Below are 57,671 nucleotides of genomic sequence, written 5' to 3' on the forward strand. Positions count from 1 at the left end.
GACCTCCAGGACCACCACGTCACCACGCTGCTGGACCGCCGCATCGACGGGCTGCTGGTCTCCCCCACCGACGGCGGCTCCCCGCGCATGCTGGACGCCGCGCGCGCCGGCACCCCCATGGTGTTCGTCGACCGCTGGATCCCCGGCGTGGACGTGCCCGTGGTGCGGTCGGACGGGCGGGCGGCGGTCCGGGACCTCGTGGCGCACCTGCACGGGCTCGGGCACCGGCGGCTCGCCATCATCGCCGGGCCCGCCGCCACCACGACCGGCCGCGAGCGCGTGGACGCCTTCCGCGAGGCGCTCGGCGCGTACGGGCTCCCCCTGCCCGACGCCTACATCGGCCAGGGCGACTTCCAGGCCGACAGCGGACGCCGGGTCACCGAGGGCTTCCTCGACCTGCCCGAACCGCCCGAGGTCGTCTTCGCCGCCGACAACCTGATGGCGCTCGGCGCCCTGGACGCCGTACGCGCGCGGGGGATGCGCGTCCCCGACGACATCGCGCTCGCCGCGTTCGACGACATCCGCTGGTTCGTGCACACCGACCCGCCGATCACCGCGATCGCCCAGCCCACGGGCGACCTCGGGCGGGCCGCCGTGCGCGCGCTGGTCGACCGCATCGAGGGCGGCACCGGCGAGTCCGTCACCCTGCCGGCCCGGCTCGTCGTCCGCCGCTCGTGCGGCGAGGCCGTCTCCCCGCACGACCCGTCCCCGTCCCCCGTACGAAGGAGTACGCCGTGAGCAGCCGCGATCCCGACGAGTTGCTGCGCATCGAGGGCATCCGCAAGACCTTCCCCGGTGTCGTCGCGCTCGACAGCGTCGACTTCGACCTGCGCCGGGGCGAGGTGCACGTGCTCCTCGGCGAGAACGGCGCGGGCAAGAGCACGCTCATCAAGATGCTCTCCGGCGCCTACACGCCCGACGCCGGGCGGATCCTGGCCGGCGGCGAGGAGGTGCGCATCAACGGTGCGCAGGACTCCGAGCGGCTCGGTGTCGCCACCATCTACCAGGAGTTCAACCTGGTCCCCGATCTGACGGTGGCCGAGAACATCTTCCTGGGGCGCCAGCCGCGCCGGTTCGGCATGATCGACCGGAAGAGGATGGAAGCGGACGCCGCGGTGCTCCTGGAGCGGGTGGGCGTGAACGTGTCGCCCCGCGCGCGGGTGCGCGAACTCGGCATCGCGCGGCTCCAGATGGTCGAGATCGCCAAGGCGCTCAGCCTGAACGCGCGCGTGCTCATCATGGACGAGCCGACCGCCGTGCTCACCTCCGAGGAGGTCGAGAAGCTGTTCGCCATCGTGCGGCGGCTGCGCGAGGACGGCGTCGGCATCGTCTTCATCACCCACCACCTGGAGGAGATCGCCGCCCTCGGCGACCGGGTCACCGTCATCCGCGACGGGCGGAGCGTCGGCCAGGTGCCCGCCTCCACGCCCGAGGACGAGCTGGTGCGGCTCATGGTCGGGCGTTCGATCGAGCAGCAGTACCCGCGGGAACGCGGCGACGCCGGCGAGGCGCTGCTCAAGGTCGAGGGCCTGACCCGCGACGGCGTCTTCCACGACGTCGGCTTCGAGGTGCGGGCCGGTGAGGTCGTCGGCATCGCCGGGCTCGTCGGCGCCGGGCGGACCGAGGTCGTGCGGGCGGTGTTCGGCGCCGACCCCTACGACGCCGGGACCGTGCACGTCGCGGGCGCCCCGCTGCGGCGCCACGACGTGAACGCCGCCATGGCGGCCGGGATCGGGCTCGTCCCCGAGGACCGCAAGGGCCAGGGGCTCGTCCTCGACGCCTCCGTCGAGGAGAACCTCGGCCTGGTCACCCTCCGGTCGACCTCCCGCGCGGGCCTCGTCGACCTCAGGGGACAGCACGACGCGGCCGAGCGGATCGCCGGGCAGCTCGGCGTGCGGATGGCCGGCCTCGGCCAGCACGTGCGCACCCTGTCCGGCGGCAACCAGCAGAAGGTCGTCATCGGCAAGTGGCTGCTGGCCGACACCAAGGTGCTGATCCTCGACGAGCCGACCCGCGGCATCGACGTCGGCGCCAAGGTCGAGATCTACCAGCTCATCAACGAACTGACCGCCGCCGGCGCCGCCGTCCTCATGATCTCCAGCGACCTGCCCGAGGTGCTCGGCATGAGCGACCGGGTCGTGGTCATGGCCCAGGGCCGGGTCGCGGGCGAACTCCCCGCCGGCCGGGCCACCCAGGACGCCGTCATGGCGCTCGCCGTCAGCACCCCCCACAGCAACGGAACGGAGGCCTCCCGTGGCCACTGACACGCTCAAGAGCACGCCGGGCGCGCAGGGCGCCCCGGGCGGTCTGCGCCGCCTGCTGCTGGACAACGGCGCGCTGACCGCGCTGATCGTCCTCGTCGTCGCCATGTCGGCGCTGTCCGGCGACTTCCTGACCGCCGACAACCTCCTCAACGTCGGCGTCCAGGCCGCCGTCACCGCGATCCTCGCCTTCGGCGTCACCTTCGTCATCGTCTCGGCGGGCATCGACCTGTCGGTCGGCTCGGTCGCCGCGCTGTCGGCCACCGTGCTGGCGTGGAGCGCCACCGAGGCCGGGATGCCGGTCGCGCTCGCGGTGGTGCTGTCCATCGCCACGGGCATCGCCTGCGGCCTGGTGAACGGTTTCCTCATCTCGTACGGGAAGCTGCCGCCGTTCATCGCGACGCTCGCAATGCTGTCGGTGGGCCGCGGTCTGTCGCTGGTCATCTCGCAGGGCTCGCCGATCGCCTTCCCCGACTCGGTCTCCCACCTGGGCGACACGCTCGGCGGCTGGCTGCCCGTGCCGGTGCTGGTGATGATCGTGATGGGTCTGATCACGGCGCTCGTCCTCGGCCGGACCTACATCGGCCGTTCCATGTACGCCATCGGCGGCAACGAGGAGGCCGCGCGGCTGTCCGGCCTGCGGGTGAAGCGGCAGAAGCTCGCCATCTACGCCTTCTCCGGGCTGTTCGCCGCCGCGGCGGGCATCGTGCTCGCCTCCCGGCTGGCCTCCGCGCAGCCGCAGGCCGCGCAGGGCTACGAGCTGGACGCCATCGCCGCCGTCGTCATCGGCGGCGCCTCCCTCGCGGGCGGCACCGGCAAGGCGTCGGGCACGCTGATCGGCGCGCTGATCCTCGCGGTGCTGCGCAACGGGCTCAACCTGCTGTCCGTCTCCGCGTTCTGGCAGCAGGTCGTGATCGGTGTCGTCATCGCGCTGGCGGTGCTGCTGGACACGCTGCGCCGCAAGGCGGGGGCGACCACCGGGGCGGCCGGGGCGTCCGGTGACGGGGGCCGCGGCAAGCAGGCCCTCACCTATGTGATCGCGGCGGTCGTGGCCGTGGCGGTCGTCGGCGCGACCTCGCTGCTGCACAACGACTCCTCGGCGGGCAAGTCGCAGAAGATCGGCCTGTCGCTGTCGACGCTCAACAACCCGTTCTTCGTGCAGATCCGGGCGGGCGCGCAGGAGGAGGCGAAGAAGCTGGGCGTCGACCTGACGGTCACCGACGCGCAGAACGACGCCTCCCAGCAGGCCAACCAGCTCCAGAACTTCACCAGCGGCTCGCTCTCCTCGGTCATCGTCAACCCGGTGGACTCCGACGCCGCGGGCCCCGCGGTGCGCGGCGCGAACAAGGCCGGCATCCCCGTCGTCGCCGTGGACCGCGGCGTCAACAAGGCGGACACGGCCGCGCTGGTCGCCTCCGACAACGTCGAGGGCGGTCGGCTGGGCGCCAAGGCGCTCGCCGAGAAGCTCGGCGGCCGGGGCACGATCGTCATCCTCCAGGGCCAGGCCGGCACCTCCGCCAGCCGGGAGCGCGGGGCGGGCTTCGCGGCCGGCCTGAAGGCCTACCCGGGGATCAAGGTCGTCGCCAGGCAGCCCGCGGACTTCGACCGCACCAAGGGCCTGGACGTGATGACGAACCTGCTCCAGGCGCACCCCGGCATCAACGGCGTCTTCGCGGAGAACGACGAGATGGCGCTCGGCGCGATCAAGGCGCTCGGCTCCAAGGCCGGCAAGTCGGTCCAGGTCGTCGGCTTCGACGGCACGCCGGACGGGCTGAAGGCGGTCGAGGCGGGCTCGCTGTACGCCTCCGTCGCGCAGCAGCCGAGGGAACTGGGCAGGATCGCCGTGCGGAACGCGCTGCGGACCGCCGAGGACAAGAAGGTGGAGAAGATGGTGAAGGTGCCGGTGAAGGTGGTCACCAAGGAGAACGTGGCCGGCTTCGAGGGCTGACACGGGCACACGGCGTGTGCACGGGCGGGCGGTCGCGCGACCGCCCGCCCGCATCGATCGTCGCCACGCGGACTCCCGGGACGCACCGGGAGCCACGGGGCTTCAGGCGGCTTCACTCGGATCGGGGAGCGATTCATGTACGACTACGACCTGCTGGTCGTGGGGTCGGCCAACGCCGACCTGGTGATCGGCGTCGACCGGCGGCCGGGTGCCGGCGAGACGGTGCTGGGCTCCGACCTGGCCGTCCACCCGGGCGGCAAGGGCGCGAACCAGGCGGTGGCCGCCGCCCGGCTCGGCGCCCGTACGGCCCTGCTGGCCCGGGTCGGCGACGACTCCTACGGCCGGCTGCTGCTCGACTCGCAGCGGGCGGCCGGCGTCGACACGGTCGGCGTCCTGGTGGGCGGCGCCCCGACCGGCGTCGCGCTGATCACCGTCGACCCGTCCGGGGACAACAGCATCGTGGTCTCGCCGGGCGCCAACGGCCGGCTGGCCCCGGGGGACGTCCGCGCCGCCGCCAGCCTCTTCCACGCCTCCCGGGTCGTGTCGGCGCAGTTGGAGATCCCCCTGGAGACGGTCGTGGAGGTGGTCCGCTGCCTCGCGCCGGACGGCCGGTTCGTGCTGAACCCGTCGCCGCCGCGTCCGCTCCCGCAGGAGGTGCTGGCGGCCTGCGACCCGCTGATCGTCAACGAGCACGAGGCGAAGGTGATCCTCGGCGACGCGTGCCCGAGCGAGCGCCCCGAGGACTGGGCCGGCCTCCTGCTGGCCAAGGGGCCGCGTTCGGTGGTCGTGACCCTGGGCGCGGACGGCGCGCTGGTCGCCTCGGCGGCGGAAGGTGTTCGCCGTGTCCCGTCGGTCGCGGTGGACGCCGTGGACACCACGGGCGCCGGTGACGCGTTCACGGCGGCGCTGGCCTGGCGGCTCGGCACGGGCGCGTCGCTCGCCGAGGCGGCGGCGTACGCGGCCCGGGTGGGCGCGGCGGCGGTCACGAAGGCGGGGGCGCAGGTGTCGTACCCGACGGCGGCGGAGGTCGAGGCGCTGTGAAGCGGGCCGGGATACTCAACCGCCACCTCGCCGGGGCCCTCGCCGAACTCGGCCACGGCGACGGCGTGCTGGTCTGCGACGTCGGCATGCCCGTCCCCGACGGCCCGCGCGTCGTCGACCTGGCCTTCCGCGCGGGGGTGCCGTCCTTCGCCGAGGTCCTGGACGGCCTGCTGGCCGAGCTGGTGATCGAGGGCGCGACGGCGGCGACGGAGGTGCGGGACGCCAACGCGGAGGCGGCGGCACTGCTGGACGCCCGCTGCCCCGGCCTGGAACTGGTCCCGCACGAGCGCCTGAAGGAGCTGTCGGCGGGCGCCCGCCTGGTGGTCCGCACCGGCGAGGCCCGCCCGTACGCGAACGTGCTGCTGCGGTGCGGGGTCTTCTTCTGACCCGGCCCCGGACGCTTCGAGAGGGCCCGGTCACCGACCGGACCCTCTCGTGTTCCCCTCCCCCTCAGGCCCCCGCGATCCCCCCGGATCTCCCCCCGCAGGCGTCCTGATGCCACGTACGACCCGCGGGGGGCGGGGAGGGTTGCACGGTTCGGAGAGATTTATTTTTCCGGCCCCGCGTGTTCCACGAACCGTCGTGCCGTTTCCGTCAGTACCTCCCGGCCGTCCCTGGCCCACAGGGTGTCGTTGAACAGTTCGACCTCGATGGCACCCGTGTAGCCGGCGGCCTCCACGTAGCCCTTCCACTCGCGCATGTCGATCGCGCCGTCGCCGATCTGGCCGCGGCCGTTGAGGACGCCCTCCGGAAGGGGGGTCGTCCAGTCGGCGAGCTGGAAGGTGTGGATGCGGCCCTGTGCGCCGGCCCGGGCGATCTGCGCGGGCGCCTGGTCGTCCCACCAGATGTGGTACGTGTCGACCGTGACGCCGACCTGGTGGGCGGGGAAGCGTTCGGCGAGGTCCAGGGCCTGGGTGAGGGTGGAGACCACGCAGCGGTCCGAGGCGAACATGGGGTGCAGCGGCTCGATGGCCAGGCGGACCCCGTGCCGCTCCGCGTACGGTCCCAGTTCGGACAGGGCGTCCGCGATGCGCTCGCGGGCTCCGCGCAGGTCCTTCGAGCCGGCCGGGAGGCCGCCCGAGACCAGGACCAGGGTGTCGGTGCTGAGGACGGCCGCCTCGTCGACCGCGCGGCGGTTGTCGGCCAGGGCCGCCGCCCGCTCGCCGGGGTCGATCGCGGTGAGGAAGCCGCCCCGGCACAGGGTCGTGACGGACAGGCCCGCGTCGCGGACCAGCTTGGCCGCGGCCTCCACGCCGTACGCCTGGACGGGCTCGCGCCACAGGCCCACGCCCGGTACGCCCAGCTCGCGGCAGGCGTCGACGAGGTCCGGCAGCGACAGCTGCTTGACCGTCATCTGGTTGATGCTGAAACGCGCGAGGTCGGTCACGGGGTCACTCCGTACAGGTGCAGCAGGGTCCTCATCCGTTCCTCGGCCAGCTTCGGGTCGGGGAACAGGCCGAGGCCGTCGGCGAGTTCGTAGGCGCGGGCGAGGTGCGGCAGGGAGCGGGCCGACTGGAGGCCGCCGACCATGGTGAAGTGGCTCTGGTGGCCCGCGAGCCAGGCCAGGAGGACCACGCCCGTCTTGTAGAAGCGGGTGGGCGCCTGGAAGAGGTGGCGGGAGAGGGGGACCGTGGGGTCGAGGAGGGCGCGGAAGCCCTCCGTGTCGCCGGTGTCCAGGACGCGGACCGCCTCGGCCGCCAGCGGGCCCAGGGGGTCGAAGATGCCGAGCAGGGCGTGGCTGAAGCCCTGGTCGTCGCCGGCGATCAGCTCGGGGTAGTTGAAGTCGTCCCCGGTGTAGCAGCGCACGCCCTGCGGCAGGCGGCGGCGCAGGTCGACCTCGCGCTGGGCGTCCAGCAGGGACACCTTGATGCCGTCGACCTTGTCCGGGTGGGCCGCGATGACCTCCAGGAAGGTGTCCGTCGCCGCGTCGAGGTCGGACGAGCCCCAGTAGCCCTCCAGGGCCGGGTCGAACATCGGGCCGAGCCAGTGCAGGATGACCGGTTCGGCGGCCTGGCGCAGCAGGTGGCCGTAGACCTCCAGGTAGTCCTCGGGGCCGTGGGCCGCGGCGGCGAGGGCGCGGGAGGCCATCAGGATGGCCTGGGCGCCCGACTCCTCGACGACGGCGAGCTGCTCCTCGTAGGCCGCCCGGACCTCGGCGAGGGTGCCGGCGGTGAGCTGGTCGGTGCCCACGCCGCAGGCGATGCGGCCGCCGCACGCCTTCGCCTCGGCGGCGGACCGGCGGATCAGTTCGGCCGCGCCGGCCCAGTCCAGGCCCATGCCGCGCTGGGCGGTGTCCATGGCCTCCGCGACGCCGAGCCCGTGGGACCACAGGTGGCGGCGGAAGGCGAGGGTGGCGTCCCAGTCGACGGCGGCGGGCCCGTCGGGCGTGGTGTCCGCGTACGGGTCGGCGACGACGTGCGCCGCCGAGAAGACCGTACGGGACGTGAAAGCGCTTCCCGTGGAGAGGGCCAGGGGTTCGGCGCGCGGCTCGTAGGTGCGCAGGGTGCCGTTCGCGTCGGGCAGGTGGAGGGTCACAGCGCGATCTCCGGCACGTCGAGGCGGCGGCCCTCGGCCGAGGACCTCAGGCCCAGCTCGGCGAGCTGGACGCCGCGGGCGCCGGCCAGCAGGTCCCAGTGGTAGGGGGCGTCGGCGTAGACGTGGCGCAGGAACAGCTCCCACTGGGCCTTGAAGCCGTTGTCGAACTCGCCGTTGTCCGGCACCTCCTGCCACTGGTCGCGGAAGACCTCGGTGGCGGGGATGTCCGGGTTCCAGACCGGCTTCGGGGTGGCGGAGCGGTGCTGGACGCGGCAGTTGCGCAGGCCCGCGACGGCGGAGCCCTCGGTGCCGTCCACCTGGAACTCGACGAGTTCGTCGCGGTTGACGCGGACCGCCCAGGAGGAGTTGATCTGGGCGATGGCGCCGCCGTCCAGTTCGAAGACGCCGTACGCGGCGTCGTCGGCGGTGGCGTCGTAGGGCTTGCCGTTCTCGTCCCAGCGCTGCGGGACGTGGGTGGCGGTGAGGGCCTGGACGGACCGCACCCGGCCGAACAGCTCGTGCAGCACGTACTCCCAGTGCGGGAACATGTCGACGACGATGCCGCCGCCGTCCTCGGCGCGGTAGTTCCACGAGGGGCGCTGGGCGGACTGCCAGTCGCCCTCGAAGACCCAGTAGCCGAACTCGCCGCGCACGGACAGGATCCGGCCGAAGAAGCCGCCGTCGATGAGGCGCTTGAGCTTGAGCAGGCCCGGGAGGAACAGCTTGTCCTGGACCACGCCGTGCCTGATGCCGGCCGCGTTCGCCAGGCGGGCGAGCTCCAGGGCGCCCTCCAGGCCGGTGGCGGTCGGCTTCTCGGTGTAGACGTGCTTGCCCGCGGCGATCGCCTTCCTGATCGCCTCCTCGCGGGCCGAGGTCACCTGGGCGTCGAAGTAGATCTCGACGCTCTCGTCGGCGAGGACCGCGTCCACGTCCGTCGAGACGTGCTCCAGCCCGTGCCGCTCGGCCAGCTCCCTGAGCGCGTGCTCGCGACGGCCCACCAGGACCGGCTCCGGCCACAGCACGGTGCCGCCGCCGAGGTCGAGGCCGCCCTGCTCGCGGATGGCCAGGATGGAGCGGACGAGGTGCTGCCGGTAACCCATGCGTCCGGTCACACCGTTCATGGCGATACGCACCGTCTTGCGTGTCACGTCGTTCCCTTCGTACGCGGTCCGCGCGCCGCATACGCCGAGGATCGGAAGAGGCGATACAGCAAGCGCTTTCTATTCACTATGAAGCTAGCCTGTGGACGGCGGTCCGGACAAGACCGCGTTCCGGGCGAGTTGTTCGAGGGGGCGAACAACTCCCAGGCGGTGGCCGTAAGGTCGGCACGGAACCGGGCCGGACCCGGGCCCGTGTACGACGGCGTACGACGAGAGCGCGACCGGAGGACGAGGACATGACGGTGACACTGGCGGACGTGGCGGCCCGCGCCCAGGTCTCCCCCGCGACGGTGTCGCGCGTACTGAACGGGAACTACCCCGTGGCCGCCTCCACCCGCGAGCGGGTGCTCAAGGCGGTCGACGAGCTGGACTACGTGCTCAACGGCCCCGCGAGCGCCCTGGCCGCCGCGACGTCCGACCTGGTCGGCATCCTGGTCAACGACATCGCCGACCCGTTCTTCGGGGTGATGGCCGGCGCGATCCAGTCCGAGATCGGCGGGCCGGGCGGCAGAGCCGGCGGCGAGAGACTCGCCGTGGTCTGCAACACCGGCGGCGCCCCGGAGCGCGAGCTGACCTATCTCACGCTGCTGCAGCGGCAGCGCGCGGCGGCCGTCGTCCTGACCGGCGGGGCGATGGAGGACGCGGCGCACCAGGCGGCGGTGGCGGCGAAGCTGCGCAAGCTGTCGGAGGCCGGGACGCGGGTGGTGCTGTGCGGGCGGCCGCCGGCGCCGGAGACCGGGGCGGTCGCGCTGACCTTCGACAACCGCGGGGGCGGCCGGGAGCTGACCGAGCACCTGATCGGGCTCGGGCACCGGCGGCTCGGGTACATCGCGGGCCCCGAGGAGCGGACCACCACCCGGCACCGGCTGGAGGGGCACCGGGCCGCGCTGGCCGCGCACGGCATCGAGGAGGACGCCGGCTGGACGGTCCACGGGCGCTACGACCGGCAGTCCGGCTACGAGGCCACGCTCGAACTCCTGCGCAGGGACCCGTCCCTGACCGCGGTCGTCGCCGCGAACGACACCGTGGCGCTGGGGGCGTGCGCGGCGTTGCGCGACTCCGGGCTGCGGATACCGGCGGACGTCTCGGTGGCCGGCTTCGACGACCTGCCGTTCAGCATCGACGCGGTGCCCGCGCTGACGACGGTCCGCCTGCCGCTGGCGGAGGCGGGGGCGCGGGCGGGGCGGATCGCGATGGGGCGCGAGGAGGCGCCGCCCGGGGGGATCGCGACGGTGCGGGGGGAGTTGATGGTGCGGGGGTCCTCCGGGGTTCCCCGGAAATGAGGGTGCCGTTTCCCGGGCGGTGCGGGGCGTCCGTGCGGGCGTCGTCCGGGGGCTGCCGCCCCCGGGCCCCCGCTTCGGCCTGGACGGCCTCGTCCTCGAACGCCGGACGGGCTGGAAGTCACCGGCGGCCCTCCGAGACGGCCCCGAAACTGGGGGAGAGCGCGCTCCGGCCCCTCGAGACCGCACCGGCGCTGGGTGGCGGCACACTCCGGCCCCCTCGAACGGCCACCGGGCTGAGGGACGGCACGCTTCGGTCCGCTGGGACGGCCACCGGGCTGAGGGCGGGCGCGCTCCGGCTCGCTGGGGCGGGTTCGGTCGCGACACCTTCGTGGTGGGGGAATCCGCGGGCGGATCGCGGGTATGGTCCCCGGGCATGAAGCTGGCGTTCTCCACTCTCGGCCTGCCCGGACTGCCGCTGCCCGACGTGCTGCGGCTCGCGACCGATCACGGATACCACGGCGTCGAACTGCGCGCCCATCCCGAGGAGCCGGTCAACCCCGGCCTCTCCCCCGGCGAACGGGCCGACGCCGCGGCCGCGTTCGAGGCGGCCGGCGTCGAGGTGCTCTGCGTCGCGGGGTACGCGCGGGTCGCCGCGCCCGGCGACGACGACACCGTCGTCGCCGAGATCCGCGGCCTGCTCGACCTGGCCCGCGACCTGGGCGCCCCGTACATCCGGGTCTTCCCCGGCGGCGGCACCGAACAGAGCCCCGACGAGGCCGACGCGACGGCCGCCCGGCGTCTGGGCACCGCCGCCGAGTACGCCACCGACGCGGGCGTGCGCATCCTGCTGGAGACCCACGACTCGCACCGCACCGGCGCCGACGCGATGCGCGTGCTCGGCCTGGTCGGCCACCGGCAGGCCGGCGCCCTGTGGGACGTCATGCACACCTGGCTGGGCGGCGAACAGCCCATGGACACCTTCGCGGCGCTGTCCCCGCACCTCGGCTACGTCCAGGTCAAGGACATCGCCTCCGTCGACGACACCACTCCGCTGCCGCTCGGCCAAGGCGTCCTGCCGCTGGCCGAGTGCGTGGAGGTGCTCTCCCGCGAGGGCTGGGACGGCTGGCTGTGCTGGGAGTACGAGAAGCGCTGGTACGAGGCGGCCGCCCCGCTGCCCGGCCTGCTGGACGAGGGCCGCCGTCACCTCGACCGGCTGCTCAACGAGTCGGCCTGACGACCGGCACGCCGGGGATGCGGGAAGGAACCGGGCGGGTGCTGCGCCTGGTTCCGCAGCGGCCGGTTGTCGCTGATCACGTACGTCTTCTGCGGAGACTCCGCCGCCCGGTCCGGCTGCGGCCGGTGACCGTCGCCGGGCCGTGTCCCGTCACGCCGCGCGCCCGGGGCGCCGGTGCCCCGGTCGGGTGCCGGGTCGGGCACCCGGGCCGCGTCGGCCCGCTCCGGGGACGAGGACCGCAGGCGGTGCCGGGGCACGGCACGCCGGGGCGGGCGGGTGAGGGTGATCTGGCGGACGAGCTGCTGGAAGCAGGTCAGGGAGGCCAGGCCCGGCAGGGCTGCGGCGGCGACGTCGACCACCGTCCTGGGTGTCTGGGCGGCCACGCACAGGAGCATCGCGATGAGCGAGAACGCCAGGACGACGCACCAGGAGTGCACGGCGCGACGCCGGTGCAGCGCCGCCCGCAGGACGGACAGCGACGCGGCGAGCCAGGGCCCGTAGACGAGCAGCGGCCACCACGAGACGGCGTCCGTCCGCAGGCGGGTCAGCGCGACGAGGCGCAGCGGATCGTAGGCGATCATGCCGCCGAAGAGGCTGACCGCGGAGGCGATGACGGTGATGGCGGCGGCGATGAAGTAGCTGACCGCCTGGAGTCCTCGCGGGCCGCGCCTTTCCCGCACCTTGCGGTGGCTGCGGGCGGTGGCTCTCAGCGGGGGCAGCTCGGCCGTGATCTCCTGGAGGTTCTGCAGGGGGCTGCCCGGCGCCGGGACCGCGGCCGGTGACTCGCCGTGGACGGCGGACGGCTCGGGGAGCTGCTCCTCCAGGGCGTCCTGGAGCATGAAGGCCAGCTCCTCGGCCGGGTCCCAGGACATGTCCGGCAGGGGCATCGAGAGGTCGTCGTCCGGGGCCCGGTGACGGCCGTGGCCCGCCTCGTAGGGAGGTTCCGCGTAAGGGGAGTAATCCGGTCCGTAATACGTTTCTTCGTCGTGCACGGCCCGGTCACTCGGCCCGCGAGAAGACGGGCCGTTCCCTCATGGCGGCCCACCGTCCGGCGAGGTCGTCCTGGAGCTCGCCCATGACATTCAGGAAATCCCGCAGAATCGGCTCGGTCTCCCGGAGCGCGACGGGTGTCCCCCCCTTTGTCAGGATGCCGTTCGCCGGGGTCGCCGCGCGCGTCGGTGCCGGAATATAAGCGTAGGAACCCAATGGAACCACTCGGTCCCCCGCCCTGTTCTTCCGCCCGGAAGCCCAAGGGAGGCACTTCCCCCCAGTTACCTTGGTCATGCCCTCACTAACGTGGCCCGCCTCATCCGGATGCGCGGCAAACGAGTGAAGGATTATCCAGACTAGTAATCCGTGCCGGCGTCCGTCCGCCCGTCGTTTCCGGGGGATTGTGCCCCGGGGGTTTCCGGCGCGCGCGGGACGCGACCCGGTTCTCCAGCCGCGCCGGCCGACTCGACGGCCGCGCGCGAGCGGCTGTTGCGGGCGTCCGTCCTCAGGTCGACCCGCGCGACCTCCCGGACCTCGAAGGCGCCCCGGAACAGGAGCAGTTCGGACGCGGCGTTGATGCCGGTGCCCTGGGCGGAGCGCGCCGGCCAGGTGAACCCGACCTCGACGGCGTCGAGCCGGTCCTCCGTCAGCCACGACCGCGGCTCCCGGTACGCCGTGGCGCCGACCGCCCGTCCGGTGGCGAGGGAGATCTGCGCGAAGGGCGCCGGCCGTCCCGTCGCCGCCCTGGCCCGCCTGGGCGGCGAGGTACGCGTCGACCTCCTCGGCCCGGGGAAGCCAGGTGTACCCGTAGGTGCCGCGCTCCTCCTCCGCCGCCACGGCAAGGTCAGCCGCGTGCCGCGGACCCGACGGCTCCAGCCGTACCGACGTGCCCTCGAGTACCGGTGCCTTCAGCGTGAACGTCACCGGCCGGATTCCTCCGCCCGGTCCCGCCGCCGTCGAACGGGTTTCCCCGGCGGCGCGGGCGGGTCACCGACGTCAGCGCCACCCCGCCCACGAGCAGAGCCGCAGCGCACCACCGCAGCGGTGTCACCGGCTCGCCCAGGAACAGGGCCGCCGACGTCATCCCGAACACGGGGACCAGCAGGGAGAACGGCGCGACCGTCGAGGCCGGGTGACGGCGCAGCAGCCAGCCCCAGGCGCCGAAGCCGAAGACCGTCGAGATCCAGGCGACGAACAGCAGCGTGCCCGCGCCCTGCCAGTCCAGGCCGCGCAGGGCCGCGAGGTCCCGGGAGGGGCCCTCCGTCAGCAGGGACAGCGCGAGGAGCGGCAGGACGGGGACGGTGGACACCCACACCATGAAGTTCAGCGCGTCGGGCGGGGAGGCCTTGCGGGTCAGGACGTTGGACAGGCCCCAGGCGGCCGCCGCGCCGACCACCATCGCGAAGGCGCCCAGCGGGCCGGAGGCGCCCTCGTCGACGGCCGCGACGCCGATGCCGGCGCAGGCCACCAGCATGCCCAGCACCCGCACACCGGTGGGGCGTTCGCCCAGTACCGCCGCCGCGATCACCGCGGTGAACACCGCCTGGACCTGGAGCACCAGCGACGACAGGCCGGCCGGCATGCCGGCGTCCATGCCGACGAAGACCAGGCCGAACTTCGCCACGCCGAGCACCAGGCCCACCGCCACGATCCACTTCCAGGCCACCTTCGGGCGGCCCACGAGGAAGACGGCGGGCAGGGCCGCCGCCAGGAAGCGCAGGGCGGAGAAGAGGAGGGGCGGGAAGTGGCCGAGGCCGATCTCGATGACCGTGAAGTTGACGCCCCAGACGGCGGCGACGAGCACGCCGAGAGCGAGGTGGGAAGGTCGCATGCGACGAGGATCGCCCGCCCGACCGTGCAGCACCAGCGATGATTGCTGCATGGTTGGATGAAGCACCGCTAATCAATGGGCAGGCCGGCGGTGCACTCCGCCCCTCGCGTCCGCCCCCTCGCGACCCGGGAGCCGACATGCTCGACCTCCAGCGCCTGCGTGCCCTGCACGCCGTCTCCGTGCACGGCACCGTCGGGGCGGCCGCCGCCGCGCTCGGCTTCACCCCGTCCGCCGTCTCCCAGCAGATCGCCAAGCTGGAACGGGAGACCAGGACGGTGCTCCTGGAGCGGGAGGGCCGCGGCGTGCGGCTCACCGACGAGGCGCGGCAACTGGCAGCCACCGCCCGGGAACTCATGGCCCTCGTGGAGCGCGCGGAGACCGAGCTGGAGGAGCGGCGCGGGGTGCCGGCGGGGCGGCTGACCATCGCCGCGTTCCCGTCGGCGGCGCGCGGGCTGATGCCTGCCGTGCTGGCGGTCCTGGCGGCACGCCACCCCGCGCTCGACGCCCGGCTGAGCGAGGCCGACCCGCACCTGTCCGTGGACCTGGTGGCGAAGGGCGCCGTCGACCTCGTCGTCGCCCACGACTGGGACATCGCGCCGCTGCCCGCCCCGGCCGGCGTGGAGCAGGCGCCGATCGGCGAGGACCTGTGCGACCTGCTCGTCCCCGAGGGGCACCCTTTCGCGGGGCGCGGGCCCGTACGGCGCGCGGAGCTGGGCGGGCAGCGCTGGATCTGCCAGCCGCCCGGACGGGTCTGCCACGACTGGCTGATGCGGACCCTGCGGACGGCCGGGCACGAGCCGGACATCGTCCACCAGGCCGACGAGAACCCGACCCTGGTCGCCCTGGTCGCCGCCGGGCTCGGCATCGCGGTGATCCCCCGGCTGGGGCGCGGCCCGCTGCCCGCCGGAGTGGTGGAGGTGCCGCTCGATCCGATGCCCGTGCGGCGGCTGTACGCGCTGTGGCGCACGGGGGCCGCCCGGCGTCCGGCGATCGCGGAGACCGTGCGCGCCCTGCGGGCGCACTGGCCGGCCGTCTCCGCGCACGCCGGCCCGGCCCCGTCCCCGGTGTCCCGCTGACCCCGCCGGCACCGGCTTCGGACACCGGGCGCCCGGCGGGGAACCCGGACCGGGCCCCGCCCGTCCCATCCGCACGCTGCCGGACGAGTCTGTCGTGGTGCGGTGTCGGCCTCGCTGCCGGCTGCGGCCGCCGACCACCCTCTCCTCCGTACCGCGGCCGGCAGCACGCCGCCGTCGGCGCCCTCCCTCCCCGGCGCCGGCGGCGGCCCGCGGGACGACTCCTGTGCGCTCCCTTGACTGGCAGAAACTTCCCGGATATTGGTGACTCCTTGGAAGTTTCCTTCAGCAGCTCTGCAGCGATTCCCCAGCGGATCACTCCGGAAGGAGCGCACGTGCAAGACAGCAGCACGGCCGGCACGGGAAGCACCGGACGACCCTCCAGACGTACCGTCCTCGCGGCCACCGCGGGCGTCACCGCGGTGCTCGCGACAGGCGGCACCGCGTACGCCGGCCGCCTCCGGCCGGACGACGACAGGCTCCGTGCCCTCATCTCCGGCATGACGCTCGAGGAGAAGGTCGGCCAGCTCTTCGTGATGCGGGTCTACGGCCACTCCGCCACCGCCCCCGACCAGGCCGACATCGACGCCAACCTCAAGGAGATCGGCGTCCGCACGGCCGCCGAGCTGGTCGCCAGGTACCGGGTCGGCGGCATCATCTACTTCGCGTGGGCGCACAACACCCGCGACCCGCACCAGATCGCCGAGCTGTCCAACGGCATCCAGAAGGCGTCCCTGTCGCTTCCGCGCGGGCTGCCGGTGCTCGTCTCCACGGACCAGGAGCACGGGATAGTGGCCCGCGTGGGCGAGCCGGCGACCCTCTTCCCCGGCGCGATGGCGGTCGGCGCGAACGGCTCGCGGTCCGACGCCCGCACCCTCGGGCAGATCGCGGGCGCCGAACTGCGCGCCCTGGGCATCCGGCAGGACTACGCCCCCGACGCCGACGTGAACGTCAACCCGGCCAACCCCGTGATCGGCGTGCGTTCCTTCGGCGCCGACCCCGCGGCGGTGGCCGGGCTGGTGGCCGCCGAGGTGACGGGGTACCAGCGCTCCGGTGTCGCCGCGTGCGCCAAGCACTTCCCCGGGCACGGGGACACGGCCACCGACAGCCACACCGGCCTGCCGGTCATCACGCACAGCCGCGCCGAGTGGGAGAAGCTGGACGCGCCGCCGTTCCGCGCGGCGATCGCGGCCGGCATCGACTCGATCATGACCGCCCACCTCGTGGTCCCGGCCCTCGACGACTCCGGCGACCCGGCCACCCTCTCCCGCCCGATCCTCACCGGCATCCTGCGCGAGGAACTCGGCTACGACGGGGTCGTGGTCACCGACTCCCTCGGCATGGAGGGCGTGCGGACGAAGTACGGCGACGAGCGGGTGCCGGTGCTGGCGCTGAAGGCGGGCGTCGACCAGCTCCTCAACCCGCCGAACCTCGACCTCGCGTGGAACGCGGTCCTGACGGCCGTGCGCGAGGGCGAACTGACCGAGGCCCGGCTCGACGAATCGATCCTGCGCGTGCTGCGGCTGAAGGCCAGGCTGGGCCTCTTCGAGGACGCCTACACCACGAGCCGGGACGTGGACCGCACGGTCGGCACCCGGGGGCACCTGGCCGCCGCCGACCGGATCGCCGAGCGGAGCACCACCCTGCTGGTCAACGAGGGGCACCTGCTGCCGCTCTCCCGCCGCCGGACGCCGAGACTGCTGGTCGTCGGCGCCGATCCCGCCTCCCCGTCGGGCACGACGGGCCCGCCGACCAGCACCCTCGCGGGCGCGCTGGGCGAACTGGGCTTCACGGCCACCGCGCTGTCCACGGGCACCGCGCCGTCCGCCGCGGTCGTCGACCGGGCGGTCGCCGCCGCCGGGGACGTGGACGCGGTGGTCGTCGCCACGTACAACGTCACCGCGGGCAGCAGCCAGCGCACGCTGGTCGACCGGCTGCTGGCGACCGGGAAGCCGGTGGTGGCGGTCGCCGTCCGCAACCCGTACGACGTGGCCCAGCTCCCCGCCGTCCCCGCCTGCCTGGCCACGTACTCGTGGACGGACGTCGAGGTGCGGGCGGCGGCCCGGGTCATCGCCGGGAAGGTGCGTCCGCGCGGGAAGCTGCCCGTGCCGGTGGTGCGGGCGGACGACCCGGCGACGGTGCTGTACCCGCTCGGCCACGGGCTGTCGTACCGGGCGTAGCGCGGCCTACGCCGCGCGCCGGGGGCGCTCGGCGTCACCGTGCGCAAAGCACCCCGCGCGTCTGGCGTGCGCCCGCCGCGGCGGGCCACGCTGGACGGGGGACCCGGGGGGACTGCCATGCGTGGGAGACGGTTCACGGGCGTGCTGTGCGCGCTCCCGGCGGTGCTCGCCGGGCTGCTGGCGGGCTGTCAGGCCCCGTCGTCCGGGGGGACGGAGAAGGCCGGGCGGCCCGCCGGGCAGGCGCCGTCGGCGACCGCCGTCCGGCCGTCCGGCCACGGGGCGGTGTTCCTGGCGGCCGGCGAGTGCAGCTCCTTCGGGGCGGTGAGCCCCACCGAGGTGCCGTGCTCGAGCGAGCGGGCGGCGGCCCGGGTCGTGGCCCGGCACGAAGGGAAGGCGTCGGGCGGGCCGCCCTGCCCGGCGACCACCGACTTCGTCCTGCACATCAGCGAGCGGCGGCCCGCCGCCGACGAGGACGGGGACGGCGCCGTGGCCCGGGGCTACGCCTGCATGCGGTCGCTCCGGCCCCCGCACCCCGGCGATCCGGGGGGCGGGGGCGGACCGCGCACCATCGTCGGGGACTGCGTCCGCGACGCCGGGAGCGGGAAGGTCCGCGAGACCGCGTGCGGCGGCGAGGGCGAACGGAGACCGCGGTACCGGGTGGTCGAGGCGGTCACCGGCCGGGACCGGTGCCCGGCCGGGACCGCCCTGTTCGTCCGCATCGACGACGCCGCGCGCCCGGTGGGCTGCGCCCGGCCGCTGTGAGCACGGTGCGCACAACGGCCGGACGCGGCCGGGGCCCGGGCGGTGCTACGGACGCAGCGTCGACTCGTGCCGCACGTCCCGCTTGTCCAGCCTGGCGTCGAACGTCGCCAGCGGCCTGGCCGCCGACGGGTTCTCCTGGACGGTGGCGGAGGCGACGCCGGCCCACTCGAGGATGCGGGCGGTGGCCAGGGCCTTCTGCCCGGGCACCAGGCCGGCGACGTTGGCGCCGTGGTTCATGCCGGGGGCGGTGACGACGTAGGAGTCACGCGCCCCGTGGCCGAGCCGGAACCGCTCGGCACCCCACGGGTCGTTCTCGCCATACACGAACAGCATGTGGTGGGCGTTGTGCCGCACCCAGGTGTCGACGTCCCGCATGGCCGACGGCTGGAACTTCATCGGGATCGACCGGGGCACGAAGTTGCGCGGCGGCTGGTAGCCGTAGCGGATGTACTTCTTCTCGATGTGCGGGAAGTGGATCGTCGGCGCACCGAGCTGCGTGCCCGCCTGGTAGTAGTACGGCGTGTACGTCTCCAGGCCCTGGTCGGTGTAGGCGGAGAAGCCGGAGATGGTGTCCACCGAGTCCCAGATCGCGTCGTCGGTGGCGTTACCGGCGTCCGCGGGGATGTCCGCGCAGTCGTTCAGGGTGCTGTACTGCCAGAAGCCCCACACGTAGTCGAGGACGACGGCCTCGTAGGCACGGTCGAGGCTGCCGATGGTGGTGAAGGTGTAGCCGTTCTCGGCCGCGTACGCCGCGTACTTCTTCTCCAGCGGTGCCCGGCGCACCAGCGCCTCGCGCTGCACGCCGTTGAGGCGGTCGCGGCACTCCTCGGTGCCGACGGTCGCGAAGAAGCGGTCGTAGGCCGAGTCCTCCTTGTTCACCACGTCGTTGGGGGCGACGTAGGCGACGACGCCGTCCATGTCGCGCGGGTAGAAGCGCTCGTAGTAGGTGGCGGTCATGCCGCCCTTGGAGCCGCCCGTGGAGATCCAGTTCTCGGAGTAGAGCGGCTTGAGCGCCGCGAAGATGCGGTGCTGGTCGCTGGCCGCCTGCCAGATGTCCAGCTTGGACCAGTCGGCCGGCTGGGGCCGGGACGGGGTGAAGTAGCGGTACTCCATGGAGACCTGGTTGCCGTCCACGATCTGGGTCGGCTCGCGCCGGCTCGGGTTCGTGGAGACGTTGTAGCCGCCGGTGTAGAAGACCGTCGGCCGGCTCACGTCCTTGTGCAGCACGGTGATCCGCTGCTGGAACGTGCCCTTGGACGGGTGCCGGTGGTCGACCGGCTGCGTGTAGTTCAGGACGAAGAAGCGGTAGCCGGTGTACGGCTTCTCCTCGATCAGGCTCATGCCCGGTATGGACAGCAGCCGGTCCTTGATGTCGACGGCCTTCGGCTCGGCGGCGGTGGCCGCTCCCGCCGTGCTGACGGTGCCTATGAGCACCACGAGCGCCAGCAGCCATCTGAGCGCCTTGCGCATGCACCCTCCCTGGGAAACAGATGTGCGCCGGAAGCTATCGGAGCAAGTCACCCGAACACCAGGGGAGCTGAGGAAATGGCAGCAGCGGAGCGGTCTCAGCAGAGGATCCAGCCGGAGCTGACGGCGCCCCGGTCGACGCCGCCGCGCACCCATACGCACCGCTGTCCGGCATGCACGGTCACCGGGCCGGCGCGGTAGGTGTAGCGGCCCGTGTCGACGACCGGCCGGCCGCCGCGCGCCTGCACGCTGACGGTCATCTTCCGCTTGGCGCCGGGCCGTTGGGGGACGGTGACGGCGCAGACGTAGCCGCCGCGCTTGTACACGTGGACCGACCCGGTGGAGAACGGCAGCGTCCGGACCTTGCGGCCCCCGCAGGGCGCCGTGGCCGCCCGCGCGTCGTGGGGCGCCGCGACCGCGAGGAGTCCGGCCGCGGTCAGTACGGCCGCGCCGGCCGTCAGCCGGCGGCGCATCCCGGCACCGTCCCTGCCCACGGCGGCCCCTTCCGTACGGTGATCACGGACGTACGGAAGTACGGACGCGGCGGACCGGTCGAATGGTTGCGCGAGTACGGGTGGCCGTCACCGGGACGCGCCGACCGGCTCCTCCGGCTCGGCCGCCCCGACGAACGTCCGCCACAGCCGCGCGTACCGCCCGTCGAGCGCCAGCAGCTCGTCGTGCGTGCCGTCCTCCACGACCCGTCCGCGGTCCATGACGACGACCCGGTCCGCGCGGGCGGCCGTGGTCAGCCGGTGGGCCACCACCAGGGTCGTACGGCGGCCCGCCAGCCGGTCGGTGGCCTGGTTGACCTGCGCCTCCGTGGCCAGGTCCAGTGCCGCGGTGGCCTCGTCGAGGAGCAGGACGTCGGGGTCGACCAGCTCGGCGCGGGCCAGGGCGACGAGCTGGCGCTGTCCGGCGGAGAGGTTGCGGCCCCGCTCGGCCACCTCGTGGAGGTAGCCGCCCTCCAGCGTGGCGATCATCTCGTGGGCGCCGACCGCCCGCGCCGCCGCCTCCACCTCGGCGTCGGTGGCGTCGGGTCGGCCGTAGGCGATGGCGTCCCGGACGGTGCCGGGGAAGAGGTAGGCCTCCTGCGGGACGACGCCCAGCCGGTGGCGGTAGGAGGCGAGGTCGAGGGTGCGCAGGTCCCGCCCGTCGACGGTCACCCGTCCCTCGGTCGGGTCGTAGAACCGGGCGACCAGCTTGACCAGGGTGGACTTGCCCGCGCCGGTCTCGCCGACGAACGCGACGGTCTGCCCCGCGGGGATGCGCAGGTCGACGGCGCTGAGGGCCTCCTCCTCGGAGCCGTACCGGAAGTGCACGTCCTCGAAGGCGATCTCGCCCCGCAGGGACGGCACCTCGAGCGGCTCGTCGGCGGCCTCGGTGGAGGTGGGCTCGCGCAGCAGCTCCTGGATCCGGCCGAGGGAGACGGTCGCCTGCTGGTAGCCGTCGAAGACCTGGGAGAGCTGCTGGACGGGCGCGAAGAACAGGTCGATGTAGAGCAGGTAGGCCACCAGCGCGCCGGTCGTCAGCGTCGCGTCGTCGATCCGGGTGCCGCCGACGGCCAGCACGGCGACGGCCGCCGCCGAGGACAGCAGCTGCACGAACGGGAAGTAGAGCGAGATCAGCCACTGGCCCCGGATGCGGGCCCGCCGGTAGCTGTCGCTGCGCTCGGCGAACCGCCGCGCGCCGTCGCCCTCGCGCCGGAACGCCTGCACGATCCGCAGCCCGGCCACCGACTCCTGGAGGTCGGCGTTGACCGCCGACACCCGCTCGCGGGCCAGCTCGTACGCCTTCACGCTGGCACGGCGGAAGAAGAACGTGGCGACGACCAGCGGCGGCAGCGTCGCGAAGACGACCAGGGCGAGCTGCACGTCGATGACCAGCAGGGCGACCATGATGCCGAAGAAGGTGACGACCGAGACGAAGGCGGTGACCAGGCCCGTCTGGAGGAAGGTCGACAGGGCGTCGACGTCCGTGGTCATCCGGGTCATGATCCGGCCGGTCAGCTCGCGCTCGTAGTAGTCCAGGCCGAGCCGCTGGAGCTGGGCGAAGATCTTCAGGCGCAGGGAGTACAGGATCCGCTCGCCCGTGCGCCCGGTCATGCGGATCTCGCCGGTCTGCGCCGCCCACTGGGCGAGCACGGCGAGCAGGCCGAGTAGCGAGGCCGCCCAGACCGCGCCGAGGGCGAGCCGGGTGACGCCGTCGTCGATGCCGTGCCGGATCAGGACCGGCAGCAGCAGGCCCATGCCGGCGTCGACGGCGACCAGGGCGAGGCTGACGAGCAGCGGGCGGCCGAAGCCGTGCAGGAGGCGCCGCAGGCCGTACGACCGCTCCGGCAGCACGGCACGGGCCTCGTCGACGTCCGGGGTGCCGGTGGCCGGGGGCAGGGCGTCGACCCGGGCCAGCAGCTCGGGCGTGGCCGGGGTGCCCGCGAGGGCGGTGTCCTTCGGCGTGCGGTCACCGGTCCACAGCCGTGGGGTGACCCCGCGCTCGGCGTCGAACTCGGCGTCCAGCTCGTCGCGCACGGAGGTGTCCTCCGGCTGCTGCGCGGGCCGGGCGTGGCCGGGCGAGACGCCGCCGAGTTCGTCGGGGTCGGTGAGCAGGCGGCGGTAGAGCGCCGAGCGTTCCTGGAGCTCGTCGTGGGTGCCTATGTCGGCGAGGCGGCCGTGGTCGAGGACGGCGATGCGGTCGGCGAGGCCCAGGGTGGAGCGGCGGTGGGCGATCAGCAGGGTCGTGCGGCCCCGCATGACCTGCGCCAGCGCCTCGTGGATCTCGTGCTCGACGCGGGCGTCCACGGCGGACGTCGCGTCGTCGAGGACAAGCAGCCTGGGGTCGGTGAGGATCGCGCGGGCGAGCGCGACGCGCTGGCGCTGGCCGCCGGAGAGGGTCAGGCCGTGCTCGCCGACGGTGGTGGCGTAGCCGTCGGGCAGGTCGGTGATGAAGCCGTGGGCCTGCGCGGCCCGGGCGGCGGCCTCGATCTCCTCGTCGGTGGCGTCGGGACGGCCGTAGGCGATGTTGGCGCGCACGGTGTCGGAGAAGAGGAACGAGTCCTCGGGCACCAGCCCGATCGCGGCCCGCAGCGAGTCGAGGGTCAGCTCGCGCACGTCGTGGCCGCCGACCAGGACGGCGCCGCGCATGACGTCGTAGAAGCGCGGCAGCAGCAGGGAGACGGTGGACTTGCCGGAACCGGAGGAGCCGACGACGGCGAGCGTCTCGCCGGGCCGGATCTCGAAGGAGAGTCCGTCGAGGACGGGCCGGTCGGGGTCGTAGCCGAACGACACGTCGTCGAACTCGACGGTGGCGGGCGCGTCGGCCGGGAGCTTTTTGGTGCCGTCGGTCAGGGACGGCTCGGTGTCGATCAGCTCCAGGACGCGCTCGGTGCCGGCGCGGGCCTGCTGGCCGACGGTGAGGACCATGGCGAGCATGCGGACCGGGCCGACGAGCTGGGCCAGGTAGGTGGAGAAGGCGACGAACGTGCCGAGGGTGATGTGCCCGCCCACGGCCAGCCAGCCGCCGAGGGCGAGCATGGCGACCTGCCCGAGGGCCGGCACGGCCTGGAGGGCGGGCGTGTAGGCCGCGTTCAGCCGGATGGTGCGCAGTCGCCCGGCGAACAGCCTGCGGCCGACCTCCCGGAGCTTGCCGGTCTCCTGCTCCTCCTGTCCGAAGCCCTTCACCACGCGCACGCCGCTCACCGAGCCGTCGACCACGCCCGCGACGGCGGCGGCCTGGGCCTGGGCGTACCAGGTGGCGGGGTGCAGGCGGGTGCGGCTGCGGCGGGCGATGAACCACAGGGCGGGGGCGACGGCGACGGCGACGAGGGTCAGCGGCAGCGACAGCCACGCCATGATCACCAGGGAGATCAGGAAGAGCAGGACGTTCCCGATGGTCATCGGGAGCATGAACAGCAGGCCCTGGATGAGCTGGAGGTCACTGGTCGCCCGTCCGACCACCTGGCCGGTGGACAGCTCGTCCTGGCGCCGCCCGTCGAGCCGGGTGATCGTGCCGTACATGTCCGTGCGCAGGTCGTGCTGCACGTCCAGGGCGAGCCGGCCGCCGTAGTAGCGGCGCACGTAGGTGAGGCCGTAGACGACGACCGCGGCGCCGACCAGGAGTCCGGCCCAGGTGGCCATGTCCCTGGTCCCGTCGCCGATCACGTCGTCGATGATCACCTTGGTGATCAGCGGGACGAGGGCCATGACGGCCATGCCGCCCAGGGAGGACCCGAGGGCGAGGACGACGTCCCTGGGGTTCCGCCAGGCGTACCCCGCCAGTCGTCGTGCCCAGCCCCGTTGCGCGTCCACGCGGTGTCCTCCGGTCGGTCGTCCTGCTCACCTGATCTACCGCAAGGCACCAACACGGGCGAGCGGGGATTTCATCCCGCCGCAACATTCGGGCGCCGGCTCAGACGCGGTACGCGCCCGTCCCCGGGACGCCCTGCTCGGCCGCGAGCGGGGTGAGGGCGACGACGCCCTGGCCGCGGACCGTGGTCCGCGGGCCCAGGACGAAGGGGCTGGTCGCGCCCAGCCGGAGCGCGAGGTCCGGTGCCATGTACGAGGCGACGTCCTCCCAGTCGGCGTCCTCCTCGTCCTCGGCCTCCGTCCACTCGGCGTACAGCGCCTCCTCCTCGGGGAGCCGCTCGCCCAGCTCGGGGAGCGGCTCGTCGCCCCAGGTGGAGACGTCGAGGCGGCGGACCACGACCCCGTCCTCGGCCACCGCCCAGCCCGAGCCGCCGCCGTGCTCGCCGAAGTGGTACGCCTGGGCGCGGCCGTAGCGGCGGCTCAGGGCGGTGACGGCGTCGAGCACCCCGTCGGCGCGCTCCGGGTCGACGGGGTTGCACCACGCCCCCAAGACGAGCGTCCAGCCGTCCACCTCGGGGGTGACGTACACGCGTCGGGGGTCGGGCCAGTCCTCGCTGTCGTGGGCGACGACGCTGTGCCCCAGCGCGAAGGTCGCGAGCCGTTCGCCGTACAGGCCCAGCGACTCGGTGATGCCCGCCCGGTCCCCGCCGGGTACGGCGATCCAGGACGTGGAGCAGTTCTCCAGGGGCTCGGCCCGGTCGTCGAGGGCCTTGATCCGGATCAGCCGTGCGACGGCCGCCCGGTCCCGCTCGGACAGGGCCTCCTCGCCGCCGGCCGAGACCAGCGCCGCGAGGGCCGGGGCACGCAGGGCACCCGGGCCGTCGCGGCGTGTCCGCCGCAGCGGTTCGAGGACGGCGTCCCCCAGCATCGGCAGCACCCACCGGGCGCGCTGGGCCACGCCCGGGTCCGGGTCGGCGACCAGGGGGATCAGCGCCTCGACCACCGGCCCGAGGTCGCCCCGGTACGCGGGGGTGCGGCCGTACGCCACCGAGCACGCGGACTGGATGCCGAAGGCGGCGGACTCGCGGACCGCCGCCGCGGGGTGCGACAGGGCCTCGGCGTAGCGCTCGACGGCGCCCAGGCCGCTGAACGCGGCGCCCGCCCGCCGCCGCGCCTCCCCCTCGGGTGCCGTCTCCAGGGCCGCCAGTACGTCGTCGAAGGCCGCCGGCCCGACGGCGTGCAGGAGCAGCTTGATCTGGAACCAGTCCACGGGCGAGGACTCGTCCAGCATCTCGCGCAGCAGGGCGGGCACCGCCGACGGTCCCTGGGACGTCAGGGCCTCGCGCGCGGCCTGCCGCCGCCCCGGGTCCGCCAGGTCCCTGATCAGCTCCACGTCGCCGCCTCCTGTCGCTTCGGTGCACGGGCGACGCCTCCCGTCGGCCCGGTGCACGGGGGACGCCCACTATGCCCGGGACGCGTCTGACGCCCGGTCACCGGGGGCGGGCGGCGGAGGGACCCTCGTCACGCAATCGCCACCTTCCCTTCACGCGCCTGACCGCATGTCCATGTCACTCTCTGCGGTATCACTCGGACATCAACCCGCGTAGATCCCGCGTAGATCGGACACCCCACATGCTCGCGATCCGCATATTCGCAGGCCGGCGCCGGAGAGCGGTGGCGCTCGCCACGGCCGCCGTGCTCGCCGGCCTCGCCGCGCCGGCCCTGACCGCGGCCCCCGCCACGGCCACCACGAACGACTACGACACGACGTACTACAAGAGCGCGATCGGCAGGACGGGGAGCGGGCTCAAGGCCTCCCTGCACACGATCATCAGCGACCAGACGAAGATCTCGTACTCGGCCGTCTGGAACGCCCTCAAGGTCACCGACCAGGACCCGGCCAACAGCGGCAACGTGATCCTGCTCTACTCGGGCACCTCCCGCAGCAAGTCCCTCAACGGCGGTGACGTGGGCGACTGGAACCGCGAGCACGTCTGGGCCAAGTCGCACGGCGACTTCGGCACCGCCACCGGACCCGGCACCGACCTGCACCACCTGCGGCCCGAGGACGTCCAGGTCAACGGCGTCCGGGGCAACAAGGACTTCGACGACGGCGGCAGCGCCGTGAGCAACGGCGGCGGCAGCCTCACCGACTCCGACTCCTTCGAACCCCGTGACGCGGTCAAGGGCGACGTGGCCCGCATGATCTTCTACATGGCGGTGCGCTACGAGGGCGGCGACGGCTGGGCCGACCTGGAGGTCAACAGCAGCGTGAACAACGGCAGCAACCCGTACATCGGGAAGCTGGCGGTGCTCAAGCAGTGGAACGACGAGGACCCGCCGGACGCCTTCGAGGAGCGCCGCAACCAGGTCATCTACGACTCCTACCAGCACAACCGCAACCCGTTCGTCGACCACCCGGAGTGGGTGGAGGCGATCTGGTAGGCGTCCTCACGCCGGGCCGGGGGCGCCTCGCGGCCGCGCGGAGCGCCCCCGCCGCCCGCTCAGTCCAGGTGCGTCGGCGCGAACATCCGCAGCACGGCCGGGAGGACGACCACCGACGGACCCGGTGCCGCCAGCGCCCGCGCCAGGTCCGCCTCCAGGGTCCCCGGGGACGTCCGCACGCCCGGCACGCCGAAGGACTCGGCCAGCGCCACGTAGTCCGGGCGGGTCAGCTCCGTCGCCGTCGGCTGCCCGAAGGCGTCCGTCATGTACTCGCGCAGGATGCCGTAGCCGCCGTCGTCGACGATCAGCCAGGTGACGTCCAGGGCGTACTGGCGGGCGGTGGCCAGTTCGGCGATGGAGTACAGGGCGCCGCCGTCCCCCGAGACCGCCAGCACCGGGCGGGTCGGGTCGGCGGCCGCGGCTCCGAGTGCCGCCGGGAAGCCGTAGCCGAGTCCGCCGGCGCCCTGGGCCGAGTGCATGGTGTTGGGGGACCCGGCGTCGAAGGCCGACCAGGCCCAGTAGGCCAGGATCGTCATGTCCCAGAAGGACGGGGCGCCGGCCGGGAGGGCCCTGCGGACGGCCGCCAGGACGTCCTGCTCCAGGGTGAGGTCCTGGGCGGCGATGCGTTCGCCGACCTTGTCCAGCAGGGTCCGCACGCGCTCCGGGGCCGCCGGGTCGTGCCGTTCGCCGACCGTCTCCAGCAGGGCCTGGAGGGCGAGGCGCGCGTCGGCGTGGATGCCGAGGGCGGGGTGGTTGGACTCCAGCTTGCCGAGGTCCGCCTCGATCTGGATCACCCGGCCGCGCGGCGCGAACGTGTGGTAGTTCGAGGAGAGTTCGCCCAGGCCCGAGCCGACCACCAGGAGGACGTCCGCGTCCTCCAGGAAGTCGGTGGTGTGGCGGTCCTCCAGCCAGGACTGGAGGGAGAGCGGGTGCGTCCACGGGAACGCGCCCTTGCCGCCGAAGGTCGTCACGACCGGGGCCCCGAGCCGCTCCGCGAGCTGCCTGAGCTTGCCCGAGGCGTCGGCGCGGACCACTCCCCCGCCGGCGATGATCGCGGGGCGTTCCGCGCGGGTCAGCAGGTCGGCGGCGACCGCCGTCAGCTCGGGGCGCGGGGGCAGCTCCTCCGGGACGGTGTCGCCGCCGGTGACCTGCGGGATCGGCGTCGCGGCCAGGAGGACGTCCTGCGGGATCTCCACCCACACCGGACCGTGCGGGACGGTCAGCGCCGACGTCCACGCCTCGGCGATCGCCGACGGGATCTGGGACTGGGTGCGTACGGTGTGGACGGACTTCACCACGCCCCGGAACGAGGCCGCCTGGTCCGGGAGTTCGTGCAGGTAGCCGTGCCGGCCGCCGCCCAGTCCGGCCGTCGGGACCTGGCTGCTGATCGCCAGCACCGGGGCCGACGCCGCCCGCGCCTCCTGGAGCGCGGCGAGGGAGGTGAGGGCTCCTGGGCCGGTGGACAGCAGCAGCGGGGCCGCCTCGCCGGTGATCCGGCCGTAGGCGTCCGCCGCGAACCCGGCGTTGTTCTCCACCCGCAGGCCGATGTAGCGCAGGTCCGAGCGGCGCAGGGCGTCGAACATGCCGAGGGCGTGCTGGCCGGGCAGGCCGAAGACGGTGGTCGCACCCAGCCCGGCCAGGGTCTCCACGACCAGGTCTCCGCCGTTGCGGCCGGGGGGAGGGTTCAGCGCGGCCTCCGTCTGGGCGGCGGTCGGACGGAGCACCAGGTCGTGGTCGTGGGTCACTTCGCCGCCTTCTCCTGGGCGATCCGGCGGGACATGATCGTGGTCAGTTCGTACGCGGTGTGGGACGCCGCCACCGACGTGATCTCCGCGTGGTCGTACGCGGGGGCCACCTCGACGACGTCCGCCGACACCAGGTTGCAGGAGGCCAGGCCGCGCAGGATCTCCAGCAGCTCGCGCGAGGTCATGCCGCCGGCCTCGGGCGTGCCGGTGCCGGGCGCGTGGGCCGGGTCGAGGCAGTCGATGTCGATGGAGATGTACAGCGGGCGGTCGCCGATGCGCTGCCGCAGCTGGTCGGCGATCTCGTCGGCGCCGCGGCGGTAGACGTCGGCGGAGGTGACGATGCCGAAGCCCATCTTCTCGTCGTCCGTCAGGTCCTTCTTGCCGTACAGCGGGCCGCGGGTGCCCACGTGGGAGAGCGCCTCCGTGTCGAGGATGCCCTCCTCGACCGCGCGCCGGAAGGGCGTGCCGTGAGTGTACTCGGCGCCGAAGTAGGTGTCCCAGGTGTCCAGGTGGGCGTCGAAGTGGAGCAGGGCGACCGGGCCGTGCTTCTTCGCCACCGACCGCAGCAGCGGCAGCGCGATGGTGTGGTCGCCGCCCAGGGTCATCAGGCGGGCGCCGGTGCCGAGCAGGTCGTCGGCGGCGGCCTCGATCGTCTCCACGGCCTCGTTGATGTTGAACGGGTTCACCGCGATGTCGCCGCCGTCGGCGACCTGGGCGAGGGCGAAGGGGGAGGCGTCCTGCGCCGGGTTGTAGGGGCGCAGCAGCCGGGAGGCCTCGCGGATGGCGTTGCCGCCGAACCGGGCGCCGGGCCGGTACGAGACGCCGGAGTCGAACGGCACACCGACCACGGCGACGTCGGCGGTGCCCACCTCGTCCAGGCGGGGCAGCCGGGCGAAGGTCGCGGGCCCGGCGTACCGCGGGACGCGGGAGGAGTCGACGGGGCCGCGGGGCGTCTCGTTGCTGCTCATGAATTGCCTTCCTTCTTACGCTTCTTCGCGTATTTACTGCTCTGTACCGCTCGGTACGACTCTACTGGTGGGCCGGTACCGGTCCGGGGGCGGATTCGGGGGCTTCGGGGGCGCGGCCGGCGAGGCGTGCACGCCAGGCGGCCAGGGCGCCGGCGCCTCGCGGGGACGTCCGCCCGTACCCGCGGCAGCCGGCCCCGATCCCGGGTGTGGGGATCGCGGTCCGGATCGACACTAGGTGGCCGAAAAGCGGCTGCGAAGTGTACGTTTCATCCACTCGGAACGGCTTGAGTGGAGGGATCGTCCATCATGCGGGAACCGGTCGCTCCGCCCACACCCCCCGTGTCCCTCGCGGCGCTGCTGTCCCGTGAGGACCTCGCCCTGCGCCAGATCGCCGGGCCCCACGCGGCGGAGGTGGCCGTCCACTGGGCGCACACCTCCGAGATGGCCGACCCCTACCCCTATCTGCTGGGCGGCGAGCTGCTGCTGACGGCCGGCGTGCACATCCCGCCGGGGGCGGGGGCGGACTACTTCGAGGCGTACGCCGCCCGGATCGTGGCGGCCGGCGGCGCCGCCCTCGCCTTCGGGGTGGCGCCGGTGCACGACACGGTGCCCCCGGCGCTGGTCGCTGCCTGCGAGGAGCACGGGCTGCCGCTGGTGGAGGTGCCGCCGCGGACGACGTTCTCCGGCGTGGCCCGCGCCGTGTGGCAGCTGATGGCCCGGGAGCGGCTGGCCGAGCTGCGGCGGGTGTCCGAGGCCCAGCAGCAGCTGGCCGCCGCCGCCTCCCGGCCGGACCCGGTGCCGTCGGTGCTGCGCCGGCTGGCCACGCGGCTCGACGGCCGGGCGGTGCTGTACGGGCCGGAGGGCGCCGAGATCGCCGCGGCCGGGCGGGAGCCGGGGGACGAGGTGCGCGGGGCCCTGGCGGAGCTGGCCCGGTTCGTCACCAGCCGGGCCTCCACGACCGCCACCGACACGGCCGACGGCACCCGTCTCGCGGCCTACGCCCTCGGCGCCGGCGGGGGCTTCGTCCTCGGGGTCGCGGCCCCGCGGCGGGGGGCCGGGGACCACACCATCGCGTCGGTCGCCGCGGTGCTGCTCTCGCTGCTGACCGGCGAGCACCAGAGCGGCACGGGCGCGGCCCGTTCGTCGGCCCTGGTGCGGCTGCTGCTGGGCGCCCGCCCCGAGGAGGTCGCGTCCCTGCTCGGCGGCGAGGACGCCCGCTGGCACGTCGTCCACGCCCGGCCGGACTCCGGCCGCCCCGACCCGGTGGCGGCCTCCGCCCTGGGCGCCGCCCTCGGCTCCCCGCTGGTCGACCCGGCCGGCGACGTCGTACGCGTCCTGGTGCCGGCCGGTCCCGGGACGCCGTGCGGCCCCGGATCCCCGGGCGGCCAGGCGGAGCGGCGGGAGACCGGGGCGGGCGCCGGGCCGGGCACCCCGGGCGGGACGAGTGCCCCCGCCGGGCCCGGTGCCGTCCCGGCCGCGCGGCGGGGCTGGACGCTGGGGGTCAGTGCCGCCGTCGGCCCGGCGGACTGGGCGGTCGCCGACGGGCAGGCGGCGCGGGCGCTGGCACGGGCGCGGGCCACCCGGGTGCCGCTGGTGCGGCATGCCGCCCGGCCCGCCCTGGCCGACCTGGTCCCGGAGGCCGAGGCCGAGGCGCACGCCCGTGCGCTCCTCGCCCCCGTCGCGGCCGTGCCGGCGCTGACGGAGACGCTGCGCGCCTGGCTCTCCCTGCACGGCAACTGGGACCGCACCGCCGTCGCCCTGTCCGTGCACCGCAACACCGTCCGCCAGCGCATCGCCCGCTGCGCTGCCCTGCTGGAGGCCGACCTGGACGACGCGGACGTGCGGATGGAGCTGTGGTTCGCGCTGCGCGGCCCGTGACCGGCACGCGGGGCAACACCCCGTGTCCCGGCGGGTGATACCCCGGATACCCCGAAGACGCCGACGGTCCGCTGCCTCACAATGGAGCCATGCCGATACCCGGGACACCCCAGCGCGCCGAGCTCGTCGAACATCTCGTCAGAACGCGTATCGCGGGCGACGTCGCCACTCCCCGCGAGAACAACCTCTCCCACTACCGGAAGCTGGCGAACGGCGACCGCAACTACTGGCTCGGGCTGGAGCTGGGCGACCGCTGGAGCGACGAGCAGGACGTGCTCGCGGTGATGGCGGAGCGGGTCGGCGTCAACGACGACCCGGAGTACCGGTACGGCCAGGACACCATCGACCCCGAGCTGACGGTGGCCGCGCTGGAGCGCCTGGCCGGGCGGCTGCGCAAGGCCGCGGACGGCGGGCAGCGGGTGCTGTTCGCCACCGGTCACCCGGGCGGGCTGCTCGACGTGCACCGCGCCACGGCCGACGCGCTGCGCGCCGCCGGCTGCGAGATCGTGGTGATCCCGGAGGGGCTGACGACGGAGGAGGGCTACGTCCAGCAGTTCGCGGACGTGGCGGTGCTGGAGCACGGCGCCTCGCTGTGGCACACGCACTCCGGGGAGCCGGTGAAGGCCATCCTGACCGGTCTGGAGCGCGCCGGCCGCCCGCTGCCCGACCTGGTCGTCGCCGACCACGGCTGGGCCGGCGGTGCCGGCCAGTACGGCGTCGACTCCGTGGGGTACGCCGACTGCAACGACCCGGCGCTGTTCCTCGCCGAGTCCGAGGGGACGGTCCAGGTCGCCGTGCCGCTGGACGACCACGTGGTCAGCCCGCGCCACTACGACCCGATGACGGCGTACCTGCTGGCGGAGGCGGGGCTCGCCCGGTGACGCGGGCCCGGATCGCGGCATGACGAAGGCGGCGGGCACCGTGCGGGTGCCCGCCGCCGGTCCGGGCGGCCTGCCGCTCAGCGCTCCCGCGGGACGCGCACCAGGCCCTCCTGGATGACCGAGAGGGCGAGCCGCCCGTCCTGCGTGTAGATGCGGGCCTGGCCGAGGCCCCGGCCGCCGGACGCGGACGGCGACTGCTGGTCGTACAGCAGCCACTCGTCGGCGCGGAACGGCCGGTGGAACCACATGGCGTGGTCCAGCGAGGCCCCGACGACGTCGCCCACGGCCCAGCCGCCCCGGCCGTGCGCGAGCAGCACGGAGTCGAGGAGGGTCATGTCGGAGACGTACGTGGCGAGCACGACGTGCAGAAGAGGGTCGTCCGCGAGCTTGCCGTTGGTGCGGAACCACACCTGGGAGTGCGGCTCGCGCGGCGCGCCGAAGTCCCCGAACGGCGGGTCGTCGACGTAGCGCAGGTCGACGGCGGCCCGGGCCTCGAGGAACCGTTCCACCGTGTCGGCGGGCAGGTGCGGGTAGCCGCGCAGCCGCTCCTCGCCGGTGGGGAGGGTCGCCGGGTCCGGGGCGGCCGGCATCGGCGCCTGGTGGTCCAGGCCCTCCTCGTACGTCTGGAAGGACGCCGACAGGCCGAAGATCGGCTTGCCGTGCTGGACCGCGACCACCCGCCGGGTGGTGAAGGAACGGCCGTCGCGCAGGCGGTCGACGTTGTAGACGATGGGCGCGCCGGGGTCGCCGGGGCGCAGGAAGTACGCGTGCAGGGAGTGCGCGAACCGGTCCTCGGGGACCGTGCGCCCGGCGGCCACCAGGGCCTGGGCGGCCACCTGCCCGCCGAAGACCCGGGGGACGACGGCGGAACGGGAGTGGCCGCGGTAGATGTCCTCCTCGATCCGCTCGAGGTCGAGCAGATCGAGGAGGGACTGGAGTGCCTCGCTCATGTCCCGCGGCTTACAGGCCCATGTTCTTCGCGATGATCGACTTCATGATCTCGCTGGTGCCGCCGTAGATGCGGTTGACGCGGTTGTCCGCGTACAGGCGGGCGATCGGGTACTCGTTCATGTAGCCGTAGCCGCCGTGGAGCTGGAGGCAGCGGTCGATGACGCGGTGGGCGACCTCGGTGCAGAACAGCTTGGCGCTGGCGGCCTCGGCGGGGGTGAGCTCACCGGCGTCCAGGGCCTCGGTCGCGCGGTCTGCGACGGCCTCGGCGGCGTCCACCTCGGCCTGGCAGGCGGCCAGCTCGAACTTGGTGTTCTGGAAGTGGGCGACCGGCTTGCCGAAGACGGTGCGGTCCTGCACGTACTGCTTGGCGAAGCGGACGGCGGCCTTGGCCTGGGCGTAGGCGCCGAAGGCGATGCCCCAGCGCTCGGAGGCCAGGTTGTGGCCGAGGTAGGAGAAGCCCTTGTTCTCCTCGCCGAGCAGGTCCTCGACGGGGACCTTGACGTCGACGAAGGCGAGCTCGGCGGTGTCGGAGGTGCGCAGGCCCAGCTTGTCCAGCTTGCGGCCGACGGAGTAGCCCTCGGACCTGGTGTCCACGGCGAACAGGGAGATGCCGTGGCGGCGGTCCTCGGCCGTGGGCGCGGCGGTGCGGGCGCAGACGATGACCCGGTCGGCGTGGACGCCGCCGGTGATGAAGGTCTTGGCGCCGTTGAGGACGTAGTGGGTGCCGTCCTCGGAGAGCCTGGCGGTGGACTTCATGCCGGCGAGGTCGGAACCGGTGCCCGGCTCCGTCATCGCGATGGCCCACATCTCCTCGCCGGTGACGAACTTCGGCAGGTAGCGCTTCTTCTGCTCGTCCGTGGCCAGCATGTTGATGTACGGCAGCGCGAGCAGCACGTGCACGCCGGAGCCGCCGAACTGGACGCCCGCGCGGGCGGTCTCCTCGTAGAGGACGGCCTCGAACTTGTGGCTCTCCATGCCGGCGCCGCCGAACTCCTCGGGCACGTTGATGCCGAAGATGCCCAGCTCACCGAGCTTGTAGTAGAACTCGCGCGGCGCCTGGCCCGCGGCGAACCACTCGTCGTAGACGGGGACGACCTCGGCCTCGATGAAGGCCCGGAGGGTCTCCCGGAACGCCTCGTGGTCCTCGTTGAACACCGTACGGCGCACGGCGCCACCTCCAGGGTACGTGTCTAAGCGCTTGCTCAGACTTCACCGTACCGGCGGGTAGGGAGAGGCGTCCAGAGCGGGGGGCGGGTAACCCTCGTCACTCCGGGGTGTCCGGACGCCGCCCCCCGCCCCTACGCCTCCGCCACCGCCGCGAAGGCCCCCCGCGCCATGCGGTGCAGCAGCGCGGCCGTCACCGCGCGGCCGGGGAGGGAGCCGGGCCGGCCCAGGTGCGGGGTGGAGTTCAGCAGGCCGAAGACCGAGTGGACCGCCGAGCGGGCGCTCGGTTCGGCCACGGCCGGGTACACCTCGCGCACGACCCCGACCCACAGCTCCACGTACTGCCGCTGCAGCTGCCGCACCATCTTGCGGTCGGCGTCCCGGAGGCGGTCCAGCTCGCGGTCGTGCAGGGTGATGAGCGGGCGGTCGTCGAGCGCGAAGTCGATGTGCCCCTCGATGAGCGAGTCGAGGACCGCCTCGGAGCCCGTCCCGGACCCGGCCACCCCCTCGGCCTCCGCCAGCCGCCGCCTGGCGCCGGTCAGCAGCTGGCCGCTGATCCCGACCAGCAGCTCGGCGAGCATCGCGTCCTTGCCGGGGAAGTGCCGGTAGAGACCGGGGCCGCTGATCCCGACCGCGGCGCCTATCTCGTCGACGCCGACGCCGTGGAAGCCGCGCTCGGCGAAGAGCCGGGCGGCCTCCTTGAGGATCTGCTCGCGGCGGGTGGGGGCGTCGGTTCTGGTGGCCATGGGATCGATTCTAGACAGGGAGGTTAGCGGTCGTTAACCTGAAGGAAATGCGTTAACGCTCATTAACTGGTCGACCACTGGGTGAGGGGACCGCAGGATGCACGAGGCACCGGAGCTGACGAGCGCGGCAGATCCCGCGTCGGAGGCCTTTCGGGCCAACGAGGAGGCGCACCGCGTCCTCGTGGAGGAGCTGCGCGCCAAGCTGGCGGCGGCCCGGCTCGGCGGCGGTGAGCGGGCCAGGGCCCGGCACACCGCGCGCGGCAAGCTGCTGCCGCGCGACCGCGTGGACACGCTGCTGGACGCGGGCTCGCCGTTCCTGGAGCTGGCGCCGCTCGCGGCCGACGGGCTGTACGACGGCCAGGCCCCGGCGGCCGGCGTCATCGCCGGCATCGGCCGGGTCGGCGGCCGGGAGTGCGTGATCGTCGCCAACGACGCCACGGTCAAGGGCGGCACGTACTACCCGATGACCGTGAAGAAGCACCTGCGCGCGCAGGAGGTGGCGCTGGAGAACCGGCTGCCGTGCCTCTACCTCGTCGACTCCGGGGGCGCCTTCCTGCCGATGCAGGACGAGGTCTTCCCCGACCGCGAGCACTTCGGGCGGATCTTCTACAACCAGGCCCGGATGTCGGGCGCCGGCATCCCCCAGATCGCCGCCGTCCTCGGCTCCTGCACGGCCGGCGGGGCGTACGTCCCGGCGATGAGCGACGAGGCGGTGATCGTCCGCAACCAGGGGACGATCTTCCTGGGCGGCCCTCCCCTGGTGAAGGCGGCCACCGGCGAGGTGGTGACCGCGGAGGAGCTGGGCGGCGGTGAGGTCCACTCCCGGGTCTCGGGCGTGACCGACCACCTGGCCGAGGACGACGCGCACGCGCTGCGGATCGTCCGGCAGATCGTCTCCACCCTGCCCGAGCGCGGCCCGCTCCCCTGGAGCGTCCAGGCCGCCGTCGAGCCGAAGGCGGACCCGCAGGGGCTGTACGGCGCGGTCCCGGTGGACTCCCGTACCCCCTACGACGTCCGCGAGGTCATCGCGCGCGTGGTGGACGGCTCGCGGTTCGCCGAGTTCAAGTCCGAGTACGGGCAGACCCTCGTCACCGGCTTCGCCCGCATCCACGGCCACCCGGTGGGGATCGTCGCCAACAACGGCATCCTGTTCTCCGAGTCCGCCCAGAAGGGCGCCCACTTCGTCGAGCTGTGCGACCAGCGCGGCATCCCCCTGGTCTTCCTCCAGAACATCTCCGGCTTCATGGTCGGCAGGGACTACGAGGCGGGAGGCATCGCCAAGCACGGCGCCAAGATGGTGACGGCGGTCGCCTGCACGCGCGTGCCGAAGCTGACCGTCGTGGTCGGCGGGTCGTACGGCGCGGGCAACTACTCGATGTGCGGCCGGGCGTACTCGCCGCGCTTCCTGTGGATGTGGCCCAACGCCAAGATCTCCGTGATGGGCGGCGAGCAGGCCGCGTCCGTGCTGGCCACGGTCAAGCGGGACCAGCTCGAGGGCCGCGGGGAGGACTGGCCCGCGGAGGAGGAAGAGGCCTTCAAGGCGCCGATCCGCGCCCAGTACGAGCGGCAGGGGAACGCCTACTACGCGACCGCCCGCCTGTGGGACGACGGGGTCATCGAGCCCGCCGACACCCGGCGGGTGCTGGGGCTGGCCCTGACCGCTTGTGCCAACGCGCCGCTGGGCGACCCCCAGTTCGGCATCTTCCGGATGTGAGGAGGGGACCCATGGGAAACACACACGAGGCTTCACGCATGTTCGACACCGTGCTCGTCGCCAACCGGGGCGAGATCGCCGTCCGCGTCATCCGGACGCTGCGCTCGCTGGGCGTGCGCTCGGTGGCCGTCTTCTCCGACGCCGACGCGGACGCCCGGCACGTACGGGAGGCCGACACCGCGGTGCGGATCGGCCCGGCTCCGGCGGCGGAGAGCTACCTGTCCGTGGAGCGGCTGCTCGAGGCGGCGGCCCGCACGGGGGCGCAGGCCGTCCACCCGGGGTACGGCTTCCTCGCCGAGAACGCCGGTTTCGCGCGGGCCTGCGAGGAGGCGGGGCTGGTCTTCATCGGGCCGTCCGCCGACGCCATCGCCCTGATGGGCGACAAGATCCGCGCCAAGGAGACGGTGCAGGCGGCCGGGGTGCCGGTGGTGCCCGGCTCCAGCGGCAGCGGCCTGACGGACGCGCAGCTCGCCGACGCGGCCCGCGGGATCGGCATGCCGGTGCTGCTGAAGCCGTCGGCCGGCGGGGGCGGCAAGGGCATGCGGCTGGTGCGGGACGCCGCGGTGCTCGCCGACGAGATCGCCGCCGCCCGCCGCGAGGCCCGCGCCTCCTTCGGCGACGACACCCTGCTGGTGGAGCGGTGGATCGACCGGCCCCGGCACATCGAGATCCAGGTCCTGGCCGACGGCCACGGGAACGTGGTGCACCTGGGCGAGCGCGAGTGCTCGCTCCAGCGCCGGCACCAGAAGATCATCGAGGAGGCGCCGAGCGTCCTCCTCGACGAGGCCACGCGGGCCGCGATGGGCGAGGCGGCCGTGCAGGCGGCGCGCTCCTGCGGCTACCGGGGCGCGGGCACGGTGGAGTTCATCGTCCCGGGCGGCGACCCCTCGCAGTACTACTTCATGGAGATGAACACCCGCCTCCAGGTGGAGCACCCGGTGACCGAGCTGGTCACGGGCCTGGACCTGGTGGAGTGGCAGCTGCGGGTCGCGGCGGGCGAGCCGCTCGGCGTCGCCCAGGCGGACGTCCGGATGACCGGGCACGCGGTCGAGGCCCGGCTGTGCGCGGAGACTGTATCCATCAAAGAGGGCTCGCGCGGCTTCCTGCCGTCCGGCGGCACGGTGCTGCGGCTGTACGAGCCGGAGGGCGACGGCGTGCGCACCGACTCGGGGCTCAGCGAGGGCACCGAGGTCGGCAGTCTCTACGACCCGATGCTGTCCAAGGTGATCGCGTACGGACCCGACCGCGCCACGGCGCTGCGCAAGCTGCGGGCGGCCCTCGCCCGGACGGTGACGCTGGGCGTGCAGACCAACGCCGGGTTCCTGCGCCGGCTCCTCGCCCACCCGGCGGTGGTGGCGGGCGAGCTGGACACCGGGCTGGTGGAGCGGGACGTGGACAGCCTCGTCCCGGACGAGGTGCCGCCGGAGGTCTACGCGGCGGCGGCGCTGCTGCGCCGGGCGGCGCCGGCGCCGGCCGCGCCCGCCACCGGCTGGTCGGACCCGTTCGACGCCGCGGACGGCTGGCGCCTGGGCGGGGAGCGGGCCTGGACCCCGTACCACCTGCGGGTGCCGGGCCGGGATCCGGTCACCGTGCGGGTGCGCAGCACGCCGGACGGCGGGACCGAGCTGCTGGCGGAGGGCGCGGAGGAACCCCTGCGCGCGTCCGCGGTCACCCGGTCGGGCGACGGGCACCGGTACGCGTTCCGGCTCGACGGCGTCACCCACACCTTCGCCGCGCTGCCGGACGGCACCTGGCTGGGCCGCGACGGCGACGCCTGGCAGGTGCGCGACCACGACCCGGTCGCCGCCTCGCTGAGCCGCGCCGCCCACGCGGGCGCCGACTCGCTGACCGCGCCCATGCCGGGCACGGTGACGGTGGTGAAGGTCGCCGTCGGCGACGAGGTCACGGCCGGGCAGAGCCTGCTGGTGGTGGAGGCGATGAAGATGGAGCACGTCGTCTCCGCCCCGCACGCGGGCACCGTCACCGAGCTGGACGTGGCGCCGGGCACGACCGTCGCCATGGACCAGGTGCTGGCGGTCATCGCCCCGGCGGAGGAGGAGACGGCATGAACGCCCCGGAACTGGGCCTGCCCATGGCCGTGCCCGCCGACGGCCTGCCCGCGCGGGTCCGGATCCACGAGGTCGGCGCCCGGGACGGCCTGCAGAACGAGAAGGCGACCGTCCCCACGGCCGTCAAGGCGGAGTTCATCCGCCGCCTCGCCGGGACGGGCCTGACCACCATCGAGGCGACGAGCTTCGTCCACCCCGAGTGGGTCCCGCAGCTGGCGGACGCCGAGGACCTCTACCCGGAGGTGTCCGGCCTGCCGGTGTCGCTGCCGGTCCTGGTGCCCAACGAGCGCGGCCTGGACCGAGCGCTGGCGCTGGGCGCCCGGGGCGTGGCGGTCTTCGCGAGCGCCACCGAGGCCTTCGCCCGGGCCAACCTCAACCGCACGGTGGACGAGGCGCTGGCGATGTTCGAGCCGGTGGTGTCCCGGGCGAAGGGACAGGACGTCCACGTCCGGGGCTATCTCTCGATGTGCTTCGGCGATCCGTGGGAGGGCCCGGTCCCCGTCCCCCAGGTGGTGCGGGTCTGCAGGGCCCTGCTGGACATGGGCTGCGACGAGCTGAGCCTCGGCGACACCATCGGGGTGGCGACCCCGGGCCATGTGACGGCCCTGCTCACCGCGCTGGCCGAGGCGGACGTGCCCGTGTCCGCGCTGGGCGTGCACTTCCACGACACCTACGGCCAGGCCCTGGCCAACACGCTGGCCGCCCTCCGGCAGGGCGTCACCACGGTCGACGCCTCCGCCGGCGGGCTGGGCGGCTGCCCGTACGCCAGGTCCGCCACCGGCAATCTCGCCACCGAGGACCTCGTGTGGATGCTGCGGGGCCTCGGCATCGACACCGGCGTCGACCTCGGCCGTCTCGTCGCCACAAGCGTCTGGATGGCCGCCCACCTGGGCCGACCCAGCCCGTCCCGCACCGTACGAGCCCTCTCCCACCAGGAGCAGTGACAGCCATGGACCACAAGCTCTCCCCCGAACTCGAGGAACTCCGCCGCACGGTCGAGGAGTTCGCCCACGACGTGGTGGCACCCAAGATCGGTGACTTCTACGAGCGGCACGAGTTCCCGTACGAGATCGTCCGCGAGATGGGCCGCATGGGCCTGTTCGGGCTGCCGTTCCCGGAGGAGTACGGCGGCATGGGCGGCGACTACTTCGCGCTGGGCGTGGCCTTGGAGGAACTGGCCCGGGTGGACTCGTCGGTGGCCATCACCCTGGAGGCCGGTGTCTCGCTGGGCGCGATGCCGGTCCACCTGTTCGGCACCGAGGAGCAGAAGCGCGAGTGGCTGCCCCGGCTGTGCTCGGGCGAGATCCTGGGCGCGTTCGGCCTGACGGAGCCGGACGGCGGCAGCGACGCGGGCGCGACCCGGACCACGGCCCGCCTGGACGAGGCCACGAACGAGTGGGTGATCAACGGCACCAAGTGCTTCATCACCAACTCGGGCACGGACATCACCGGCCTGGTCACGGTCACGGCGGTCACGGGCCGCAAGCCGGACGGCCGCCCGCTCATCTCGGCGATCATCGTCCCCTCCGGCACCCCGGGCTTCACGGTGGCCGCCCCGTACTCGAAGGTCGGCTGGAACGCGTCGGACACCCGTGAGCTGTCCTTCGCCGACGTCCGGGTCCCGGCGGAGAACCTGCTGGGCGAACAGGGCCGCGGCTACGCCCAGTTCCTGCGCATCCTGGACGAGGGACGGGTCGCCATCGCCGCGCTGGGCACCGGTCTCGCGCAGGGCTGCGTGGACGAGTCGGTGGCGTACGCGAAGGAGCGCCACGCCTTCGGCCGGCCGATCGGGGCGAACCAGGCGATCCAGTTCAAGATCGCCGACATGGAGATGAAGGCCCACACGTCCCGTCTCGCCTGGCGCGACGCGGCCTCCCGCCTGGTGGCGGGCGAGCCGTTCAAGAAGGAGGCGGCGCTGGCGAAGCTGTACTCGTCGACGGTCGCGGTCGACAACGCCCGGGACGCCACGCAGATCCACGGCGGCTACGGATTCATGAACGAGTACCCCGTGGCCCGCATGTGGCGGGACGCCAAGATCCTGGAGATCGGCGAGGGCACGAGCGAGGTCCAGCGGATGCTGATCGCCCGTGAGCTGGGCCTGGTGAGCTGAACGGGGCCGCCCGGACGGGGCGGTGCGCACCCGGCCACTGGACAAGATCTGAGGTTAGGCTAACCTATCCTCGAATTGTCCGGCGGACGTTCCGCCCCGTTCGAAAGCGGCCCACACCATGTCCAACGCCAGCGCTGCCCATCTGACCCGTCGTGGAATCCTCGCCGCCGGGGGCGTGCTCGGCCTCGGTGCCGTGCTCGCGGCCTGCGGGGACGACGACGCGAAGAGCGGCGGCCCGGGCGACGGGTCGGGCGGCGCGGCCACGTCGGGCCCCTGGTCCTTCAAGGACGACCGCGGCACGACCGTGAAGCTGGACAAGGTGCCGGCGGACATCGTCGCCTTCACCGGCGTCGCCGCCGCGCTCTGGGACTACGGCGTCCAGGTCAAGGGCGTCTTCGGCCCGACCACGACCAAGGACGGCAAGCCCGACGTGCAGGCGGGCGACATGGACGTCAGCAAGGTCACCGTCCTCGGCAACGAATGGGGCAAGCTCGACGTCGAGAAGTACGTGGGCCTCCAGCCCGAACTGCTCGCCACCACGACGTTCGACACCGCGGGCACCCTCTGGTCGGTCCCCGAGGAGTCCAAGGACAAGATCGCGAAGCTGGCGCCCAGCGTGGCGATCTCGGTCTTCGACCGCCAGCTCACCCAGCCGCTCCAGCGCATGTGGGAGCTGGCCGAGTCGCTCGGCGCGGACATGAAGGCCCGGAAGGTCACCGACGCCAAGGCGGCCTTCGACAAGGCGGCGGCCCGGCTGCGCGCCGCCGCCAAGGCCAGGCCCGAGATCAAGGTGCTGGCCGGTTCCGCCAGCCCGGAGCTGTTCTACGTCTCCGGCACCAACCTGTCCGTCGACCTGGAGTACTTCAAGGCCCTCGGCGTGAACTTCGTCGAGCCCTCCGAGGACGCCAAGAAGGCGACCGGCGGCTGGTTCGAGAGCCTGAGCTGGGAGAACGTCGACAAGTACCCGGCCGACGTCATCATCATGGACGACCGCTCCTCGACCATCCAGCCCGCCGACATCACCGAGGGCACCTGGAAGCAGCTCCCCGCGGTCAAGGCCGGCCAGGTCATCGCCCGTTCCCCCGAGCCGATCCTGTCCTACGACAAGTGCGCGCCGCTGCTCGACGCGCTCGCCGAGGCCATCGAGAACGCGAAGAAGGTCAGCTGACCGCGTCCGCCCCGACTCGCAGGAGCCACCCGTGACGACTGCCGTAGCCGCCCCGTTCCGTTTCTTCTCCCTCCAGGTCGTACGGACGAGGCGGCTCGGCCCGTCCCTGACCCGGGTCACCTTCGCCGGGCCCGACCTCGCCGCCTTCCGCTCCGACGGGCGCGACCAGGCTGGTGGCAGGCGTGGCGTGAACTGCCGGACGGCGTACGGGCGGTGATGCGCTCCTACACGTGGGCGAGCGCGGGATCGACCGGCGCCGCGTCACCTTCGTCGGCTACTGGCGACAGAGCCTGACGGAGGAACAGCTCCGCGAACAGGGCTGACGCACGGCGCCCCACCGCGCCTCAACTCACCCTCCGTGACGGCGGGTTGGGGCGCGAGTGACGGCCATCACGTGGACGCACGCCTATGGCCAGCCTCAGTTAGGTTAGGCTAACCTAAGTTTCGAAGCCGGGCTCTGCCCTCTTCCGTCCCTCTCGGACCGTCCCCACCGGAGGACCCCCACATGCGCTCGCACCTGCTCAACGACACCACCGCGGAGCAGTACCGCCGTTCCGTGACCCAGGGAGTCGAGCGGGTGGCCGCCAAACTCGCCACCATCCAGCGGCCGTTCACCGGCGTCACGGTCGACGACCTCGCCCCCCGCATCGACGGGATCGACCTCGACCGGCCGCTGCACGACACGGCCGCGGTCCTGGACGAGCTGGAGGACGTCTACCTCCGCGACGCGGTCTACTTCCACCACCCCCGCTACCTCGCGCACCTCAACTGCCCGGTCGTCATCCCCGCCGTGCTCGCCGAGGCGGTCCTGACCGCCGTCAACTCCTCCCTCGACACCTGGGACCAGTCGGCCGGCGGCACCCTCATCGAGCGGAAGCTGGTCGACTGGACGACCGCCCGCGCCGGCCTCGGCCCCGCCGCCGACGGCGTGTTCACCTCCGGCGGCACCCAGTCCAACCTCCAGGCGCTGCTGCTGGCCCGCGAGGAGGCCAAGCCAGGGGAAGGGGGGGCCGACCTCGCGAAACTGCGCATCTTCGCCTCCGAAGTCAGCCACTTCAGCGTCCAGAAGTCGGCGAAGCTGCTCGGTCTCGGCCCCGACGCCGTCGTCGCGGTCCCCGTCGGCCACGACAAGCGCCTCCAGAGCGTCGCCCTCGCCCGCGAGCTGGAGCGCTGCGCCGCGGACGGCCTGGTCCCCATGGCCGTCGTCGCCACCGCCGGCACCACCGACTTCGGCTCCATCGACCCGCTGCCGGAGATCGCCGCGCTGTGCGCCCAGTACGGGGTGTGGATGCACGTGGACGCCGCCTACGGCTGCGGACTCCTCGCCTCCCTGAAGTACCGGGACCGGCTGACCGGCATCGAGCGCGCCGACTCGGTCACCGTCGACTACCACAAGTCCTTCTTCCAGCCGGTGAGTTCCTCCGCCCTGCTGGTCCGGGACGCGGCCACCCTGCGCCACGCCACCTACCACGCGGAGTACCTCAACCCGCGCCGGATGGTGCGCGAGCGCATCCCCAACCAGGTCGACAAGTCCCTCCAGACCACCCGCCGCTTCGACGCCCTCAAGCTGTGGATGACGCTGCGCGTGATGGGCGCCGACGGCATCGGCGAACTCTTCGACGAGGTGTGCGACCTCGCCGCCGAGGGCTGGCAGCTGCTCGCCGCCGACCCGCGCTTCGACGTGGTCGTCGAGCCGAGCCTGTCCACGCTGGTCTTCCGCTACATCCCGGCGGCCGTCACCGAGCCCGTGGAGATCGACCGCGCCAACCTGTACGCCCGCAAGGCCCTGTTCGCCTCCGGCGACGCGGTGGTGGCGGGCACCAAGGTGGCCGGCCGCCACTACCTGAAGTTCACCCTGCTGAACCCCGAGACGACCACGGCCGACATCGCCGCCGTCCTCGACCTGATCGCCGGCCACGCCGAGCAGTACCTGGGAGAGTCCCTTGACCGCGCTTGCTGAAGCCAGTGCCCCGTACGACTTCGTGGGGATCGGCCTCGGCCCCTTCAACCTCGGCCTCGCCTGCCTCACCGAGCCCATCGCCGGACTCGACGGCGTCTTCCTGGAGTCCAAGCCGGACTTCGAGTGGCACGCCGGCATGTTCCTGGACGGCGCCCACCTCCAGACCCCGTTCATGTCGGACCTGGTCACCCTCGCCGACCCGACGTCCCCCTACTCCTTCCTCAACTACCTGAAGGAGAAGGGCCGGCTCTACGCGTTCTACATCCGCGAGAACTTCTACCCGCTGCGCGTCGAGTACGACGACTACTGCCGCTGGGCCGCGAACAAGCTGAGCAGCGTCCGCTTCTCCACGACGGTCACGGAGGTGACGTACGACGAGGCGGACGAGCTGTACGTCGTCGCCACCACGTCCGGCGACACCTACCGCGCCCGCCACCTCGTCCTCGGCACCGGCACGCCGCCGCACGTCCCGGACGCCTGCCGCGGCCTGGCCGGCGACTTCCTGCACAACTCCCGCTACGTCCAGCACCGGGCGGAGCTGCAGAAGAAGAAGTCGATCACGCTGGTCGGCAGCGGCCAGTCCGCCGCCGAGATCTACTACGACCTGCTCGGCGAGATCGACGTCCACGGCTACCGGCTGAACTGGGTGACGCGCTCCCCGCGCTTCTTCCCGCTGGAGTACACCAAGCTCACGCTGGAGATGACCTCCCCGGAGTACGTGGACTACTACCACGCGCTGCCCGAGACGACCCGCTACCGCCTCACGTCCGAGCAGAAGGGCCTGTTCAAGGGCATCGACGGCGACCTGATCAACGAGATATTCGACCTGCTGTACCAGAAGCGGCTCGGCGGTCCCGTCCCCACCCGGCTGCTCACCAACTCGGCGCTGACCAGCGCCCGGTACGCCGACGGCACGTACACGCTCGGCTTCCGCCAGGAGGAGCAGGGCAAGGACTTCGAGATCGAGTCCGACGGCCTGGTCCTGGCCACCGGCTACCGGTACACCGAGCCGGAGTTCCTCAAGCCCGTCCGGGACCGGCTGCGCCACGACTCCCGGGGCAACTTCGACGTCGCCCGCAACTACAGCGTCGACGTCACGGGCCGGGGCGTGTTCCTGCAGAACGCGGGTGTCCACGCCCACAGCATCACCAGCCCCGACCTGGGCATGGGTGCCTACCGCAACAGCTGCATCATCCGAGAGCTGCTCGGTGGCACCGAGTACTACCCGGTCGAGAAGACCATCGCGTTCCAGGAGTTCGCCGTATGAGCACCCCCACCGCCGCGCAGATCGGCGCCCTCACCCTGCGTCCCCTCGACCCGCTGAAGGACGCCGTCCTGCTGCACGGGTGGGTCACCCACCCGAAGTCGGCCTTCTGGATGATGCAGGACGCCACGCTGGTGGACGTCGAGCGTGCCTACATGGAGATGGCCGCCGACGAGCACCACCACGCCTACCTCGGCCTGCACGACGGCGTCCCCGCCTTCCTGATGGAGAAGTACGACCCGGCCCACCGCGAGCTGACCGGCCTGTACGAGCCGGAGCCGGGCGACGTCGGCATGCACTTCCTGGTCGCCCCCACCGACCGGCCGGTGCACGGCTTCACCCGGGCGGTGATCACCGCCGTGATGACCGAGCTGTTCGCCGACCCGGCGACCGCGCGGGTCGTCGTCGAGCCGGACGTCGGCAACAAGGCCGTCCACGCCCTGAACGCCGCCGTCGGATTCGTGCCGGAGCGCGAGATCCAGAAGCCGGAGAAGAGGGCGCTGCTGAGCTTCTGCACCCGCGAGCGGTTTCAGGAGGCGGTGTCCGCATGAACCCGGCCGACACCGTGGCCCACCTCTCCCCCGAGCGCTGGGAGCGGGCCAACCGCCTCCTGGTCCGCAAGGCGCTGGCCGAGTTCACGCACGAGCGGCTGCTCACGCCCGAGCGGGACGGGGACGGCTACGTCGTCCGCAGCGACGACGGCCAGACCCGGTACCGCTTCACCGCCACCGTCCGCGCCCTGGACCACTGGCAGGTGGACGCCGACTCGATCACCCGCCACCGCGACGGGGCGGAACTCCCGCTCGCCGCACTGGACTTCCTTGTCGAGCTGAGGGAGTCCCTGGGGCTGAGCGACGAGATCCTGCCGGTCTACCTGGAGGAGATCTCCTCCACCCTGTCCGGCACCTGCTACAAGCTCACCAAGCCGCGGGTCACCTCCGCCGAGCTGGCGAGGAGCGGCTTCCAGGCCGTCGAGACCGGCATGACCGAGGGCCACCCCTGTTTCGTCGCCAACAATGGCCGGCTGGGCTTCGGCATCGACGACTACCTGTCGTACGCCCCCGAGACCGCGAACCCGGTCCGGCTGGTGTGGCTGGCCGCCCACCGCTCGCGGGCGGCGTTCACGGCGGGCGTCGGCGTCGAGTACGAGTCCTTCGTCCGGGACGAGCTGGGCGAGGCGACCGTCGAGCGCTTCCACGGCGTCCTGCGCGAGCGGGGCCTGGACCCGGCCGACTACCTGTTCATCCCGGTCCACCCCTGGCAGTGGTGGAACAAGCTCACCGTCACCTTCGCCGCCGAGGTCGCCCGGCAGCACCTGGTGTGCCTGGGCGAAAGCGACGACGAGTACCTGGCCCAGCAGTCCATCCGCACCTTCTTCAACACCTCGCACCCCGGGAAGCACTACGTGAAGACGGCCCTGTCCGTCCTCAACATGGGCTTCATGCGCGGCCTGTCGGCGGCCTACATGGAGGCCACCCCCGCCATCAACGACTGGCTCGCCCAGCTCATCGAGGGCGACCCGGTGCTGAAGTCGACGGGCCTGACGATCATCCGGGAGCGGGCGGCCGTCGGCTACCGGCACCTGGAGTACGAGCGGGCCACCGACCGCTACTCGCCGTACCGCAAGATGCTGGCCGCGCTGTGGCGGGAGAGCCCGGTGCCCTCGCTCCAGGAGGGCGAGACCCTGGCGACGATGGCCTCCCTGGTCCACGTCGACCACGAGGGCGCCTCCTTCGCGGGCGCGCTGATCGAGCGGTCGGGGCTCGCCCCCACCGAGTGGCTGCGGCACTACCTGCGGGCCTACTTCGTCCCGCTGCTGCACAGCTTCTACGCCTACGACCTGGTCTACATGCCGCACGGGGAGAACGTGATCCTCGTGCTGAGGGACGGGGTCGTGCAGCGGGCGGTCTACAAGGACATCGCCGAGGAGATCGCGGTGATGGACCCGGACGCCGTGCTGCCGCCGGCCGTCTCGCGCATCGCCGTGGACGTCCCCGACGACAAGAAGCTGCTGTCGATCTTCACGGACGTCTTCGACTGCTTCTTCCGATTCCTCGCCGCCGGCCTCGCCGAGGAGGGGATCCTGGAGGAGGACGGCTTCTGGCGGACGGTCGCGGAGGTCACCCGCGCCTACCAGGAGTCGGTGCCGGAGCTGGCCGACAAGTTCGCCCGGTACGACATGTTCGCCCCCGAGTTCGCGCTGTCCTGCCTCAACCGGCTCCAGCTGCGCGACAACCGGCAGATGGTGGACCTGGCGGACCCGTCCGGCGCGCTGCAACTGGTGGGGAACCTCAGGAACCCCATCGCGGGCCTGTAGCGGGCCCCCACGAGCGGACGGGCACCCCGGAGACGGTCCTCCGGGGTGCCCGTCGGTATCGGCGGGTCAGTTCGTCCAGGGCACCTGGGGCGAGCGGTAGTAGTCGATGCCCAGTGCCTCCCAGCGCGGCGCCTGCGCGGCGAGCCGCTCCTTGTAGGTGTCCCAGTCGTGCGTGGCGGCCGGGGACCAGCCCAGTTCGGCGACGCCCGGCAGCCTCGGGAAGGCCATGAACTCGAGCTGGTCCGGTGCGGACAGGGTCTCCGTCCACATCGGCGCCTCGACGCCGCGGACCGCGGAGGCCGGCACGCCCGGCAGATAGGCGTCCGGGTTCCAGTCGTAGGACCGCCGGACCTCCACGTAGCCCGCCCAGGACAGGCCCAGCGGGGTGTCCTTGGTGTACTTCATGTCGAGGTACGTCCGGTCGGCGGGCGAGACGATCAGGCCGGTGCCGTTCTGCGCGGCCTTGGCGACCTGGGCCTTCTCCGCGGCACTGGTGCCGTCCAGACCCCAGTACTGGGCGAGCGCCCCCTTGGCCGGGACGGCGCCGGTCAGCTGGTGCCAGCCAACCACCGTCTTGCCGTACTCGGCGACGATCGGCTGCACCCGGTCCATGAACTTCACGTAGTCCTCGTGCGGCGTGGAGTGCGCCTCGTCGCCGCCGATGTGGAGGTAGCGGCCGGGGGTGAGCGCGGCCAGTTCGCGCACCACGTCGTCCACGAAGTCGTAGGTGAGGTCCTTGCCGACGCACAGCGAGCTGAAGCCGACGCTGGTGCCGGTGTACAACGGGGGCGCCTTGCCGTCGCAGTTCAGCTCGGCGTAGGAGGCGAGGGCCGCGTTGGTGTGACCCGGCATGTCGATCTCGGGGACGACCTCCAGGTGGCGGGAGGCCGCGTACCGCACGATCTCCTTGTAGTCGTCCTTGTTGTAGTGGCCGCCGGGGCCGCCGCCGACCTCGGTGGAGCCGCCGTAGGCGGCCAGGCGCGGCCAGGAGTCGATGGCGATGCGCCAGCCCTGGTCGTCGCTGAGGTGCAGGTGGAGCTTGTTGAGCTTGTAGAGGGCGAGCCGGTCGATGTAGCCCTTGACCTCGTCGACGGTGAAGAAGTGCCGGGAGACGTCCAGCATGGCGCCGCGCCAGCCGTAGCGCGGGGTGTCCTCGACGGTGCCGCCCGCGACCAGCCACGGGCCGGGCTGCACGGTCCTCTTCTCGACGGACGCGGGGAGGAGTTGGCGCAGGGTCTGGACGCCGTGGAAGAGGCCGGCGGGCCCGGCGGCGGTGATGGTGACGCCGGAGCGGCCGCTGTCCAGGCGGTAGCCCTCGTCGCCGTACGGTCCCTTCGCCAGACGGAGCCGGATGCCGCCGTCGCCGTGGGAGGTGACGGGCAGGCGGTAGCCCGTGGAGGGCCGCAGGACGTCCGCGAGGTAGTCGCCGACGCGGCGGGCCTCGCGCGAGTCGCCGACGCGGATGTGGGTGCCGTTGGTGATGCGGTACGGGGAGCCGCCGGGGTCGACCGAGGACGGGGCGGGGATCACCCGGTCCAGGGGGATCGCGGCCGCCTCCGGGGCGGGGGCCGCCCCGACGGTGAAGGCTCCGGCCGCCGCCACGGACAGCAGCGACCCGAGCAGCCGGGTCAGACGGGGAGTCGTTCCGCGGTGCCGTTGGTGCCGTCTCACGTGCTCTCCCTTCACGATGGGTATAGACCACTCTCCCGCACAACCGCCGCGCACAGAAGCGGTGGAACAATCTCGGCATGGCGGAAATCATCCAGAAGGACGGCACGTGGGTCTTCGACGGCGACACCCTGCGACTGACGCCCGGGCGCGACAAGAACGTCGGCCTGCTCCGCCGGGAACTGGGTGAACTGCTCGTCCCGCTGCGGGCGTTGGCGGGCATATCGTTCGAGCAGGGCAAGAAGTCCGGGCGGCTCAGGCTGCGGTTGCGGGACGGCGCCGACCCGTTGCTCCAGGCGACCGGCGGCCGGCTGGCCGAGCCGCACGACCCGTACCAGCTGATCGTGGACTCCGGCCGGTACGGCGTCGCCGAGTACCTGGTCGACGAGGTGCGCAACGCCCTGCTGCTGGAGCAGGTCCCCTCCGGCCCGGTCGACGCCTATCTGCTGGCGGGGCCCTCCGTCCCCCTGTCGGTGTCCGCGGGGGACGGCACGGCGAGCTTCGACGGCGAGCGGGTGCGGCTGGAGTGGAAGTGGCAGGCGGAGGACGCCAAGTCCGCCGGCGGCCCGCGCACCCTGCCGCTCGCGGACATCACCGCGGTGGAGTGGCAGCCGTCGGCGGGCCTGGAGAACGGCCATCTCCGCTTCACCGTGCGGGCCGCGCCGGCCAAGGTGCCGCCCAAGTACGACCCCGACGCCGTCGAGCTGTGGGGGTTCAGGAAGGACCCGCTGATGGCCCTGGTGGCGGCCGCCGTGCAGGCCCGGCTCCCGCACCCGGCGGGTCCGCCCGCCCTGGAGGGCGCGTCCCCGGCCGAGCCCGCCGCGGACCCCGCCCCGGTCCCCGCGCCGGCCGCGGCTCCGGCCGCCGGGGACGACCACGACGCGCTGCTGCGGCGGCTGCGGGAGCTGGGCGGCCTGCACCGCGACGGAATCCTGACGGACGAGGAGTTCGCGCTGGCCAAGGCGGCCGTGCTCAAGCGGCTGTGAACCGGGGGCGCGCCGCCACAGGAGGGACGGCCTCCGACCAGCCGTCCATAAGAGTTTCGCCGGCACCTTGCCCGATATCGGGCAGGTTTCTTGCGAAAGCCCCGCTCGTACCCCAAGATCTACCGGGTGCACGACGAACTCGTTGATCATCTGACGCGGTCCACTCCCCTCAGCCGGGGCGAGGCGCTGCGGGTGGTCCAGGACGTGCTCGCCTACTTCGACGAGACGACCGAGGAGTACGTCCGTCGCCGCCACCGCGAGCTCCAGGCCCAGGGCCTGGTGAACGCGACGATCTTCGAACGGATCGCGGCGGAACTGAAGTACCGCGCGGTGGCACCGCCGGAGCTGACGCTCCGCCAGTTGCGCCGCATCGTCTACGGCTGAGAGGCCGTCGGACACGAGACCTGCGAGGAATACGGTATATGTGCGGAATCGTCGGATACATCGGCAAGCGTGACGTCGCGCCCCTGCTGCTCGAGGGCCTCCAGCGCCTGGAGTACCGCGGCTACGACTCGGCGGGCATCGTCGTCACCTCCCCGAAGACGGCCGGCCTGAAGATGGTCAAGGCCAAGGGCCGCGTCCGCGACCTGGAGGCCAAGGTCCCGGCGCGCTTCAAGGGCACCACCGGCATCGCCCACACCCGCTGGGCCACCCACGGCGCCCCCTCCGACGTGAACGCCCACCCGCACATGTCGGCCGACAACAAGGTCGCCGTCGTGCACAACGGCATCATCGACAACGCCGCCGACCTGCGCCGCAAGCTGGAGGCGGACGGCGTCGAGTTCCTCTCCGAGACCGACACCGAGGTCCTCGTCCACCTCATCGCCCGCTCCGAGGCGGAGAAGCTGGAGGACAAGGTCCGCGAGACCCTCCGGGTGATCGAGGGCACGTACGGCATCGCCGTCATGCACGCCGACTTCCCCGAGCGCATCGTCGTCGCCCGCAACGGCTCGCCGGTCGTCCTCGGCATCGGCGAGAAGGAGATGTTCGTCGCCTCCGACATCGCCGCGCTGGTCGCCCACACCCGGCAGATAGTCACCCTCGACGACGGCGAGATGGCCACCCTCAAGGCCGACGACTTCCGCACCTACACCACCGAGGGCACCCGCACCACGTCGGAGCCCACCACCGTGGAGTGGGAGGCCGCCTCCTACGACATGGGCGGCCACGACACCTACATGCACAAGGAGATCCACGAGCAGGCCGAGGCCGTGGACCGCGTGCTGCGCGGCCGGATCGACGACCGCTTCTCCACCGTGCACCTGGGCGGCCTCAACCTGGACGCCCGCGACGCGCGTGCCGTGCGCCGCGTGAAGATCCTCGGCTGCGGCACCTCGTACCACGCGGGCCAGATCGGCGCCCAGATGATCGAGGAGCTGGCCCGCATCCCCGCGGACGCCGAGCCGGCCTCCGAGTTCCGCTACCGCAACGCGGTCGTCGACCCCGACACCCTCTACATCGCCGTCTCCCAGTCCGGCGAGACCTACGACGTGCTGGCCGCCGTGCAGGAGCTGAAGCGCAAGGGCGCCCGCGTCCTCGGCATCGTCAACGTGGTCGGCTCGGCGATCGCCCGCGAGGCGGACGGCGGCATGTACGTGCACGCCGGCCCCGAGGTCTGCGTCGTCTCCACCAAGTGCTTCACCAACACCTGCGTCGCCTTCGCGCTGCTGGCCCTGCACCTGGGCCGTACCCGCGACCTGTCCGTGCGCGACGGCAAGCGGATCATCGAGGGCCTGCGCAGGCTGCCCGCGCAGATCGCGGAGATGCTGGAGCAGGAGGAGGAGATCAAGAAGTTGGCCGCGCAGTACGCCGACGCCCGCTCGATGCTCTTCATCGGCCGCGTCCGGGGCTACCCGGTCGCCCGCGAGGCCTCCCTGAAGCTCAAGGAGGTCTCCTACATCCACGCCGAGGCCTACCCGGCCTCCGAGCTCAAGCACGGTCCGCTCGCCCTGATCGAGCCCGCCCTGCCGACGGTCGCGATCGTGCCGGACGACGACCTGCTGGAGAAGAACCGCGCGGCCATGGAGGAGATCAAGGCCCGCAGCGGCCAGATCCTCGCCGTCGCCCACCGGGAGCAGGAGAAGGCCGACCACACCATCGTCGTCCCGAAGAACGAGGACGAGCTCGACCCGATCCTCATGGGCATCCCGCTCCAGCTCCTCGCGTACCACACGGCCCTGGCCCTGGGCCGGGACATCGACAAGCCGCGCAACCTCGCCAAGTCCGTCACGGTGGAGTAGCACACCGGCGAAACGCCGGAACGGCCCCGCACATGTTCGTGCGGGGCCGTTCGCGGGACGAGGGCGGTCCGGACGTCAGGGGATGACCACCACGGGCCGCTGCGCCCGCTTGGCGAGGCGCCCCGCGACGGAACCGAAGAGCCGGCCCACGAGGCCGTGACTGGAGCCGACGACGATCGCGTCCGCCTCGTACTCCCGCCCCACCTCCTCGAGTTCGTGGCAGATGTCACCGCCGCGCTCGACCAGGATCCAGGGCACCTCGGTGAGGTAGTCGGCACACGCCAGCTCCAGACCCAGCACCTCGGTGCGGTGGTCCGGGACGTCGACGAAGACGGGTGGTTCGCAGCCCGCCCACACCGTGGTCGGCAGCCGGTTGGCGACGTGCACGATGACCAGGCCCGAGCCGAGCCGGCGCGCCATGCCGATGGCGTACGCGAGAGCGCGCTCGCTGGAGGTGGAGCCGTCGAAGCCCACGACGACACCGTGCTTGAAGGCTGGGTCGCACGACTGGCGTGGCTCTCCGGCCGCCAGGGGCTCGGCCGCCGTAGGTTCGGCGACGGGCCGCTTGCGGTCCGCGGGTTCGAAGAATTCGTGACCGGCCATGGCTGTCTCGGCGTTTATATCCTCTATGGGGGGCAACATGTGCGGCGGAGCAGTGTCCGGGAATTGTCTTCCCAACCCCATACCCCCAAGGGTACGGCGCCACGCCTCCTTCGCCCAGATCCCGCGCGGGGTCCGCCGCGGGTTCCCCGGAGCATGCCCGAGGGGGCGCCCGTAACGCAATGGTTGCTGCGCTGTACAGGCGGTTTGCACGGGATTCAACTGCCGGTGCCCCCGGCCGCGGCCCGTCGTGACCGGAGGACCGGCCGGACGTTGCTCTCCGTGAGCCGGGCCGGCGGCGCCGCCGACGCGGGGACGGGATCACCGGTCCGGTCCGCCGGGCGGCGTTCGGCCGCGGCCTCGTCCCGGTCCTGCGGGGCGGGTCCGGGGGTGCGCGCCACGCCGGGTGAAAAACACCGGTCGGTTGACCGGTTTCCGCGCACGAGTCCGCTTCTTTTCAGCCAACTTCCACGGGGGTCTCCCCCCTGACCCGAATCACCCCCCAACCCCCGTTCCACCTGCACGGACAGGGTCTCGGGGCCCCCGCGCACGCTATGTGGATTGGCCACTGCCACAAGGCGCACTTCCCTGCGGCGCCCCGGAGTGCAACCCTTCGTGATCGACTGCTTCACGCCAAGTTGCCATGTCGACAATGTCCCAAGTGCCGAACCGGCCACCTCGGTACGACAGGACGCAGTAGATTCGATCTTGACTGTCTACGGCGGGGGACTCGTGCAGGACCGAGGGGAAACGTGTTGGAGCGACAGACCCGAAAGGTTGAGGGCGCCGCGACCACCGAGGGGGGCTTAGCGGGATGAGCCACGACTCCACTGCCGCGCCGGAAGCCGCGGCCCGGAAGCTCTCCGGGCGACGCCGCAAGGAGATCGTCGCGGTGCTGCTGTTCAGCGGCGGCCCCATCTTCGAGAGTTCCATACCGCTGTCGGTGTTCGGCATCGACCGCCAGGACGCCGGCGTGCCGCGCTACCGACTGCTGGTCTGCGCCGGCGAGGAGGGCCCCCTGCGGACCACAGGGGGACTCGAACTCACCGCGCCGCAGGGCCTGGAGGCGATCTCCCGGGCCGGCACCGTCGTCGTGCCGGCCTGGCGGTCGATCACCTCTCCGCCGCCGGAGGAGGCGCTCGACGCCCTGCGCCGAGCGCACGAGGAGGGGGCCCGCATCGTCGGGCTGTGCACCGGCGCCTTCGTCCTGGCGGCGGCGGGCCTGCTGGACGGCCGCCCGGCGACCACCCACTGGATGTACGCGCCGACGCTGGCCAAGCGCTATCCGTCGGTGCACGTCGATCCGCGCGAGCTGTTCGTGGACGACGGCGACGTCCTGACGTCGGCGGGCACGGCGGCGGGCATCGACCTGTGCCTGCACATCGTGCGCACGGACCACGGCAACGAGGCGGCCGGCGCGCTGGCCCGGCGCCTGGTGGTGCCCCCGCGCCGCAGCGGCGGCCAGGAGCGCTACCTCGACCGGTCTTTACCGGAGGAGATCGGCGCCGACCCGCTCGCCGAGGTCGTCGCCTGGGCGCTGGAGCACCTCCACGAGCAGTTCGACGTGGAGACGCTGGCGGCCCGCGCCTACATGAGCCGGCGCACCTTCGACCGCCGCTTCCGCTCGCTGACCGGCAGCGCGCCGCTCCAGTGGCTGATCACCCAGCGGGTGCTCCAGGCGCAGCGGCTGCTGGAGACGTCCGACTACTCGGTGGACGAGGTCGCGGGCCGCTGCGGCTTCCGTTCGCCGGTGGCGCTGCGCGGCCACTTCCGCCGCCAGCTGGGCTCCTCCCCCGCCGCCTACCGGGCCGCCTACCGGGCCCGCCGCCCGCAGGGCGACCGGCCGGTGGACGCGGAGGGCGGCGGCGCGGGCCCGTCCCGGCTGCCCGCCCCGTACGAGGCCGGGCAGCAGCCGGCCGGTGTGCCGGTGGAGAGCCAGGTCCCGTTCCAGGCCCGCCGCACCCCGGTCCCGGCCGCCGCGGCGAGCCTGCCGGGGCAGCGCAGCGCACCGTGACGTGACCTCCGAAAGCGCCGGTCGGGCCCACAGCCCGCCCGGCGCTCCCGGCCGTCCGGCCCTCCCCCACGCCGGGCAGGCGGACCCACTCAGCCCGTCCGGCGTTCGAGGACGAGGCCGTCCAGGCCGAAGCGGGGACTTGGGGGCGGCAGCCCCCGTGAGGCCGGCACCGACGCCGGGGGTCCATACACCGGACGCCCGCCGTAGGGTGGCCCCATGAACGATCGCATGGTGTGGATCGACTGCGAGATGACCGGCCTCTCGCTGTCCGACGACGCGCTCATCGAGGTGGCCGCCCTCGTCACCGACTCCGAGCTGAACGTGCTCGGCGAGGGCGTCGACATCGTCATCCGTCCGCCGGAGCGGGCCCTGGAGACGATGCCGGAGGTGGTGCGGGAGATGCACACCGCGTCCGGCCTGCTCGCCGAACTCGAGGGCGGCACGACGCTGGCGGACGCCGAGGCGCAGGTCCTGGCGTACGTGCGGGAGCACGTGAAGGAACCCGGCAAGGCCCCCCTGTGCGGCAACTCGGTCGGCACCGACCGCGGCTTCCTGCTGAGGGACATGCCGACACTGGAGAACTACCTCCACTACCGGATCGTGGACGTCTCCTCGGTCAAGGAGCTGGCCCGGCGCTGGTACCCGCGGGCCTACTTCAACAGCCCCGAGAAGAACGGCAACCACCGCGCCCTCGCCGACATCCGCGAGTCCATCGCCGAGCTGCGCTACTACCGCGAGGCCGTCTTCGTCCCGCAGCCCGGCCCCGACTCCGACACGGCCAAGGCGATCGCCGCCAAGCACGTCGTGTCCGCCCGGTAGGGGCGCCGGGAAAGGCGGGCGCGAGCACCCCTTCGGACCCTGTACACTTTTTCTCAGCCGGTCGGGGAACCCCGCAAAAGGTTCCGACTACCGGCCATGGTGGGTGTAGCTCAGCTGGTAGAGCACCTGGTTGTGGTCCAGGATGCCGCGGGTTCAAGTCCCGTCACTCACCCTGATCAATCAGCCGGTGGCCTTCGGAAGAAGGTCACCGGCTGATGTGCGTGTGGGGGCGCGGGCGGACCCGCGCCCCCGTTCACGACGAGGCGCGCTCCACCAGCTCCGTCGCCAGCACCACCTGGTGCCGCTCCCGCCCCCCGGTCCCCGCGGGCCGGCGGTCCGCGATCTCGGTCAGCAGCAGGTCGATCATCGCGCGGCCCATCTCCTCGATGGGCTGCCGGACGCTGGTCAGCGGCGGGTCCAGGTGGCGGGCGATCGCCGAGTCGTCGTAGCCGACCAGCGCCACGTCGTCCGGGATGCGCCGGCCCGCCTCGCGCAGCGCCTGGCGCGCGCCGGCCGCGGTGACGTCCGAGGCGGCGAAGACCGCGTCCAGGTCCGGGCAGCGGCGCAGCAGCTCCGTCATCGCGCGCCGGCCGCCCTCCTCGGTGAAGTCGCCCGGCTCGATCAGCTCGTCCGCGTCGCCGAGTCCCCCGTCGCGCAGGGCGTCGCGGTAGCCGTCGACGCGCCGCTGGGCGCCGTAGACGTCGAGGTGGCCGGTGATGTGGGCTATGCGGCCGCGGCCCCGGGACATCAGGTGCTCGACGGCCGAGCGGGCGCCGCCGTAGTTGTCGGAGTCCACGGACGCCAGCGTCTCCGCAGCGGAGCGCGGGCCGCTGATCACCGCCGGGATGTCCAGCTGGGTCAACATGTCGGGCAGCGGGTCGTCGGCGTGCACCGAGACCAGCAGGACGCCGTCCACCCGGTGCGCGGCCAGGTACTGGGCGAGCCGCTGCCGTTCCCGGTCGCTGCCCGCGAAGATCAGCAGCAGCTGCATCTCGGTGTCGGTGATCTCCGCGCCGACACCGCGCAGCATGTCCGAGAAGTAGGGCTCGGCGAAGAACCGCGTCTCCGGCTCCGGGACGACCAGCGCGATCGCGTCGGTGCGGTTGGCCGCGAGCGCCCGGGCCGCGGTGTTCGGGACGTACCCGAGTTCCGCGACGGCCGCCTCGACGGCCGCCCGGGTCGCGTCGCTGACCCGGGGCGAGCCGTTGATCACCCGGGAGACCGTGCCGCGGCCGACGCCGGCCCGGGCGGCCACCTCCTCGAGGGTCGGGCGTCTGACGCCCCGGCTCCGCCCACCGTTGACCGCCATGGTCGTCGCCCTTCCCTCGCAGCTGTCCGGCCAGGAATCTAACAGCCCCGGCTCGTTGCCCTCCCGCCCCCATCGTGCCTCGTGGGCGGCGGAATTCCCCCCTCCGTGCGGTGGAGGGACCGCGAGGGCGCGACCGGCAGGTGGTCGCGCCCTCGCGGTGGCCGAGTGCGGCAGGGGCTCAGCCGAGTTCGCCGGCGGCGGGCAGCGCGTTGTGCCGGATCACGTCGGCGTACCAGTGGGCGCTCGCCTTCGGGATGCGGCGCTGGGAGGAGTAGTCGACGTAGACGGCGCCGAAGCGCTTCGAGTAGCCGTAGGACCACTCGAAGTTGTCCAGCAGGGACCACAGGAAGTAGCCGCGGACGTCCGCGCCGTCGGCGACGGCCCGGCGCACGGCGTCCAGGTGGGTGCGGAGGTAGGCGATGCGCTGCGGGTCGTTGACCAGGCCCTCCGGGGAGACGTAGTCGTCGAAGGCGGCACCGTTCTCGGTGACCATCAGCGGCAGGCCGGGGTGGGACCTCGACAGGCCGGTGAGCAGGGTGTGCAGTCCGTCCGCGTCGATGGCCCAGTTCATCGCGGTCAGGTCGTCGTTGGCGAGGTGGAAGGCCACGTGCTCGGAGCCCGTCCACGGCGAGTGGTCGCTCGCGCCGTGGCC

At 73.1% G+C, this 57,671-nt stretch carries 44 protein-coding genes, 1 tRNA gene and 3 pseudogenes (2 of these 48 cut by a window edge); 29 read left to right on the top strand and 19 right to left on the bottom strand.

From position 1 onward, the window contains the following. The 5 genes from AC0VYN_RS30225 to rbsD all read left to right on the top strand — a co-directional run. Positions 1-738, top strand: partial view of a LacI family DNA-binding transcriptional regulator gene (locus AC0VYN_RS30225; RefSeq protein WP_475533529.1) — the 3' portion only. It extends 303 nt beyond the left edge of the window; the window shows 738 of its 1,041 coding nt (coding positions 304-1,041); its start codon lies beyond the left edge, outside the window; it ends in the stop codon at positions 736-738. Beyond that, positions 735-2,264, top strand: a complete 1,530-nt coding sequence (locus AC0VYN_RS30230) for a sugar ABC transporter ATP-binding protein (RefSeq protein ID WP_475533530.1) — start codon at positions 735-737, stop codon at positions 2,262-2,264. The genes AC0VYN_RS30225 and AC0VYN_RS30230 overlap by 4 nt, the downstream gene beginning before the upstream one ends. Continuing rightward, a complete protein-coding gene (locus tag AC0VYN_RS30235; protein WP_475533531.1) occupies positions 2,254-4,209 on the top strand; it encodes an ABC transporter permease/substrate-binding protein in 1,956 nt (651 codons plus the stop codon). The genes AC0VYN_RS30230 and AC0VYN_RS30235 overlap by 11 nt, the downstream gene beginning before the upstream one ends. A gap of 135 nt (positions 4,210-4,344) precedes the next feature. After that, the gene (locus tag AC0VYN_RS30240; RefSeq protein ID WP_475533532.1) at positions 4,345-5,250 is read left to right on the top strand and encodes a ribokinase; all 906 of its coding nucleotides are present in this window, start codon (positions 4,345-4,347) and stop codon (positions 5,248-5,250) included. Further along, positions 5,247-5,636, top strand: coding sequence for a D-ribose pyranase (rbsD, locus tag AC0VYN_RS30245; protein ID WP_451687966.1), 390 nt, complete (start codon positions 5,247-5,249; stop codon positions 5,634-5,636). The genes AC0VYN_RS30240 and rbsD overlap by 4 nt, the downstream gene beginning before the upstream one ends. 161 nt (positions 5,637-5,797) lie before the next feature. On the opposite strand, the gene AC0VYN_RS30250 is transcribed toward rbsD, so the two are convergent. From AC0VYN_RS30250 to AC0VYN_RS30260, 3 genes are read right to left on the bottom strand one after another with little or no spacing between them, the layout of a single operon-like run. Continuing rightward, on the bottom strand, positions 5,798-6,637 hold the full coding sequence (locus AC0VYN_RS30250; protein ID WP_475533533.1) for a sugar phosphate isomerase/epimerase family protein: 840 nt from the start codon (positions 6,635-6,637) through the stop codon (positions 5,798-5,800). Then, the gene (locus tag AC0VYN_RS30255; protein ID WP_475533534.1) at positions 6,634-7,785 is read right to left on the bottom strand and encodes a dihydrodipicolinate synthase family protein; all 1,152 of its coding nucleotides are present in this window, start codon (positions 7,783-7,785) and stop codon (positions 6,634-6,636) included. Before AC0VYN_RS30255 ends, AC0VYN_RS30250 begins: the two co-directional genes overlap by 4 nt. Continuing rightward, positions 7,782-8,933: a Gfo/Idh/MocA family protein gene (locus tag AC0VYN_RS30260; RefSeq protein WP_475533535.1), complete on the bottom strand. Its 1,152-nt coding sequence runs from the start codon at positions 8,931-8,933 to the stop codon at positions 7,782-7,784. The genes AC0VYN_RS30255 and AC0VYN_RS30260 overlap by 4 nt, the downstream gene beginning before the upstream one ends. 248 nt (positions 8,934-9,181) lie before the next feature. Between AC0VYN_RS30260 and AC0VYN_RS30265 the strand changes: the two genes are divergently transcribed. Continuing rightward, positions 9,182-10,228: a LacI family DNA-binding transcriptional regulator gene (locus tag AC0VYN_RS30265; RefSeq protein WP_385473370.1), complete on the top strand. Its 1,047-nt coding sequence runs from the start codon at positions 9,182-9,184 to the stop codon at positions 10,226-10,228. A gap of 373 nt (positions 10,229-10,601) precedes the next feature. Beyond that, positions 10,602-11,402 (top strand): sugar phosphate isomerase/epimerase family protein, encoded by an 801-nt coding sequence (locus AC0VYN_RS30270; RefSeq protein ID WP_451687972.1) that lies wholly within the window; start codon positions 10,602-10,604, stop codon positions 11,400-11,402. Between the two features lie 134 nt (positions 11,403-11,536). Here AC0VYN_RS30270 and AC0VYN_RS30275 read toward each other — a convergent pair. From AC0VYN_RS30275 to AC0VYN_RS30285, 3 genes and pseudogenes are all read right to left on the bottom strand, one after another. Beyond that, a pseudogene (locus AC0VYN_RS30275) lies at positions 11,537-12,394 on the bottom strand (DUF2637 domain-containing protein); the annotation flags it as partial. A gap of 441 nt (positions 12,395-12,835) precedes the next feature. After that, positions 12,836-13,316, bottom strand: a pseudogene (locus tag AC0VYN_RS30280) (GNAT family N-acetyltransferase); the annotation flags it as partial. Further along, on the bottom strand, positions 13,237-14,223 hold the full coding sequence (locus tag AC0VYN_RS30285; RefSeq protein WP_475533536.1) for an EamA family transporter: 987 nt from the start codon (positions 14,221-14,223) through the stop codon (positions 13,237-13,239). The pseudogene AC0VYN_RS30280 and the gene AC0VYN_RS30285, both read right to left, overlap by 80 nt. A gap of 137 nt (positions 14,224-14,360) precedes the next feature. Between AC0VYN_RS30285 and AC0VYN_RS30290 the strand changes: the two genes are divergently transcribed. The 3 genes from AC0VYN_RS30290 to AC0VYN_RS30300 all read left to right on the top strand — a co-directional run bounded on the left by AC0VYN_RS30290 (position 14,361) and on the right by AC0VYN_RS30300 (position 18,238). Then, the gene (locus tag AC0VYN_RS30290; RefSeq protein WP_475533537.1) at positions 14,361-15,299 is read left to right on the top strand and encodes a LysR family transcriptional regulator; all 939 of its coding nucleotides are present in this window, start codon (positions 14,361-14,363) and stop codon (positions 15,297-15,299) included. 332 nt (positions 15,300-15,631) lie between these two features. After that, entirely contained in the window at positions 15,632-17,476 is a 1,845-nt protein-coding gene (locus AC0VYN_RS30295; RefSeq protein WP_475533538.1) for a glycoside hydrolase family 3 protein, read from the top strand. Positions 17,477-17,593: 117 nt separating this feature from the next. Beyond that, complete coding sequence (locus tag AC0VYN_RS30300) at positions 17,594-18,238, top strand: hypothetical protein (protein WP_475533539.1); 645 nt, start codon at positions 17,594-17,596, stop codon at positions 18,236-18,238. A gap of 45 nt (positions 18,239-18,283) precedes the next feature. On the opposite strand, the gene AC0VYN_RS30305 is transcribed toward AC0VYN_RS30300, so the two are convergent. The 4 genes from AC0VYN_RS30305 to AC0VYN_RS30320 form a co-directional block, all read right to left on the bottom strand. Continuing rightward, positions 18,284-19,708, bottom strand: coding sequence for a S28 family serine protease (locus AC0VYN_RS30305; RefSeq protein ID WP_475533540.1), 1,425 nt, complete (start codon positions 19,706-19,708; stop codon positions 18,284-18,286). Positions 19,709-19,803: 95 nt separating this feature from the next. Next, complete coding sequence (locus tag AC0VYN_RS30310; RefSeq protein WP_475537016.1) at positions 19,804-20,178, bottom strand: hypothetical protein; 375 nt, start codon at positions 20,176-20,178, stop codon at positions 19,804-19,806. A 108-nt stretch (positions 20,179-20,286) separates the two neighbouring features. After that, the gene (locus AC0VYN_RS30315; RefSeq protein WP_475533541.1) at positions 20,287-24,006 is read right to left on the bottom strand and encodes an ABC transporter ATP-binding protein; all 3,720 of its coding nucleotides are present in this window, start codon (positions 24,004-24,006) and stop codon (positions 20,287-20,289) included. A gap of 100 nt (positions 24,007-24,106) precedes the next feature. Next, positions 24,107-25,396: a HEAT repeat domain-containing protein gene (locus AC0VYN_RS30320; RefSeq protein WP_475533542.1), complete on the bottom strand. Its 1,290-nt coding sequence runs from the start codon at positions 25,394-25,396 to the stop codon at positions 24,107-24,109. Positions 25,397-25,635: 239 nt separating this feature from the next. Here AC0VYN_RS30320 and AC0VYN_RS30325 point away from each other — a divergent pair, with 239 nt between their 5' ends. Beyond that, the gene (locus AC0VYN_RS30325) at positions 25,636-26,448 is read left to right on the top strand and encodes an endonuclease I family protein (RefSeq protein WP_475533543.1); all 813 of its coding nucleotides are present in this window, start codon (positions 25,636-25,638) and stop codon (positions 26,446-26,448) included. Between the two features lie 59 nt (positions 26,449-26,507). Here AC0VYN_RS30325 and AC0VYN_RS30330 read toward each other — a convergent pair whose 3' ends face one another. Both AC0VYN_RS30330 and speB read right to left on the bottom strand, forming a co-directional pair. Continuing rightward, on the bottom strand, positions 26,508-28,193 hold the full coding sequence (locus AC0VYN_RS30330; RefSeq protein WP_475533544.1) for a thiamine pyrophosphate-binding protein: 1,686 nt from the start codon (positions 28,191-28,193) through the stop codon (positions 26,508-26,510). After that, positions 28,190-29,161 (bottom strand): agmatinase, encoded by a 972-nt coding sequence (speB, locus tag AC0VYN_RS30335; protein ID WP_077800438.1) that lies wholly within the window; start codon positions 29,159-29,161, stop codon positions 28,190-28,192. The genes AC0VYN_RS30330 and speB overlap by 4 nt, the downstream gene beginning before the upstream one ends. Before the next feature lie 306 nt (positions 29,162-29,467). Here speB and AC0VYN_RS30340 point away from each other — a divergent pair, with 306 nt between their 5' ends. Continuing rightward, entirely contained in the window at positions 29,468-31,039 is a 1,572-nt protein-coding gene (locus AC0VYN_RS30340; RefSeq protein WP_475533545.1) for a PucR family transcriptional regulator, read from the top strand. 89 nt (positions 31,040-31,128) lie between these two features. After that, positions 31,129-31,920 (top strand): phosphatase, encoded by a 792-nt coding sequence (locus AC0VYN_RS30345; protein ID WP_385461932.1) that lies wholly within the window; start codon positions 31,129-31,131, stop codon positions 31,918-31,920. 77 nt (positions 31,921-31,997) lie between these two features. Here the strand turns inward: AC0VYN_RS30345 and AC0VYN_RS30350 are convergent, their stop codons facing one another. The 3 genes from AC0VYN_RS30350 to AC0VYN_RS30360 all read right to left on the bottom strand — a co-directional run bounded on the left by AC0VYN_RS30350 (position 31,998) and on the right by AC0VYN_RS30360 (position 34,781). Then, positions 31,998-32,870, bottom strand: a complete 873-nt coding sequence (locus tag AC0VYN_RS30350) for an acyl-CoA thioesterase (protein ID WP_385461935.1) — start codon at positions 32,868-32,870, stop codon at positions 31,998-32,000. A 10-nt stretch (positions 32,871-32,880) separates the two neighbouring features. Next, positions 32,881-34,038: an acyl-CoA dehydrogenase family protein gene (locus tag AC0VYN_RS30355; RefSeq protein ID WP_475533546.1), complete on the bottom strand. Its 1,158-nt coding sequence runs from the start codon at positions 34,036-34,038 to the stop codon at positions 32,881-32,883. A gap of 131 nt (positions 34,039-34,169) precedes the next feature. Then, positions 34,170-34,781, bottom strand: a complete 612-nt coding sequence (locus tag AC0VYN_RS30360; RefSeq protein ID WP_475533547.1) for an SACE_7040 family transcriptional regulator — start codon at positions 34,779-34,781, stop codon at positions 34,170-34,172. 97 nt (positions 34,782-34,878) lie between these two features. Here AC0VYN_RS30360 and AC0VYN_RS30365 point away from each other — a divergent pair, with 97 nt between their 5' ends. The 10 genes and pseudogenes from AC0VYN_RS30365 (at position 34,879) to AC0VYN_RS30410 (ending at position 47,383) form a co-directional block, all read left to right on the top strand. Further along, positions 34,879-36,495 (top strand): carboxyl transferase domain-containing protein, encoded by a 1,617-nt coding sequence (locus AC0VYN_RS30365; RefSeq protein ID WP_475533548.1) that lies wholly within the window; start codon positions 34,879-34,881, stop codon positions 36,493-36,495. A gap of 38 nt (positions 36,496-36,533) precedes the next feature. Beyond that, the gene (locus tag AC0VYN_RS30370; RefSeq protein WP_475537017.1) at positions 36,534-38,564 is read left to right on the top strand and encodes an acetyl/propionyl/methylcrotonyl-CoA carboxylase subunit alpha; all 2,031 of its coding nucleotides are present in this window, start codon (positions 36,534-36,536) and stop codon (positions 38,562-38,564) included. Beyond that, positions 38,561-39,508 (top strand): hydroxymethylglutaryl-CoA lyase, encoded by a 948-nt coding sequence (locus AC0VYN_RS30375; RefSeq protein WP_475533549.1) that lies wholly within the window; start codon positions 38,561-38,563, stop codon positions 39,506-39,508. Before AC0VYN_RS30370 ends, AC0VYN_RS30375 begins: the two co-directional genes overlap by 4 nt. 5 nt (positions 39,509-39,513) lie before the next feature. After that, positions 39,514-40,674: an acyl-CoA dehydrogenase family protein gene (locus AC0VYN_RS30380; protein WP_385461950.1), complete on the top strand. Its 1,161-nt coding sequence runs from the start codon at positions 39,514-39,516 to the stop codon at positions 40,672-40,674. Positions 40,675-40,792: 118 nt separating this feature from the next. Continuing rightward, positions 40,793-41,842: an ABC transporter substrate-binding protein gene (locus tag AC0VYN_RS30385; protein ID WP_475533550.1), complete on the top strand. Its 1,050-nt coding sequence runs from the start codon at positions 40,793-40,795 to the stop codon at positions 41,840-41,842. Between the two features lie 31 nt (positions 41,843-41,873). Continuing rightward, positions 41,874-42,073: pseudogene (locus AC0VYN_RS30390) on the top strand (siderophore-interacting protein); the annotation flags it as partial. A 274-nt stretch (positions 42,074-42,347) separates the two neighbouring features. Then, positions 42,348-43,802 (top strand): lysine decarboxylase DesA, encoded by a 1,455-nt coding sequence (gene desA, locus AC0VYN_RS30395; protein ID WP_475533551.1) that lies wholly within the window; start codon positions 42,348-42,350, stop codon positions 43,800-43,802. Continuing rightward, a complete protein-coding gene (locus AC0VYN_RS30400) occupies positions 43,786-45,069 on the top strand; it encodes a lysine N(6)-hydroxylase/L-ornithine N(5)-oxygenase family protein (RefSeq protein ID WP_475533552.1) in 1,284 nt (427 codons plus the stop codon). The genes desA and AC0VYN_RS30400 overlap by 17 nt, the downstream gene beginning before the upstream one ends. Next, a complete protein-coding gene (locus tag AC0VYN_RS30405; RefSeq protein ID WP_475533553.1) occupies positions 45,066-45,617 on the top strand; it encodes a GNAT family N-acetyltransferase in 552 nt (183 codons plus the stop codon). Before AC0VYN_RS30400 ends, AC0VYN_RS30405 begins: the two co-directional genes overlap by 4 nt. Next, entirely contained in the window at positions 45,614-47,383 is a 1,770-nt protein-coding gene (locus tag AC0VYN_RS30410) for an IucA/IucC family protein (RefSeq protein WP_475533554.1), read from the top strand. The genes AC0VYN_RS30405 and AC0VYN_RS30410 overlap by 4 nt, the downstream gene beginning before the upstream one ends. Positions 47,384-47,449: 66 nt before the next feature. Here the strand turns inward: AC0VYN_RS30410 and AC0VYN_RS30415 are convergent, their stop codons facing one another. Then, the gene (locus tag AC0VYN_RS30415) at positions 47,450-49,054 is read right to left on the bottom strand and encodes a beta-N-acetylhexosaminidase (protein WP_475533555.1); all 1,605 of its coding nucleotides are present in this window, start codon (positions 49,052-49,054) and stop codon (positions 47,450-47,452) included. A 77-nt stretch (positions 49,055-49,131) separates the two neighbouring features. Between AC0VYN_RS30415 and AC0VYN_RS30420 the strand changes: the two genes are divergently transcribed. The 3 genes from AC0VYN_RS30420 (at position 49,132) to glmS (ending at position 52,277) form a co-directional block, all read left to right on the top strand. Beyond that, the gene (locus tag AC0VYN_RS30420; RefSeq protein ID WP_475533556.1) at positions 49,132-50,037 is read left to right on the top strand and encodes a DUF4429 domain-containing protein; all 906 of its coding nucleotides are present in this window, start codon (positions 49,132-49,134) and stop codon (positions 50,035-50,037) included. Positions 50,038-50,163: 126 nt separating this feature from the next. Continuing rightward, positions 50,164-50,421 (top strand): hypothetical protein, encoded by a 258-nt coding sequence (locus tag AC0VYN_RS30425; RefSeq protein WP_385462006.1) that lies wholly within the window; start codon positions 50,164-50,166, stop codon positions 50,419-50,421. Between the two features lie 38 nt (positions 50,422-50,459). Next, on the top strand, positions 50,460-52,277 hold the full coding sequence (gene glmS, locus AC0VYN_RS30430; protein ID WP_385461975.1) for a glutamine--fructose-6-phosphate transaminase (isomerizing): 1,818 nt from the start codon (positions 50,460-50,462) through the stop codon (positions 52,275-52,277). Positions 52,278-52,352: 75 nt separating this feature from the next. On the opposite strand, the gene AC0VYN_RS30435 is transcribed toward glmS, so the two are convergent. Beyond that, a complete protein-coding gene (locus AC0VYN_RS30435) occupies positions 52,353-52,880 on the bottom strand; it encodes a universal stress protein (RefSeq protein ID WP_385461981.1) in 528 nt (175 codons plus the stop codon). Between the two features lie 811 nt (positions 52,881-53,691). Here AC0VYN_RS30435 and AC0VYN_RS30440 point away from each other — a divergent pair. The 3 genes from AC0VYN_RS30440 (at position 53,692) to AC0VYN_RS30450 (ending at position 55,882) form a co-directional block, all read left to right on the top strand. Then, a complete protein-coding gene (locus AC0VYN_RS30440; RefSeq protein ID WP_475533557.1) occupies positions 53,692-54,891 on the top strand; it encodes a helix-turn-helix domain-containing protein in 1,200 nt (399 codons plus the stop codon). A gap of 216 nt (positions 54,892-55,107) precedes the next feature. Beyond that, positions 55,108-55,710, top strand: a complete 603-nt coding sequence (gene orn / locus AC0VYN_RS30445) for an oligoribonuclease (RefSeq protein ID WP_475533558.1) — start codon at positions 55,108-55,110, stop codon at positions 55,708-55,710. A gap of 99 nt (positions 55,711-55,809) precedes the next feature. Then, a tRNA-His gene (locus AC0VYN_RS30450) sits at positions 55,810-55,882 on the top strand. 81 nt (positions 55,883-55,963) lie between these two features. Here the strand turns inward: AC0VYN_RS30450 and AC0VYN_RS30455 are convergent. Together AC0VYN_RS30455 and AC0VYN_RS30460 are read right to left on the bottom strand one after the other, a co-directional pair. Continuing rightward, positions 55,964-57,019 (bottom strand): LacI family DNA-binding transcriptional regulator, encoded by a 1,056-nt coding sequence (locus AC0VYN_RS30455; protein WP_451628240.1) that lies wholly within the window; start codon positions 57,017-57,019, stop codon positions 55,964-55,966. A 178-nt stretch (positions 57,020-57,197) separates the two neighbouring features. Further along, positions 57,198-57,671, bottom strand: partial view of a GH1 family beta-glucosidase gene (locus tag AC0VYN_RS30460; protein WP_475533559.1) — the 3' portion only. Its footprint extends 984 nt past the window's final position; the window shows 474 of its 1,458 coding nt (coding positions 985-1,458); its start codon lies off the right edge, out of view — the gene reads right to left on this strand; it ends in the stop codon at positions 57,198-57,200.

It is taken from the genome of Streptomyces sp. 63XJN7_1_ISO-PGPR-S23-121 (genome assembly GCF_056173025.1).

What these genes read in the sequence shown, in the direction of transcription:
- AC0VYN_RS30350 (WP_385461935.1), bottom strand. Translation starts at nt 32,870, where the DNA reads ATGAGCGAGGCACTCCAGTCCCTCCTCGATCTGCTCGACCTCGAGCGG.
- AC0VYN_RS30270 (WP_451687972.1), top strand. Translation starts at nt 10,602, where the DNA reads ATGAAGCTGGCGTTCTCCACTCTCGGCCTGCCCGGACTGCCGCTGCCC.
- AC0VYN_RS30380 (WP_385461950.1), top strand. Translation starts at nt 39,514, where the DNA reads ATGGACCACAAGCTCTCCCCCGAACTCGAGGAACTCCGCCGCACGGTC.
- AC0VYN_RS30420 (WP_475533556.1), top strand. Translation starts at nt 49,132, where the DNA reads ATGGCGGAAATCATCCAGAAGGACGGCACGTGGGTCTTCGACGGCGAC.
- AC0VYN_RS30360 (WP_475533547.1), bottom strand. Translation starts at nt 34,781, where the DNA reads ATGGCCACCAGAACCGACGCCCCCACCCGCCGCGAGCAGATCCTCAAG.
- AC0VYN_RS30375 (WP_475533549.1), top strand. Translation starts at nt 38,561, where the DNA reads ATGAACGCCCCGGAACTGGGCCTGCCCATGGCCGTGCCCGCCGACGGC.
- AC0VYN_RS30285 (WP_475533536.1), bottom strand. Translation starts at nt 14,223, where the DNA reads ATGCGACCTTCCCACCTCGCTCTCGGCGTGCTCGTCGCCGCCGTCTGG.
- AC0VYN_RS30310 (WP_475537016.1), bottom strand. Translation starts at nt 20,178, where the DNA reads ATGCGCCGCCGGCTGACGGCCGGCGCGGCCGTACTGACCGCGGCCGGA.
- AC0VYN_RS30345 (WP_385461932.1), top strand. Translation starts at nt 31,129, where the DNA reads ATGCCGATACCCGGGACACCCCAGCGCGCCGAGCTCGTCGAACATCTC.
- orn (WP_475533558.1), top strand. Translation starts at nt 55,108, where the DNA reads ATGAACGATCGCATGGTGTGGATCGACTGCGAGATGACCGGCCTCTCG.
- AC0VYN_RS30370 (WP_475537017.1), top strand. Translation starts at nt 36,534, where the DNA reads ATGTTCGACACCGTGCTCGTCGCCAACCGGGGCGAGATCGCCGTCCGC.
- AC0VYN_RS30410 (WP_475533554.1), top strand. Translation starts at nt 45,614, where the DNA reads ATGAACCCGGCCGACACCGTGGCCCACCTCTCCCCCGAGCGCTGGGAG.
- desA (WP_475533551.1), top strand. Translation starts at nt 42,348, where the DNA reads ATGCGCTCGCACCTGCTCAACGACACCACCGCGGAGCAGTACCGCCGT.
- AC0VYN_RS30265 (WP_385473370.1), top strand. Translation starts at nt 9,182, where the DNA reads ATGACGGTGACACTGGCGGACGTGGCGGCCCGCGCCCAGGTCTCCCCC.
- speB (WP_077800438.1), bottom strand. Translation starts at nt 29,161, where the DNA reads ATGAGCAGCAACGAGACGCCCCGCGGCCCCGTCGACTCCTCCCGCGTC.
- AC0VYN_RS30440 (WP_475533557.1), top strand. Translation starts at nt 53,692, where the DNA reads ATGAGCCACGACTCCACTGCCGCGCCGGAAGCCGCGGCCCGGAAGCTC.
- AC0VYN_RS30405 (WP_475533553.1), top strand. Translation starts at nt 45,066, where the DNA reads ATGAGCACCCCCACCGCCGCGCAGATCGGCGCCCTCACCCTGCGTCCC.
- AC0VYN_RS30305 (WP_475533540.1), bottom strand. Translation starts at nt 19,708, where the DNA reads ATGCGCAAGGCGCTCAGATGGCTGCTGGCGCTCGTGGTGCTCATAGGC.
- AC0VYN_RS30325 (WP_475533543.1), top strand. Translation starts at nt 25,636, where the DNA reads ATGCTCGCGATCCGCATATTCGCAGGCCGGCGCCGGAGAGCGGTGGCG.
- AC0VYN_RS30290 (WP_475533537.1), top strand. Translation starts at nt 14,361, where the DNA reads ATGCTCGACCTCCAGCGCCTGCGTGCCCTGCACGCCGTCTCCGTGCAC.
- AC0VYN_RS30365 (WP_475533548.1), top strand. Translation starts at nt 34,879, where the DNA reads ATGCACGAGGCACCGGAGCTGACGAGCGCGGCAGATCCCGCGTCGGAG.
- AC0VYN_RS30300 (WP_475533539.1), top strand. Translation starts at nt 17,594, where the DNA reads ATGCGTGGGAGACGGTTCACGGGCGTGCTGTGCGCGCTCCCGGCGGTG.
- AC0VYN_RS30455 (WP_451628240.1), bottom strand. Translation starts at nt 57,019, where the DNA reads ATGGCGGTCAACGGTGGGCGGAGCCGGGGCGTCAGACGCCCGACCCTC.
- AC0VYN_RS30385 (WP_475533550.1), top strand. Translation starts at nt 40,793, where the DNA reads ATGTCCAACGCCAGCGCTGCCCATCTGACCCGTCGTGGAATCCTCGCC.
- AC0VYN_RS30435 (WP_385461981.1), bottom strand. Translation starts at nt 52,880, where the DNA reads ATGGCCGGTCACGAATTCTTCGAACCCGCGGACCGCAAGCGGCCCGTC.
- AC0VYN_RS30240 (WP_475533532.1), top strand. Translation starts at nt 4,345, where the DNA reads ATGTACGACTACGACCTGCTGGTCGTGGGGTCGGCCAACGCCGACCTG.
- glmS (WP_385461975.1), top strand. Translation starts at nt 50,460, where the DNA reads ATGTGCGGAATCGTCGGATACATCGGCAAGCGTGACGTCGCGCCCCTG.
- AC0VYN_RS30340 (WP_475533545.1), top strand. Translation starts at nt 29,468, where the DNA reads ATGCGGGAACCGGTCGCTCCGCCCACACCCCCCGTGTCCCTCGCGGCG.